Source organism: Pedobacter sp., assembly GCF_040513095.1.
Lineage (GTDB): Bacteria > Bacteroidota > Bacteroidia > Sphingobacteriales > Sphingobacteriaceae > Pedobacter.
Genome location: NZ_JBEVDX010000089.1, coordinates 1 through 48089 on the forward strand (window position 1 = coordinate 1; position 48089 = coordinate 48089).

General features: G+C 42.5%; 46 protein-coding genes. 35 read left to right on the top strand and 11 right to left on the bottom strand.

The features are described from left to right. Positions 1 to 67: 67 nt before the first annotated feature. The 8 genes from ABWY16_RS10695 (at position 68) to ABWY16_RS10730 (ending at position 12503) form a co-directional block, all read left to right on the top strand. On the top strand, positions 68 to 937 hold the full coding sequence (locus ABWY16_RS10695; RefSeq protein WP_353904636.1) for an NAD(P)-dependent oxidoreductase: 870 nt from the start codon (positions 68 to 70) through the stop codon (positions 935 to 937). Between the two features lie 71 nt (positions 938 to 1008). Then, entirely contained in the window at positions 1009 to 1917 is a 909-nt protein-coding gene (locus ABWY16_RS10700) for a UbiA prenyltransferase family protein (RefSeq protein ID WP_353904637.1), read from the top strand. Positions 1918 to 1928: 11 nt separating this feature from the next. Next, a complete protein-coding gene (locus tag ABWY16_RS10705) occupies positions 1929 to 2585 on the top strand; it encodes a class I SAM-dependent DNA methyltransferase (RefSeq protein WP_353904638.1) in 657 nt (218 codons plus the stop codon). Between the two features lie 365 nt (positions 2586 to 2950). Continuing rightward, positions 2951 to 4270: a TolC family protein gene (locus ABWY16_RS10710; protein ID WP_353904639.1), complete on the top strand. Its 1320-nt coding sequence runs from the start codon at positions 2951 to 2953 to the stop codon at positions 4268 to 4270. Between the two features lie 15 nt (positions 4271 to 4285). After that, positions 4286 to 7570 (top strand): efflux RND transporter permease subunit, encoded by a 3285-nt coding sequence (locus ABWY16_RS10715; protein ID WP_353904640.1) that lies wholly within the window; start codon positions 4286 to 4288, stop codon positions 7568 to 7570. A 25-nt stretch (positions 7571 to 7595) separates the two neighbouring features. After that, entirely contained in the window at positions 7596 to 8696 is a 1101-nt protein-coding gene (locus ABWY16_RS10720) for an efflux RND transporter periplasmic adaptor subunit (RefSeq protein WP_353904641.1), read from the top strand. A 63-nt stretch (positions 8697 to 8759) separates the two neighbouring features. Beyond that, positions 8760 to 9689: a helix-turn-helix domain-containing protein gene (locus ABWY16_RS10725; RefSeq protein ID WP_353904642.1), complete on the top strand. Its 930-nt coding sequence runs from the start codon at positions 8760 to 8762 to the stop codon at positions 9687 to 9689. Positions 9690 to 9938: 249 nt separating this feature from the next. Continuing rightward, positions 9939 to 12503 carry a DUF5686 and carboxypeptidase-like regulatory domain-containing protein gene (locus tag ABWY16_RS10730; RefSeq protein WP_353904643.1) on the top strand — a complete coding sequence of 855 codons (2565 nt, stop codon included), beginning with the start codon at positions 9939 to 9941 and terminating at the stop codon, positions 12501 to 12503. Here the strand turns inward: ABWY16_RS10730 and ABWY16_RS10735 are convergent. Beyond that, positions 12500 to 13756, bottom strand: coding sequence for a BamA/TamA family outer membrane protein (locus ABWY16_RS10735; RefSeq protein WP_353904644.1), 1257 nt, complete (start codon positions 13754 to 13756; stop codon positions 12500 to 12502). The two genes, ABWY16_RS10730 and ABWY16_RS10735, sit on opposite strands and share 4 nt — an antisense overlap. A 164-nt stretch (positions 13757 to 13920) precedes the next feature. Here ABWY16_RS10735 and ABWY16_RS10740 point away from each other — a divergent pair, with 164 nt between their 5' ends. The 3 genes from ABWY16_RS10740 (at position 13921) to ABWY16_RS10750 (ending at position 15747) form a co-directional block, all read left to right on the top strand. Continuing rightward, a complete protein-coding gene (locus tag ABWY16_RS10740) occupies positions 13921 to 14643 on the top strand; it encodes a DUF92 domain-containing protein (protein WP_353904645.1) in 723 nt (240 codons plus the stop codon). A gap of 225 nt (positions 14644 to 14868) precedes the next feature. Further along, the gene (locus ABWY16_RS10745) at positions 14869 to 15552 is read left to right on the top strand and encodes a substrate-binding periplasmic protein (RefSeq protein WP_353904646.1); all 684 of its coding nucleotides are present in this window, start codon (positions 14869 to 14871) and stop codon (positions 15550 to 15552) included. 12 nt (positions 15553 to 15564) lie between these two features. Continuing rightward, positions 15565 to 15747: a hypothetical protein gene (locus tag ABWY16_RS10750; protein ID WP_353904647.1), complete on the top strand. Its 183-nt coding sequence runs from the start codon at positions 15565 to 15567 to the stop codon at positions 15745 to 15747. A gap of 22 nt (positions 15748 to 15769) precedes the next feature. On the opposite strand, the gene ABWY16_RS10755 is transcribed toward ABWY16_RS10750, so the two are convergent. Then, positions 15770 to 16012 carry a hypothetical protein gene (locus tag ABWY16_RS10755; protein ID WP_353904648.1) on the bottom strand — a complete coding sequence of 81 codons (243 nt, stop codon included), beginning with the start codon at positions 16010 to 16012 and terminating at the stop codon, positions 15770 to 15772. A gap of 146 nt (positions 16013 to 16158) precedes the next feature. On the opposite strand from ABWY16_RS10755, the gene ABWY16_RS10760 reads away from it, so the two are divergent. The 11 genes from ABWY16_RS10760 (at position 16159) to ABWY16_RS10810 (ending at position 27978) form a co-directional block, all read left to right on the top strand. Beyond that, positions 16159 to 16941, top strand: coding sequence for a hypothetical protein (locus ABWY16_RS10760; protein WP_353904649.1), 783 nt, complete (start codon positions 16159 to 16161; stop codon positions 16939 to 16941). Positions 16942 to 17816: 875 nt separating this feature from the next. Further along, positions 17817 to 18722, top strand: a complete 906-nt coding sequence (locus tag ABWY16_RS10765) for a cyanophycinase (protein ID WP_353904650.1) — start codon at positions 17817 to 17819, stop codon at positions 18720 to 18722. 7 nt (positions 18723 to 18729) lie between these two features. Then, positions 18730 to 20196 carry a DoxX family protein gene (locus ABWY16_RS10770; protein ID WP_353904651.1) on the top strand — a complete coding sequence of 489 codons (1467 nt, stop codon included), beginning with the start codon at positions 18730 to 18732 and terminating at the stop codon, positions 20194 to 20196. Positions 20197 to 20216: 20 nt separating this feature from the next. Further along, positions 20217 to 21953: a hypothetical protein gene (locus ABWY16_RS10775; protein WP_353904652.1), complete on the top strand. Its 1737-nt coding sequence runs from the start codon at positions 20217 to 20219 to the stop codon at positions 21951 to 21953. After that, entirely contained in the window at positions 21954 to 23417 is a 1464-nt protein-coding gene (locus ABWY16_RS10780) for a phytoene desaturase family protein (RefSeq protein WP_353904653.1), read from the top strand. Beyond that, complete coding sequence (locus tag ABWY16_RS10785) at positions 23407 to 24681, top strand: YeiH family protein (protein WP_353904654.1); 1275 nt, start codon at positions 23407 to 23409, stop codon at positions 24679 to 24681. The genes ABWY16_RS10780 and ABWY16_RS10785 overlap by 11 nt, the downstream gene beginning before the upstream one ends. 58 nt (positions 24682 to 24739) lie before the next feature. Next, complete coding sequence (locus tag ABWY16_RS10790; protein WP_353904655.1) at positions 24740 to 25339, top strand: c-type cytochrome; 600 nt, start codon at positions 24740 to 24742, stop codon at positions 25337 to 25339. Positions 25340 to 25372: 33 nt separating this feature from the next. Further along, entirely contained in the window at positions 25373 to 26650 is a 1278-nt protein-coding gene (gene soxC, locus ABWY16_RS10795) for a sulfite dehydrogenase (protein ID WP_353904656.1), read from the top strand. 78 nt (positions 26651 to 26728) lie between these two features. Then, positions 26729 to 27208, top strand: a complete 480-nt coding sequence (locus ABWY16_RS10800; RefSeq protein ID WP_353904657.1) for an RNA polymerase sigma factor — start codon at positions 26729 to 26731, stop codon at positions 27206 to 27208. Continuing rightward, a complete protein-coding gene (locus tag ABWY16_RS10805) occupies positions 27192 to 27776 on the top strand; it encodes a hypothetical protein (RefSeq protein WP_353904658.1) in 585 nt (194 codons plus the stop codon). Before ABWY16_RS10800 ends, ABWY16_RS10805 begins: the two co-directional genes overlap by 17 nt. Position 27777: 1 nt before the next feature. Next, positions 27778 to 27978, top strand: a complete 201-nt coding sequence (locus ABWY16_RS10810) for a hypothetical protein (RefSeq protein ID WP_353904659.1) — start codon at positions 27778 to 27780, stop codon at positions 27976 to 27978. A gap of 95 nt (positions 27979 to 28073) precedes the next feature. Here ABWY16_RS10810 and ABWY16_RS10815 read toward each other — a convergent pair whose 3' ends face one another. Further along, entirely contained in the window at positions 28074 to 29288 is a 1215-nt protein-coding gene (locus ABWY16_RS10815; RefSeq protein WP_353904660.1) for a cation:dicarboxylate symporter family transporter, read from the bottom strand. 146 nt (positions 29289 to 29434) lie between these two features. Between ABWY16_RS10815 and ABWY16_RS10820 the strand changes: the two genes are divergently transcribed. The 3 genes from ABWY16_RS10820 (at position 29435) to ABWY16_RS10830 (ending at position 31276) form a co-directional block, all read left to right on the top strand. Then, positions 29435 to 30388 carry a helix-turn-helix transcriptional regulator gene (locus tag ABWY16_RS10820; RefSeq protein WP_353904661.1) on the top strand — a complete coding sequence of 318 codons (954 nt, stop codon included), beginning with the start codon at positions 29435 to 29437 and terminating at the stop codon, positions 30386 to 30388. Between the two features lie 66 nt (positions 30389 to 30454). Next, the gene (locus tag ABWY16_RS10825) at positions 30455 to 30952 is read left to right on the top strand and encodes a DinB family protein (RefSeq protein ID WP_353904662.1); all 498 of its coding nucleotides are present in this window, start codon (positions 30455 to 30457) and stop codon (positions 30950 to 30952) included. A 105-nt stretch (positions 30953 to 31057) separates the two neighbouring features. Continuing rightward, complete coding sequence (locus tag ABWY16_RS10830; RefSeq protein WP_353904663.1) at positions 31058 to 31276, top strand: DUF6965 family protein; 219 nt, start codon at positions 31058 to 31060, stop codon at positions 31274 to 31276. A gap of 20 nt (positions 31277 to 31296) precedes the next feature. On the opposite strand, the gene ABWY16_RS10835 is transcribed toward ABWY16_RS10830, so the two are convergent. Further along, positions 31297 to 31665 (bottom strand): helix-turn-helix domain-containing protein, encoded by a 369-nt coding sequence (locus tag ABWY16_RS10835; RefSeq protein ID WP_353904664.1) that lies wholly within the window; start codon positions 31663 to 31665, stop codon positions 31297 to 31299. 252 nt (positions 31666 to 31917) lie between these two features. Here ABWY16_RS10835 and ABWY16_RS10840 point away from each other — a divergent pair, with 252 nt between their 5' ends. The 4 genes from ABWY16_RS10840 to ABWY16_RS10855 all read left to right on the top strand — a co-directional run bounded on the left by ABWY16_RS10840 (position 31918) and on the right by ABWY16_RS10855 (position 34599). Further along, positions 31918 to 33087 carry a FecR family protein gene (locus tag ABWY16_RS10840; protein WP_353904665.1) on the top strand — a complete coding sequence of 390 codons (1170 nt, stop codon included), beginning with the start codon at positions 31918 to 31920 and terminating at the stop codon, positions 33085 to 33087. 103 nt (positions 33088 to 33190) lie between these two features. Then, on the top strand, positions 33191 to 33778 hold the full coding sequence (locus ABWY16_RS10845) for an RNA polymerase sigma factor (protein WP_353904666.1): 588 nt from the start codon (positions 33191 to 33193) through the stop codon (positions 33776 to 33778). 173 nt (positions 33779 to 33951) lie between these two features. Beyond that, complete coding sequence (locus ABWY16_RS10850; RefSeq protein ID WP_353904667.1) at positions 33952 to 34158, top strand: hypothetical protein; 207 nt, start codon at positions 33952 to 33954, stop codon at positions 34156 to 34158. A gap of 234 nt (positions 34159 to 34392) precedes the next feature. Continuing rightward, positions 34393 to 34599, top strand: coding sequence for a hypothetical protein (locus tag ABWY16_RS10855; protein ID WP_353904668.1), 207 nt, complete (start codon positions 34393 to 34395; stop codon positions 34597 to 34599). Between the two features lie 49 nt (positions 34600 to 34648). Here ABWY16_RS10855 and ABWY16_RS10860 read toward each other — a convergent pair whose 3' ends face one another. Next, positions 34649 to 35575, bottom strand: a complete 927-nt coding sequence (locus ABWY16_RS10860; RefSeq protein ID WP_353904669.1) for an AraC family transcriptional regulator — start codon at positions 35573 to 35575, stop codon at positions 34649 to 34651. A gap of 148 nt (positions 35576 to 35723) precedes the next feature. Between ABWY16_RS10860 and ABWY16_RS10865 the strand changes: the two genes are divergently transcribed. Continuing rightward, positions 35724 to 36002: a UxaA family hydrolase gene (locus tag ABWY16_RS10865; protein ID WP_353904670.1), complete on the top strand. Its 279-nt coding sequence runs from the start codon at positions 35724 to 35726 to the stop codon at positions 36000 to 36002. 96 nt (positions 36003 to 36098) lie between these two features. After that, positions 36099 to 37259: a UxaA family hydrolase gene (locus tag ABWY16_RS10870; RefSeq protein ID WP_353904671.1), complete on the top strand. Its 1161-nt coding sequence runs from the start codon at positions 36099 to 36101 to the stop codon at positions 37257 to 37259. Between the two features lie 116 nt (positions 37260 to 37375). On the opposite strand, the gene ABWY16_RS10875 is transcribed toward ABWY16_RS10870, so the two are convergent. Continuing rightward, positions 37376 to 38101: a hypothetical protein gene (locus tag ABWY16_RS10875; protein WP_353904672.1), complete on the bottom strand. Its 726-nt coding sequence runs from the start codon at positions 38099 to 38101 to the stop codon at positions 37376 to 37378. Between the two features lie 222 nt (positions 38102 to 38323). Between ABWY16_RS10875 and ABWY16_RS10880 the strand changes: the two genes are divergently transcribed. The 3 genes from ABWY16_RS10880 to ABWY16_RS10890 all read left to right on the top strand — a co-directional run bounded on the left by ABWY16_RS10880 (position 38324) and on the right by ABWY16_RS10890 (position 41211). After that, entirely contained in the window at positions 38324 to 38689 is a 366-nt protein-coding gene (locus tag ABWY16_RS10880) for a retropepsin-like aspartic protease (RefSeq protein WP_353904673.1), read from the top strand. A 160-nt stretch (positions 38690 to 38849) separates the two neighbouring features. Then, positions 38850 to 39656: an FKBP-type peptidyl-prolyl cis-trans isomerase gene (locus ABWY16_RS10885; RefSeq protein WP_353904674.1), complete on the top strand. Its 807-nt coding sequence runs from the start codon at positions 38850 to 38852 to the stop codon at positions 39654 to 39656. A 7-nt stretch (positions 39657 to 39663) separates the two neighbouring features. Next, positions 39664 to 41211: a S8 family serine peptidase gene (locus ABWY16_RS10890; RefSeq protein WP_353904675.1), complete on the top strand. Its 1548-nt coding sequence runs from the start codon at positions 39664 to 39666 to the stop codon at positions 41209 to 41211. A gap of 2 nt (positions 41212 to 41213) precedes the next feature. On the opposite strand, the gene ABWY16_RS10895 is transcribed toward ABWY16_RS10890, so the two are convergent. Beyond that, positions 41214 to 42206, bottom strand: coding sequence for a phosphotransferase enzyme family protein (locus ABWY16_RS10895; protein WP_353904676.1), 993 nt, complete (start codon positions 42204 to 42206; stop codon positions 41214 to 41216). 60 nt (positions 42207 to 42266) lie between these two features. Here ABWY16_RS10895 and ABWY16_RS10900 point away from each other — a divergent pair, with 60 nt between their 5' ends. Then, the gene (locus tag ABWY16_RS10900) at positions 42267 to 43466 is read left to right on the top strand and encodes a M20 metallopeptidase family protein (protein ID WP_353904677.1); all 1200 of its coding nucleotides are present in this window, start codon (positions 42267 to 42269) and stop codon (positions 43464 to 43466) included. Positions 43467 to 43553: 87 nt separating this feature from the next. Here ABWY16_RS10900 and ABWY16_RS10905 read toward each other — a convergent pair whose 3' ends face one another. The 4 genes from ABWY16_RS10905 to ABWY16_RS10920 form a co-directional block, all read right to left on the bottom strand. Further along, the gene (locus ABWY16_RS10905; RefSeq protein WP_353904678.1) at positions 43554 to 43961 is read right to left on the bottom strand and encodes a MauE/DoxX family redox-associated membrane protein; all 408 of its coding nucleotides are present in this window, start codon (positions 43959 to 43961) and stop codon (positions 43554 to 43556) included. A gap of 160 nt (positions 43962 to 44121) precedes the next feature. Further along, positions 44122 to 44700 carry a Crp/Fnr family transcriptional regulator gene (locus tag ABWY16_RS10910; protein ID WP_353904679.1) on the bottom strand — a complete coding sequence of 193 codons (579 nt, stop codon included), beginning with the start codon at positions 44698 to 44700 and terminating at the stop codon, positions 44122 to 44124. Between the two features lie 375 nt (positions 44701 to 45075). Further along, positions 45076 to 47451: an alpha-L-rhamnosidase-related protein gene (locus tag ABWY16_RS10915; protein WP_353904680.1), complete on the bottom strand. Its 2376-nt coding sequence runs from the start codon at positions 47449 to 47451 to the stop codon at positions 45076 to 45078. A gap of 266 nt (positions 47452 to 47717) precedes the next feature. Continuing rightward, positions 47718 to 48089: glycosyltransferase family protein (locus ABWY16_RS10920; protein WP_353904681.1), on the bottom strand; the 372-nt coding region annotated here is incomplete at its 5' end.

Here is a 48089-nt window from a genome sequence, read left to right on the forward strand (position 1 = left end):
CAGTGATTGTGCAACAACTCAAAAATCATATTACAACTGATAGTATCATTTTCAAAGACAACAACACATGACTGAAAAATTAAACATCGGCTGGATCGGACTCGGCAATATGGGTACGCCAATGGTAAAAAATCTTGTCAAAGCAGGATTCGAGGTTACAGTATATAACCGCAGTGCGGATAAATCAGAAGCACTCAGCAAGGAAATCGGGATTACTGTAGCTTATTCACCGGCAGAACTGGTAGCTTCATCAGACGTGATCGTCACGATGCTGAGTGATGACGCCGCAGTAAAACAAGTATACGAAGGCGATAACAATATATTTTCTGCAAAGCCAGGCAAGGAGCTAACCATGGTGGATATGAGCACCGTTTCCCCGGAGACTACAAAATATCTTGCAGGCCTCTGCGCAGAAAAAGGAATTACCTATCTGGATGCACCGGTTGCCGGCAGCGTAAAGCCCGCAGAAGAAGCACAACTGGTGATTATGGTTGGCGGAGATGAAAAGGTATACGGGAAAGTTAAACCTATGTTTGATGTGCTGGGCAAAATGTCTGTTTACCTGGGCGAAACCGGGAAAGCAAATGTGGCGAAGCTATCAGTGAACCTAATGTTGGGAATTGTAACGCAGGGCTTGGCCGAAGCAGTAGTTTTTGCCCGTAAGAATGGCTTGTCGGCAGAACAGTTGCTTCCGCTGATCAATGCCAGTTCAGTAGGGGGAGGGCTTACCAAAATGAAAACAGAAAACATCATCAACCAGGATTTCAAAGCAGCATTTGCCCTCAAACTGCTGGAAAAGGATATCAGGCTTGCTACAGAAAATGGAATGGATACTCCGGTAGGGCAATCCCTATATACTACCTTAAAGGCTGCAAAAGAAAAGGGGCACGGTGATGAAGATATGATTTCTGTACTGAAATACCTTTCAGGCGAGTAAGCAATTTTGTTCAGAAAGGCAAAGGTTTGCCTGGGGGAGTCAGTGATTAAATTTAACATGACAGGTTAGCGATGGGATTTAAGATCTTACGGTTTATATTTTTCGGTAACTACTTCGTGGGTTTGCTGGCTGTTGCATTAACGATCGAATCCACCCTGCAACTGAGCATGCCTTTCAATTCCCTGAGTTATTATATTCTGCTGTTTCTGGCACCCATAGTGTATTATACTTATGCATATATGGGTGCCACAAGCAGTGAAAACTCCCAGAATCCGAGAACCGCATGGTACGGCAAACACCATAACTTCATTCACCGCAGTCAGATCATCCTGACTTCCATTGGGCTTGCTGTTTTTCTTTACATGCTGCGCAGAGATTATGTAGCTATCCTTCATCTTCCGATCTTGTACTGGATCACGGTCGCGGTGGTTATAGGAATGGCCATACTATACTATGGTTTGGTGCCAGTGTTCTTCTTTAACCTCAATTTGCGCAATACAGGCTGGCTTAAACCATTTATTATCGGATTTATTTGGGCAGCCACGGCAAACCTGCTGCCGCTGATACTGCTGAAGATCGAATCAGGAATAGACTTTACCGAATCGCCCCTATGGTTTTTTCTCTTTATCAAGAACTGGATGTTCTGTACGGTAAACGCGATCATGTTCGATATGAAGGATTACGCGATCGACTCCAACAGTCAGCTCAAAACATTTGTGGTACGGATAGGATTAAAAAAAACGATCTTCTACGTATTGATCCCTCTGCTTTTGCTGGGGATGATCTCCCTGCTGGTCTTTGCTAATTTTGAGCATTTCGCACCAGCAAGGATACTGCTCAATCTGATCCCCTTTGTACTTACATTGGTAGTTGCTTATTCGATGAACAAACGGAAGAAGATTTTTTATTATTTGATAGTTATCGACGGGCTGATTCTGGTAAAAGCCCTCTGCGGGATTATCGGCATGCATGTCATATAAAACGTAATCCTATGCAAAACAACTACGATCCCATAGCCCGTTACTACGATGTGCTCAGCAGGCTAGTTTATTTTCGTGCGCAGCTAAAAGCGCAAACCTCCCAGCTGCCCCTCATTCCTGCAAACAGCAAAATACTCATCGCCGGTGGCGGAACAGGCTGGATCCTCGAAGAGATCAGTAAACTGCAGCCTTCAGGATTAGACATTACCTATGTAGAGATCTCTGCAAAAATGCTTGAACTCTCCAAAAAACGCAATGTCAGGGATAATATGATTACCTATGTCCATGCAGCAGCTGAAGATCTGAACCCCGCAATTCTTCCCAAAACCCCTAACCTCAACGCCCCTTATGATGTGATCATCACCGCCTTCTTATTTGATAACTTCTCAAAAGATAAGATCAGCTTTGTATTTAATAAGTTCCACAATGCGCTCCGCAGCGAAGGACTATGGCTCTTCTCTGATTTTTACTATACCGAGGCCACAGGCAAACGCTGGCAAAAGTATCTCCTCAAAGCCATGTATTTCTTTTTCAGGCAGATTTCCAATATCGAAACAAGCATGCTGATCAACACTGAACATCACTTCGAGGAACGTTTTTACTGCCCCCTGCAAGTGAAAAAATACTACGGCGGATTCATCAAATCGATCGTTTATCAAAAATCTTAAATTGGTCTCAGCAGAGTTATTTTAATCCCATTTTAACTTAAGTGTAAAGTAAGTGTAACCACAATGTAACAGTACTATTGTAACAATAGTGCAGGTAATCTTTTTTGCAGCATCAGATGCCCTATATTAGAGAAATGGCGATTTAAAGTCCTCCAGGCCACAATTATTTGATTTTAATAAGTATTGATTTGAACTGAATATGTTCCTGTCCAGCCTTGTAAATTACATTTGTTGTGTACTAAAAACACTAAGTAGAATATCAATTGAATTTAATTGAATTAAAGATGCCCCGATTACCTGTTTCCACCCTTCTTTGTTGTTCCTTTTTGTGCGCTAATGTAGCTGTCGATGCTCAGACCTTAAATATGAAAGAGGCCATAAGTACTGCGATAGCAAATTACGGAACCATCAAGGCAAAAACAAACTACGTAAATGCCTCTGAGGAAAGTATAAAGCAATCCAGAAGAGAGTATCTGCCAAACTTCACCCTCTCAGCCCAGCAGGACTATGGAACGGTGAACGGACAGACCGGTCCGCTGGCGCCCCTTGGCGGCGGACTAAACGCGTCCTCATCCGGACCAACTCTCGCCAGTCAGAACTGGAATGCCGCATTTGGTGCCTTGTATCTCAGTAATATCAACTGGGACTTTTTTACCTTCGGTCGTATCAAGGAAAGGATCAAGGTTTCCCAAACACAACTGGCCCGTGACAAGAATGACCTGAGCCAGGAGATCTTTCAGCATGAAATAAGGGTGTCAGCCGCCTACCTTAACCTGCTTGCTGCACAGCGCCTCGCTCAATCGCAACAACGCAACCTGGAAAGAGCAATCGTCTTTAAAGACAATGCAGTAGCACGTGCAAAAAACGGACTGATCGCCGGAGTAGATTCTGCACTGGCCAATGCACAGGTTTCCAGCGCAAAAATCCTGCTCACCAATGCCATTGACCTTCAGCAGGAGCAGGCTAACCGCCTGGGTGTTCTTCTAGGTGTAAGCTCAACAGCGTTCACCCTGGATACAGCATCAATCAACCATGTTCCACATGCCATCCTGCTCAAAGATACTGCTGCGGATCTTGCACAACATCCAACGCTTAAATACTACAGGGCAAGAGTTGATCTCAGCAATGAACAAACCAATTATTATAAACGACTGAAATATCCAACCTTCTCGTTCACCGGCACCTTTCAGGGCAGGGGATCGGGTTTTGGACCAGAGTACGTTGGTAACCAAAATATATATTCCAGCAGTTACAGCGATGGTATCAATCCAACCCGCGCAAACTACCTGCTTGGTGTAGGTGTAGTCTGGAACCTGAGTTCCATCCTTAAAACCAACCCACAGGTGAGGGCACAACGTTATACCACCTACGGCCTGGAAAACGAATATCAACTCATAGACCAGCAGCTGCATGCCCAACTTGCACTCTCAGAAACAAAGATCAGCAATGCTATGGCCAACTATATGGAAGCACCGGAACAGGTTAAAGCTGCGGCACAGGCCTATCTGCAGAAAAGTGTTCAATACAAAAATGGATTAGCAACGCTGGTAGACCTTACCCAGGCATTGTTTGTACTGAACAGGGCAGAGACCGACAGGGATATTGCCTATACCAATGTATGGCAGGCCTTACTGATCAAATCAGCCGCAATGGGCGATTACAATATATTTATTAACGAATTTTAAGCTGTTCCCCAAGATATGAATTTAATACGTTTCGCACTGCGCAAACCCATATCCATCATGGTTTTTGTTGCAGGTATGCTGTTCTTCGGTATCAGTGCCATGACCAGTATCAAGGTAGATATCCTGCCACAAATGAACCTGCCGGTAATCTACATCGCGCACCCTTTTGGAGGCTACACTCCAGATCAAATGGAAGCTTATTTCGGTAAGAACTATGTGAACATCCTGCTTTTCGCCAACGGGATCAAAAGCATTGAGACCAAAAATACACAGGGTCTGATGCTAATGAAATTAACTTATTACGAAGGTACAAATATGGCGCAGGCAGCGGCAGAGCTCAGTGCCTTGTCCAACAGGGCCCAGTCCAGTTTCCCCCCGGGTTCACAGCCGCCATTCGTTATCCGCTTTGATGCCTCTTCACTTCCCGTTGGCCAGCTGGTGCTGAGCAGCAATAAACGAACCAATGATGAGCTTCAGGATCTGGCCAATACTTTTGTGAGGCCATCATTCACCTCTGTTCCGGGATTACTTGCCCCGGCACCTTCAGGAGGTAGCCCGCGTTCCATTGAGATCAATGTTGATCCGGGACTGATGCGCTCACATAACCTTACAGTGGACCAGATCGTTAACGCGATCAAGGTTAACAACCAGACTGCTCCATCAGGAAACGTAAGGATAGGCGATATGAACTATATCACGCCTACCAATTATACCATTGATAAAGTAAAGGAGTTTGAAAACATTCCCCTCTTTAAAGGTGCTGTACAAAATCTATATCTGAAAGACGTAGCTGTTGTAAGGGACGGTGCCGATTTGACACAGGGTTATGCCCTCATCAACGGCAAGCGTTCAGTATATGTAAATATTGCGAAATCAGGTGATGCTTCAACCTGGGATGTGGTAAAAGGCTTAAAAGCCAATCTGGTAAAAATCCAGAATACCTTACCGGAAGATGTGAAACTTTCTTACGAGTTTGACCAGTCTGTCTACGTAATTAACTCTGTAGAGAGTTTGATCAAAGAAGGGGTAATTGGTGCAGTATTGACAGGATTAATGGTGTTGCTGTTCCTGGGTGACAGGCGCGCTGCACTGATTGTAATCCTGACTATCCCCACATCTATTATCTCCGGCGTATTATTCCTTAAGTTGTTCGGACAGACGATCAATATCATGTCGCTCTCCGGCTTAGCCCTCGCCATCGGTATCCTCGTAGATGAATCCACGGTAACGATAGAGAATATCCACCAGCATTTTGATATGCATAAACCTAAGGCCCTGGCTATCTGGGATGCCTGTAAGGAGATTGCCTTTCCAAAACTCCTCATCCTGTTCTGTATCCTCGCTGTATTTGCTCCGGCATTTACCATGACGGGTATTCCGGGAGCGCTGTTCCTTCCTCTGGCACTGGCCATCGGATTTTCCATGATTGTTTCCTTCCTGCTGTCACAAACATTTGTGCCGGTAATGGCCAACTGGCTGATGGTTGCACATCCTTACAAACACGAGAAAACAGATGACTCCATCACAGAAGATGAAGACCAGTTTAACCAGACCGGCCTTACGCTGGAGTCAGAACACAACACCATGGATCAGAAAAAGATCCTTGTGGATAAAGCGCAGTTTAACCATCCTGAAAAACTGACCAAATTCGATAAGTTCAGGAATGGATTTATGAATGTCATCAACGGGATGTTTAAATATACCAAAGCAGTGGTGATTGCCTACATCGTAGTGATCATCGGGCTTGCAGCATTGTTACTGGTCACTATCGGACGTGATGTATTACCAAGGGTAAACGGCAGTCAGTTTCAGCTGAGGATGCGGGCACCTAACGGTACAAGGCTCGAACGTACGGAGGAAATGGCCAACAAGATCCTTAAAGAAGTAAAAGATATTGCTGGCCCGGGACATGTAGGAATCTCCTCAGTTTACGTTGGTCAGCACCCTTCACAATATTCGGTTAACCCGATCTACCTTTTCATGGGCGGTCCTCATGAAGCCGTTTTCCAGGTAGCGTTGAAAGACTGGGAAGGCGATATGGAAGAGTTTAAAGATCAGCTCCGCGCACGTACAAGGAAAGAGATGCCGGATGTGAAACTCTCATTTGAGCCTATCGAGATGACCGACAAAGTACTGAGCCAGGGATCACCAACTCCAGTGGAAGTAAGAATTTCCGGTAAAAAGAAACCCTTGAATGAAGTATTTGCCAATAAGGTGCTTGCCAAATTAAAAGCGATCCCTTACATGAGGGACGTGCAAATCGCGCAACCGTACCAATATCCTTCCCTGAATGTGAATATCGACAGGGTTCGTGCTGCTCAGCTGGGTGTGGATCTGAATGATATTTCAAGGTCGCTGGTAGCTTCAACCTCATCGTCCCGTTATACAGAAAAGAATACCTGGATTGATCAGAAAGCCGGACTGTCTTATTCGGTACAGGTACAGGTTCCTTTCAATCAGATGCGGACCAAAGATGACATGAATGAAATACCGGTTCTGCCCAATGCAACAAGACCAACTTTAAGTGATGTTGCTACCATTACGCCAGATACCACCTATGGTGAGTCAGATGATGTTGGTGCAACTCCCTTCCTTTCTGTAACAGCAAACATGCGCAATACGGATTTGGGAACGGCAAATAAGGACGTCAAAAAAGCGCTGGCTTCAATAGGTGAACTGCCAAGGGGAGTAACGGTAGAGCAGATCGGTATGGGTAAAGTACTGGACGAAACCTTACTGAGTTTACAAAATGGACTTTTTGTGGCCATCGTGGTAATCTTCCTGATGTTGTCCGCAAACTTCCAGTCGTTCAGGGTACCAATCGTTGTACTTGCAACTGTGCCTGCGGTTGTACTTGGATCACTTGTTGTGCTGCTGTTATGGGGCTCAACGCTCAACCTGCAGTCGTACATGGGAATTATCATGTCAGTAGGGGTATCCGTTGCAAATGCCGTGATGCTGATTACCAATGCCGAAGAGCTGAGACAGCAAAACGGGGATGCGCTCAAGTCTGCCCGCGAGGCAGCAGGTCTGCGTTTACGTCCTATTATCATGACCAGTGCGGCCATGGTAGTTGGTATGTTGCCAATGGCGATCGGAGAGGGCGAGGGAGGAGATGCAATCGCACCACTGGGAAGAGCAGTAATCGGTGGATTAATTGCTTCAACCTTTGCGGTACTGCTTATCCTGCCAATGGTATTTACCTGGGTAATGGGCAGCGTTCCTTTGAAATCACCTTCACTGGATCCTGAAGACGAAGAAAGCGAGCATTACATTAAAGGTTTAGAAGAGGTCAAATAAGTTTAAGAACATAGATTATATATAGATGAACACAACAATATTCCGCCGCAGCACTGTTTTATTCAGCAGCATTACATTTCTTGCTTTCCTGAGCAGCTGTCACCATAAGGAAGAAAGCAAGGACCCGGGCACGGCATCGGTTGCCATACCAACTTTTGCATTGCAGAAAGAAGCGATGTCAACCTCATTAAAAATGCCGGGAGAACTGATTGCTTACCAACAGGTTGATCTGTATGCTAAAGTGAGCAGTTTTGTAAAAACACTGAATGTGGATATAGGTTCTGAAGTGACTAAAGGACAATTACTGATGACCCTCGAAGCCCCAGAAACCACATCACAGCTGGCTGCTGCAGAATCAAGACTGAGATCTCAGGAAGCGATTGCCACTGCAAGTAAAGCAACGTACGACAGGTTACTGGAAACCAGCAAAACCCCCGGAACAATTTCTACAAATGATCTGGATCAGGCGGTTGCGAAAAGGAACTCAGACCTTGCCCAGTTAAATGCTGCAAGAGCTGCCTACAAAGAGGTTGGAAGTACTATCGGTTACCTGCAGATCCGTGCGCCATTCAGCGGTGTTGTTTCTGCCAGAAATGTAAATTTGGGTGCATTTGTTGGTCCGACAGGTTCGGGATCAGCTTTGCCGATCTTCACCATTCAGGAGCAAAAACACCTGAGGCTGGTGGTTTCCATTCCTGAATTGTATACAGGTTACCTGAAAGATGGAGATTTAGTCAGTTTCAACGTGAAATCCAAACCGGATATCCTGTTCACAGCAAAAGTAAAAAGGTTATCGGGTGCACTGGATTCGCGACTGCGTGCAGAAAGAGTAGAGATGGACGTACCTAACCTTCAAAAGCAGTTGTTGCCGGGTATGGTAGCAGATGTATCTATCCCTTTGCCTGCAAATGTAAGCACTTTTATTGTTCCTAAATCTGCAGTAGTGGACGGACCGGAAGGAATCTACGTGATCCGCGCCAAAGCGAATAAGGCTGAAATTGTGCCAATTAAAAAAGGCCGCGAAACGGATGATAAAATTGAGATTTTCGGAAATATAGCCGAGGGAGATCAGCTGGTGACCCAGGGAACAGAAGAAATTCGTTCAGGAGATCCTATCAAACCATAAAATTACAATAAAAACAGAGGGACATACTGGATTTTTACGCATTTTTAGGGCGTGAAAAAAAGTATGTCCCTTTTGGAATTCTATCAGATGTTTGCTGCAAACAGACCAGATGTAATTATTCCGAGCTCCAGCCTGGATATTCCTACCGGACATTTCAACGTTTTCAAACGCCTGGGCTACTGCACACTCAACCCTTCACCCTATAACAGAAGAGATTTTTATAAGATCTCACTGATCCTGGGCAAAGGCGTACTCCATTATCCAAATGAAAAGATTGTGATCGACGGCCCTGCGCTGCTTTTCAACAATCCTACTATTCCTTACTCCTGGGAAACCACTTCCGAATTTCAGTCGGGCTACTTCTGTCTGTTTAACGACAGCTTTATGCGGCAGCATTCTCCATCAAATGATTCCCTGCTGCTCAAGATCCAGGATGTGCCCGTGTTTTATCTCGATGAACTTCAGGTGATGACCGTCAGTGCCATCTTCGAGAAAATGCTGGCAGAAATCGAAACAGATTACACCTACAAGTATGACCTGATCCGCAACTATGTCAACCTGATTATCCATGAGGCTATGAAAATGCAGCCCCTGGAGGATCCTGCCGGCAAGACACACAATGCCGCATCACGATTGTCTTCGCTGTTTTTTGAGTTGCTGGAAAGGCAGTTCCCGGTTTATTCTTCAGACCATGTGCTGGAACTGCGTACCGCAAACGCTTTTGCAGAACGACTCAATGTTCACGTGAACCACCTCAACCATGCGGTGAAAGAGGTAACCGGCAAAACCACTTCGGACCATATCTCCAAAAGGATTGCCAATGAGGCCATCTCCCTGCTCAAACATACAGAGTGGAACGTTTCAGAGATCGGCTACTGCCTGGGTTTTGAATATCCGGCTAACTTCAATATGTTCTTCAAAAGGCAAACCACTATAGCCCCAAAATCTTTCCGCGAAGCCCATCATGAGCTGGCAGATCCGAGAAAACGGTAAAAACATTTTCAGGAATTCCCCGTTATCATTACATAGTGAAAAAAGCTCATATCCTGTTACAGGAGGCTTTATTGATTTCATACGCCTTTTTGGCGCGATAATTGGCATTTAACATTTTTTAACAGGTGAAAATGCGCATAAATCAGTGAAATTGCCTTTCGTGATTGGAAATGATCATTATAGATCGTAGATTGTGACTATTGATCCTTGTTGCAGAATAAAAAGACTTTTAGGCCCGGCGTAATACTTATGAATGATATTAAAAAGAAGTCTTTTTATATACTTGTTTTATCAAATTTTCTTTTCTTAATTGGTGCTTCAGCTCAGAACACTATAGTTTCAGGTATCATTACAGACAGTAAGGACAAGAGTCCTTTACCATATGTTACCGTATTGTTTAAAGGCTCTCAGCTGGTCACCAAGACCGATGCGAGCGGGAAATACACCCTCAGCAATGCAGCTGCCTTCAGCCAGATCCAGGTAAACTATGTAGGGTACAAAACCCAGATTTTACCAATCAGGCCAAATACCACGCAAACGGTAAATATCAAACTTCAGGAAGAGTCGCAAAGCCTGAATGAAGTGAGCATCAGCTCCGCCAAAAGGGCTCGCTACCGCAATAAAGATAACCCTGCAGTAGAGCTTATCCGGAAAGTTATTGAACACAAGCCAATGAACAGGCTGGAAAGTGATAAAGCGGTAGAGTTCCAGCAGTACGACTGGATGCAGTTTTCCCTGAGCAACCTGAGTGAAAAATTCAAGAATAAAAAGATTTTCCGCAAATACCAGTTTCTGTTTGATGAGCAGGACTCAACCGCAGTAGGGGGCAAAAATATCCTTCCGGTTTACTTGAGAGAGCGCCTTTCACAAAATTACTACCGCAAAAGCCCTGAGAAAACCAAGGTGATCATGCTTGCAGACAAACATGTAAACTTTGACGACGGACTGGTGGACAACAACGCGATAGGAACCTATTTCGAAAGAATGTATGCTGACGTGGATATCTACAAGAACAATATCGTTTTTACCAACAGTCAGTTCCTGAGCCCGATCGCCGATGGCGCACCCGCATTTTACAAGTTTTTCATTACCGATACTGTTAAAACCCATACGCCTAACCTGATTGAGCTTTCCTTTATCCCAAGAAATGAAAACGGTCTGCTGTTTGAAGGACGGATCTACATCACTATGGATGGCAGATATGCGGTTCAGGATGCATTTTTAAAGACTGGCAAGGGGGTAAATATCAACTTTATCCGCGCAATGGAAGTGAAGCTGAACTTCGATAAAGATACGGCTGACAAATATCACCTGAGCAAAAGCCATTTACTGGTAGATTTTGGAATAGGAAAAGAAGGGGGCAGGGGATTCAAGGGTGAGCGGACGGTGATCATCAAAAACTACAAGTCCAATGTTGAGCATCCCGACAGTCTGTACAGTGGTGAAAGCATCGTAGTTGCTCCTGATGCAGATAAGCGCTCAGACCAGTACTGGGCAGAAAACCGATTGGATACCCTGGCTAAAGACAAGCTGAAGATCTATGGCAATATCGATACGCTGGGAAAAATGAAATCCTTTAAACGCCTGATGGATGTCGCATCGGTGCTGTTCATCGGTTACAAGAAATTCGGGCCTATAGAGGTAGGTCCTTTCTACGGCTTCTATGGTTTCAACAATCTTGAAGGTTTCAGGCTGCGGCTTGGTGGCCGTACCACTACTGATTTCAGTACACGCTGGTATCTTGCAGCATACGGTGCCTACGGTTTCAGGGACGAGAAATTCAAGTATTACGGCAGCGCGGCTTACTCGCTGAACAATAAATCGATCTATAAATTCCCCCAGAGTTTTATCCGCGTCAGCTATCAGCGGGATGTAGATGTTCCGGGCGACGAATCGAAAACTGTAGTCCCTGAAGATAATATTGTATCGTCTTTCAGGCGCGGTGTAAATAATCAGTTTATCTACAGCCAGTTCTACAGGGCAGAGTACATGCAGGAATATGCAAATCACTTTTCCTTCAATCTTGGTTTCAAACGCTGGACACAAACACCTGCGGGAACCCTGGTCTATGAGAGTTACAACAGCAACAATCAACTGGTACGCACCGATCATATCACCAGCGCAGAATTTAACCTCGAACTGCGTTATGCACCACATGAGCGTTTTTACCAGGGTAAAACTTTCAGGGAGCGGACTATAGAGAAATACCCGGTATTTGACCTGAATATTTCATCGGGTATGAAAGGCGCATTTGGCGGACAATATGAATACCAGAGCTTCATCGGTACGATTGACAAACGATTCTACCTTTCACAGTTTGGTCGTTCAGATGTACGTCTTGAAGGTGGTTACATCAATGGTAAAGTACCTTTCCCACTGTTGGATATCCATCACGCAAATCAGTCATACTCTTACCAGGTATATGCTTATAACCTGATGAATTTCCAGGAGTTTGTCAGTGATCACTATGTGAGTTTAAATGTAGACCATAACTTTAACGGATTGATCTTTAACCGCATTCCGTTGCTGAGAAAGCTTAAACTCAGGGAGTATGCTACTTTTAAAGGCTTAATGGGCGGAATCAGGGATGAGAACGATCCTAACCTGCACCCGGATCTTTTACAGTTTCCCAAGAATCCAGATGGAGTCGCGCGGACCTATTCACTGGGCAGTAAACCTTATATTGAAGGCAGTATAGGCGTAGGGAATATCTTTAAAGTACTTCGTTTTGATATAGTTAAACGATTCAACTACCTGAACAATCCGGGAGTATCAGAATATGGGCTGCGTGCCAAAGTTCAGTTCGAGTTTTAAAACACTTCATTCAATCCAACAAACACGCCTCTGGCGCCATAATTGCCGATACCGTAATCAATGCAGAGGTTGCTCCGCGTATGTTTATCGAACAGAATACGTATCCCGGCACCGGCACCAGGTTCCCAATATTTAAACAGTTTCACCCCTGTCTGGTTGCTAGCAGTTTCCATATTGAAGAAAGTCACGCCGCTTAATAACTTGTTCCGGGTAATAGGGAAACGGTATTCCATCTCGTTATAGAAAAACGAAGGCCCTTTAAAGCGGCTGATCGTGTAAGCGCGACCGATACGCTGGTTGACATCACTGCCTGTTCCGGGCAATTCCAGATAGGGCACGGAGCCGTTCAGGAGGTATGATCCCCATAACCAGTAGGCCAGCACCTGCTCCGGGTTTCTGCGCGACAAACTCCAGTATTTTCTGAGTTCTGTTTTAATTTGTAATGCAGCCTTTTCACTGCCCAGCCATTTCTGGTTAGCCCTCAGGATAAGATCCACATACAATCCTTTGTAAGGGCGGTATGGCTGATCCCGGGTATTGTACTGCAGATTGATCAGCAATCCATTCGCATAATAACTATGTGGTGGATAGCCGTTCTTTAAACTATACAGGTAGTTATATGTTTTGATACCCTGTACGCCGTCGAGTTCCTCATCTATATCACCATAGTAATTAAAAGTAATGCCCGCTCCTGCATAGAAGTTGGGCATCAGGCTGCGGTATACATATTCGCTCAGCCGCATAAACTTATACCTGATGGGCAGTTCCGGAGTTTCCCTGCCGGTGCCAAGCCCGTGATCCAGTACAATAGTTTTTCCAAGGTTGTAGGTTCCCTGGATGTTCCATTTGTTTCCGGCAGTATATATATTATGTGTCAGCTGCACCAAAGCAAGTTCATTGGTAGATATAGTGGCAAATGCATCAAAGATGGAAAGGGTAGTGCTGTCCGGATCACCAAAATATCTTGTTCCTGATACGTCTGCACCAAAAGCAAAACCTGTACTGGGTGTATAACCAATAGTCGGCAATAAAGCCAGACTGCTGCTTTTCTTATTTCTGGGCGCTTTCTTTTTATACTTTTTTAGTATTGAATTATAAACGTCACTGAAATCAGTTTGCCCCGCGATCTCCTGGTCTACTGTATCTTTTGGTAACTTGTATTTTGGAGTAGCGATCTCCTGTGCCCGTAGCTGACCGGTGAATGCAGCAGTTGATAATAAAATAAGCGCAAGCCGGCAGCAATTTCTGAACACTGATATTTGGATTTGATGTCGTAAATATAATTAAAAAGATCACCTGCAATGTATTATACAACAAATCTCTGCCGCAAATCTCAAATATTTTGCAGTAATAAATAGGACTGTGCCCATACAATTAACACAATTGCATTATCTGTTGATTTGCGTAATTTTGGACAGTGATACTTCAACTTAAAGACCTTCCGGTTGCACTGCTGCTTATTGCCGGTATAGTGTTCAGCATCTATGCGAAAAAGCTGACGCCCGCGGCAGCATTCACAGGATTGATTTGCGGATCGCTGCTGTATTTCGGTGCTGGTTATCCAGGTATTCTGATGCTCACCATATTTTTTCTCTGCGGTACTATTGCAACATCATGGGGCAGGAGGAAGAAGCAAAAGCTCGATAAACCGGGCGACCATGAGCGTCGTGATTCCGGACAGGTACTTGCCAATGCAGGTATGGCAGCATTCCTTGCGGCACTTCTCATTACATTTCCAGAGCAAAGGGTGTTATTGACGGTAATGCTCAGCTCATCGATTGCCTCTGCCATGGCAGATACGCTGTCCTCAGAACTGGGAATGATCTACGGCAAAAGCTTCTACAATTGTATCACCTGGAAAAAGGATCAATGCGGATTGGATGGAGTGATCAGTCTTGAAGGAACACTGATTGGTTTTGCGGGGGCAACAGTTATTGCAATTGTCTATGCGCTAAGTGAAGTTTTCAATATTTATTTCCTGGTTATCATTATCGCTGGCGCTGCCGGGAACTTTTCTGATTCATTTTTAGGCGCAAAGCTGGAAAGAAAGGGCATTCTCACAAATAATCTGGTAAATTTCCTGAGTACGTTATTCGCAGCAGTGGTAGCGGCGGTATTTTGCTTAGTTTTTAGGTTGTAATAGTCTTCTCTGTGTAACAAAGAAATCTATATATTGTAGACAATATGAAATTGCAGTAAAATTCATTAAAATTGCCGGATATAATGCTTGCAGAACCCGGCAGAATTAAAATAAAATTACATAGATGAACCCGACATAAATAAAATAATCATTAAATATTTTGCAAATGATTATTTTATTCATCAAAGGCTCCATCTAACCGCTAAATAACGATAAATTACATAGATGAAACGAATTTTGAAGATAGGTCTGGATTCAGCTGCTCCATTTCCCCTGCATAGCGATTATAACTCAGCTAAGTTTGAGGGTTTTGAGGTCGATATGATCTCAGCTGTTGCTGAAGTACTTGATCTTGAACTTCATTACGAAGTTTCATTATGGGCCACTATCCTCGAAAAATTATACAAAGGTGAATTGGATATGATCTGCTCTGCAGTAACTATGACTCCTTCCAGAAAGATGATCCTGGAATTTAGTCAGCCTTATCTCCAGTTTCAGCTTTGTGCTATTGTAAACCGTGGCGCAGTATTTACTGATCTGAGCGACTTCAGCAATAAAAAAATAGGTATCCGTATCGCAACTGAAGCGGAAAAATATGTGATGTCAGCTTTCCCTTCCAATGTGACAGTACATGCAGAAACAAATAATGAACTCTACAAAAAACTTCTGGCCGGAAGAATAGATGTGCTGATCGACGATTCACCGATCGCGGGCGGATTTCTGCATAAACACAAAACACTGGAAATAGGGATGTTCATGCCCTCAACCGAGTCACAATATGCGATTGCAATGAAGAAAGGTGATGTAACGCTGAAAGACCAGATCAATGAGACTATGGAACTGCTCAAACAGAATGGTACCTACGATAAGATCTTTAAGAAGTGGTTCAGTAACATCAGACTGGTCTGATAATTGTGTAGCATGGAACATACCTATACTGATTTAATGAGTACGTACGCCTATATATTGGACAAGAAGAAAGATAAGGACAAGGATAAGAAGTCTGATAAGAAGGACAAATCCGATAAGGACAAAAAGAAAAAAAAGAAATGCTGCGAGAAATGGAAAAAGGGCAAACGCTGTAGCAATTGCCCTTTAGGGTAGTAATAGTTAATTAACGTAATTTTCAGATTTGTGAACTGATCTTTTTCATTGCATCATACACAATTCCGTTTAACCGCTGATCTGTCCTCACATGACTATCATCGATCCATAGGTAGGTGTTCATCTCAATATCATATATTGCTGTTCTCGGACCATGTCCGGGACCCAGGCTGTCAAAATAGCTGTAACAATCCAGTACAGTGGCACATTTGCAGTACCAATCCTGATCAAGTTCGTAATTTATATTGATTGCCAGATATCTCATTTGAACTGAAATTAGGTAATTAGATCCTTACCCGGAAAAATTTTACGTGAACTCCATTATTCCCTTGGTCAACGGAAGAAATCCCCAAACAATATGCCCCCATATTTTCTTATCTTGGTATATAACCCTTAACTGGAATAGATATTATGGAAAGAATGATTCAGGCCCTGTTTGCTAATGAAGCGGACGCATTTAAAGGTTTGCTGGCTATACAGGAATTAAGTACCGTGAATGATATTTCACTGGGCGAATTTTATGTGCTGTCTAAGGATGAATATGGCTCAACCGCAATCCGTACAGCAAAAGATGAAGCTGAAGGATACAGTGCGATAGGTGGCGGTATTATCGGCGGACTTATAGGATTACTGGCAGGACCCCTCGGATTCCTCGTAGGCATTGGTGCAGGAATGGTTGCCGGAGCAGCAGGCGATACTGCCAGGGCTGAAGGAATGTCGGATTACCTCGATAAGGTCTCGGCAAATATTCCAAACGGCAAATCACTGCTGGTTGCCCACGTGTGGGAAGATTGGGAAACACCAATAGATACAGTTCTTGCACCATTGACAACTGATATACACAGGGTGAATATCGACGATGATGTGTATTCTCCTGCATTAACGGAACTGGATGAACTGAATGCTAAAATCAAACATGCAGAAACGGAGTTTCTATCTGCGGATGAAGCCCATCACCATGAAATGAACGAGAAACTCCTGCTGCTGAAGATCAAGCGTGAGGATATTTTAAGGAAACTGAGCGGCAATGCAGAACACCAGGAAAAACAATATACTACCTGGGTGGAGAACGGACATGGGCACCAGGCTGATCATATTGATCATGCGCTCCACAACAAAGAGAGGCATGACCGTCTTGAAAGCCGCATTGCTGAGCAAAAGGCAAGACTGGAGATGTTGCGCAGGAACAGGTAGTTTTTAATTTGGGAAATTGTATGGCGGCTATTTTTCGACTCAACATTTTGCGAAGGGCAAAATCTTGCAGGCCGAAAAATAGCAGCCATACAATTTTCCTCAGCAGAATATCCTTGCCTGTCTTGCGCATACCTTTCCAGAGGATAAACTTTTCTATCAGCATTGAAGTCTTTTAGGACGCATGCTGAAACCGAACAAGAATCTGACACCCGACCCACAGCCTCAGTTGCCCAATTATAATCTTAGTTAGCTTCTTATTGTATTTATAACTTAGACCAGAAAATGGCTGGCCCATGGTCTCTATATGCTATATCTCCTTTCATTATCATATCTCGCAAAGTAGCGGCACTGTTGCCAGAACAAACCCCATCCAGGCTCGCGATATGCTCTCATTTCCTGTCATTATCATACCTCACAGAAAAGCGGAGCTGTCGCCATAGCAAGCCGCATCCGTGCTATAGATCTGCTCTGAATTTCTAAATACCTTGTAACTTTATTGTGCTAAAAGGTAATGGAATCCTGTTTTTAAAGTAGAATCAAAGGCTTTGAAATTTAAATCTATTAAATTGGTAGATTTAATTGGTTTGTATAATATTATACATTACATTTGAAACAACAAAGCACAATAAATTAACTTATTATCAGCTTAACGCTATGGAATCAACTGTAATTTTTATGCATTCTAACCGGGAGACCGGATCAGAAATGATAAATGGTATTTGCAAAAAATTGCGTTGTTGTTGATCCTCATTTAATTACCGTAAATATTTATTGCCATGTGCTGTTTTCCGGAACTTAGCACTTATAATTTTGAGGTATTACCTCAGGCCAGGTAACTGTACAACCAAAATTTTGATTAAAGTAAAACGAAATTAATGACCTCTTTCAATAAAGCAACTATGACAACGTTTTTTAACAGCATTGTGCTGTATCTGATGGTAGCTACCTCTTCAGCTTCTTTCGCTCAACAACCCATTCATATTGATACAGCTTCTGTAACCAGGCATGGCCCGGAACAAGGATCCTTACTGATCATCGGAGGGAATGTCGGGAATACTCCATCGGTATGGGATAGGTTTGTGGCACTTGCCGGAGGGAAGGACAAAGCAAAGATTGTGGTAGTCACTGCTGCGGTGGGCGATTCTGCTGCGTTTGACCAAAAGGATATCAATGAGATTAAAAAGATCACCGGGATAAAGAGTGTCACGCTTTTGCATACCAGCAGTTTATCAGAGGCCAATTCAGAACGTTTTATCAAACCTATTCAGGAAGCCACAGGAGTTTACTTTTTAGGGGGACGCCAGTGGAGGATCGCTGATGCCTACCTGAATACGCTGACCCATCAGGCATTCTTTGATGTGCTGAAACGTGGAGGAGTAATCGCCGGAAGCTCCGCAGGGGCAACTATTCAGGGTTCTTTTTTATGGAGAGGTGATACAAGCGGAGCTGATGTGCTGGTTGGTGACCATCTGCAGGGACTGGGATTCTTGAAGAACGCCGCAATTGATCAGCATCTGATGAAACGCAACCGGCAGTTTGATCTGGTAGATTTTATTCGTTTTTCACCAAAGCTTATTGGTATAGGGTTAGATGAAGCCACAGCAATTGTGGTACAGAAAGATATACTTGAAGTTGTCGGGAAATCATATGTTGCTATCTATGATCATGATACTATCGTAAAGAAAAATACACCTTTTGTATTACTTCAGAGCGGTCAGAGTTATGATTTGAAAAACAGAAAGATCATCAATCCGGTCAGAGCACCGAGGGCCACTAACTAAAATTAAGATGTTAAAAGACCAAATCAATAGTCAGGATAATGCCTGGAAAGGATATGAAAAGATACTTTTCAGGCTATCATTTATCTATTTCTTTTTACAGGTGTTTCCGCTCGACTGGAAATATTACCGCCATTTGTTCAGTATCAACTGGTTCAATATCAGCTTCGCTGAGCTTTTTCAGGTCGCAAAATATACACCACAGTTTGTATCAGGTAGCTATCATCCGCAGGATTGGGGCTTGGCAACCTTTGCCGATTGGCTGTTTATCCTGGTAGTATCCCTGGTTGGTACAGCAGTATGGTCTGTAACCGATAAGAAAAGTACATCATATACACGGTTGTATGCATGGCTGAGGATTCTCGTACGTTACAGATTGGGCATCGCCGTTATAGCGTATGGGTTTTTAAAATTATTTGCTATCCAGGCTCCATATCCATCTTTGAGCAGTTTGAATACACCTTATGGTGATTTTACAACATGGAAGCTTTTTTCTCTTAGTCTTGGTATTGTGCCGGGATACCAGGCATTTTTAGGGGCGGTCGAATTGATCGCGGGTATCCTGTTACTATTCAGAAGAACTACAGTGATCGGCGCCACGATTATTATCTTTTTTACAGGTAATGTTTTCATGTCAAATTTAGCCTATGAGGGCGGCGAAGTGGTTTACAGCTTCTACCTCGTTACTCTTGCATTGTTCCTGATCGTGTATGACTTACAAAGGATAATCAGTCTGATCATTTTGCATATTCCTGTGGCACCAGCAAAGCCTGCAATCGTATGGAGCAATCAGCTTAAAACCGTAAGACTAGTGCTGAAATCAGCATTAGTGCTGGTTTTCGTGGTGATCTACGGGTTCAGCGCCCATGGTTCTGCAGCCAAAGGTGGTTATCATTTTACGCATCATCCGGGTATTAAAGGACTCAAAGGATTGTATACTGTTGTCGCTTTCAAACTAAACGGAGAAGACAGGCCCTATTCCCTGACAGATTCACTGAGATGGCAGGATGTAGTCTTCGAAAAGTGGGCTTCGTTCAGTATCAAGATTAATCAAGCACAACCGGTATTAAATGATAATGTAGAAAGTATACCAGTGGGAGATGCTCAGAGTTACTTCGAAGCAGCGGGTACCAGGGGAAGGGTATATTATAATTTCAAAGCTGATACGGCGAAACATACGCTGTTATTGATCAATGCATCTAAGCCCTCGGCCGTCTTATCTGATGATGATGCTGCGGCTGCCTCCGGCTTTGGAAAATACACAGCTAATCATGCTTCGACTGCTGCCGGTTCAGGAAATAATGCAACGCAAATCGCAGCTGCCGGGCAACTAAGTTATCAGAAAGGGCCAGATTCTACAATCCTGATCAGTGGAGTTATCAACGGTAATCATATCGAGGCTGTGCTGCAGAAAAACCCGAAGAAATACCTGCTGAAGGCTGCTGAGAAAGGCCGCTCTAAAGGCTTAAAACTATAATACTATTAAAATTCAAAGATATGTCTGATAGTACAACACACTCTGAATCAGTAATCAATAATGAGCCGGATACAAACTCTGAAGCACAAATTCCGACTGGCAAAAATCACACCTCGGAAGCTGCGGCCGGGACAAAACGAGATGCTGATGCTGAAAGCCGGTCAAACCGCAACGCGGAATCTAACTTACCTCCGAGGGTCTGGAAGTCCTATCAAAAGATAGCTTTCCGTATAGCATTTATCTTTTTCATCCTGATGACTATTCCTGAGAACCCCGGGTGGTACACCCAATGGTTTCAGTTCGACTGGACAAGTCTGCACTACCGCGACTTATATGATATCGCAAGGTATCAGCCCGCGTTTATTCGCGGAGCAGGATATTACGGGTATGCAGAATGGCTGGTACTTTTCGCTGTATCTATAGTTGGAGGTTTAATCTGGACAGGCTTGGATAGGAAAAGAACAGAATACAATGTCTTGTACTATTGGCTTACCGTGATCGTCCGCTACCGTGCGGCAATAGGAATCATTGGCTTTGCTTTCACTAAGGTATTGCCCGTGCAGATGCCATATCCTTCAACAGGCATATTAAACACCAACTTCGGTGATCTCACCGCGCAAAAGATTTATTGGTTATCGATCAGCATCGTACCCTGGTATCAGGTATTCGCAGGAGTGGTTGAACTGAGCGCAGGAATATTGCTGTTGTTCAGGAAAACTGCAGTCCTTGGCGCAATTATCCTATTTGGTGCATTGGGAGATATAGTGTATGTGAATTTTGCCTATGACGGAGGTGTGCATGTTTACAGCAGTTATTTCGTGCTGTTTGCAGCATTCATCCTTGCGAAGGAAATGCCTAAGATCTATAATCTGTTTATCCTCGAACGTTATACCGTACCCGTCAACTTTGATCTGAACTTCAAAGAACAATGGCTTAAAACCACGCGGATTGTGCTCAAGACTGGCGTGATATTCCTCTTCCTTTTTGTATTCTTTTATATCCAATTGAATAACTTCCTGTACGATCCATATAAACAGCCTGCTGCAAAAGGTGTTTCCAAATTAAGGGGGTACTATCAGGTTGCAGAGTTTAAACTCAACAATCAGGTAATCCCTTATTCCCCGCAGGACTCGCTGGCATGGCAGGATGTAACATTCGAAAACTGGACAACACTTACCTTCAAACAAAACAGGCCAGTGCCGCTAGACCTGTCCAATGGTGGCGGATCGCCCATGAGGGATATCAACAGAACTTTCGAAATTGCAGGCGTAGGGGGCGGAAGGAGGGTGTTCTACTATGAAGCAGATACAGTAAACCATATCCTTTACTTACAGGATAAATATCGGGATCTCTCTGCATTACGCGCTGGCGGAAAAAAGAAAAAGGGTAGAAAGCAGGCACCCGCAAATCAGCAAGAGCCTGAATCATCTCAACAAAAACATGGTTTGGTAGCTGACCAGCATAAAAAATCAAAACCTGAGCTCGGAAAGGCACAAGCCAGTTTCTTGACAGATGCGCAGGAATATGCCCAGGTAGATCCGGCAGGATTAACCGGCAGACGGCTTAAAGGCATCACAGCAGAGCGTGCCCTCGAAACCGGAAGAAAAAGAATGGTACTGCACTACAGCACAACTGACGGAAAAGAAGTGATCTTAAAAGGCATTAACGAAAATAAAGATTCAGTTTCTGTGATTTTACACCGGGTAAACAGGCAATATGCCTTAAAACCTAGTACCTTAAGTGCAGGAAAATATTAAATGAATACAAAAAACACAGCATACGATGCCATAGTTGTCGGCTCAGGACCAAACGGACTTGCTGCTGCAATCACAATGCAGCAGCAAGGACTTTCTGTACTGCTGATCGAAGGGAAGGACACGATAGGGGGAGGACTAAGATCGGCAGAACTTACGCTGCCCGGGTTTCAGCATGATATCTGTTCCGCAATTCATCCCATGGCAGTGGCTTCGCCTTTCTTTGCATCATTGCCACTTCAGCAGCACGGACTGGAATTTATACAACCAGGACTGCCGGCAGCACATCCTTTTGATGATGGAACAGCCGCATTTTTATCCCATTCACTGGAGGATACAGCGAATGCGCTGGCTGCAGATAAACAGGCTTACCTTGACCTGGTTGGACCACTGGTGCGCGACTGGGAAAAGCTGGTAGGTAATATCCTATCTCCACTGAAATTTCCCAAACATCCGCTGTTACTGGCAGGTTTTGGACTCAAAGCATTGCAATCGGCGGAAATGATTTCCAAAAGTTTCAGCACTGCAAAGGCCAAAGGACTGTGGGCAGGGATGACCGCTCATTCGATCCAGCCCTTGAGTAAGCTCACAACTGCAGCCATTGGGATGGTGTTATCAGCAGTAGGTCATGTCCATGGCTGGCCTGTCCCAAAAGGTGGATCCCAAACTGTAGCTGATGCTTTAGCCTCATATTTTGTTTCTATAGGGGGGGAGATTCAGACTGGCTGGATGATAAAGTCACTCGATGAGCTTCCCAAAGCCAAATCAGTATTATTAGACCTCACGCCTAAGCAGATACTGGAACTATCGCCAGATAAATTTTCCGGCCTTTACAAATGGCAGCTGGGTCATTACAGGTATGGAATGGGTGTTTTTAAGGTCGACTGGGCCTTATCCGCTCCAATACCATTCACAGCAGAAGAATGCCGAAAGGCAGGAACCATTCATATCGGCAATACCTTTGCTGAGATCGCGCGTACCGAACAGCAATCGGCCCGCAATGTACATGCAGAAAAACCCTTTGTATTGCTTGCCCAGTCCAGCTTATTTGACGACAGCCGTGCACCAGCAGGCAAACATACAGCCTGGGCCTATTGCCACGTGCCCCATGGTTCTGTAAAGGACATGACCGAAACGATAGAAAAACAAGTAGAGCGTTTTGCCCCCGGCTTCAGGGATACAATTCTGGCTAAACATACCATGAATACTGCAGAAATAGAAGCCTACAATCCAAACTATATTGGGGGCGATATCAATGGCGGCATTATCGATCTTACACAATTATATACCCGCCCTGCGCTGCGGATCTCACCATACCGGACATCAGCAAAGGGAATTTACATCTGTTCTTCATCAACTCCTCCGGGCGGAGGTGTCCATGGCATGTGTGGTTATCATGCTGCAAAACAGGCACTCAGCGATATTTTTAATCTTAAAATCCCTAATTTCAATTCTAATGACAGTTAAAACTACCCGTTTTACATTACATGAAGACTGGACCGTGGTTATTCTCGGTTCCCTGGTCATCTTTTCTGCTCTTTTCTTTTATGTGGTTCCCGTTCCTGTATATAAATGGAGCACGCCAGCAGAGCTGAACAGCAATGTGCTCAATTCCGGTAATCTGGTAGTGCTGCTGATCCAGCTCATATTCGTTATGGTCGTAGGAAGCATCGGTGCCCTCATCACAGGCAAAGAGGTAAAGAACTTCCTGATCGGTTTCCCTGCAGTCTATCTTCTCACGATACTCGCATTGGTCATCGCAGGCAATAGTTTTATCAAATCTATCAATCTCGAAGCCGTTATCTTCAGTCTCGTAATCGGCCTTATCATCGGTAACTTTTTCAAACTGCCAGCCTGGTTCCGCGATACCTTATCCACAGAACTTTTTGTTAAAATCGGACTGGTACTGTTAGGTACTACAGTGATCTTCTCAGATATTCTTAAAGCAGGTTCACTCGGACTGATCCAGGCACTGGTAGTTGTGCTTTCAGTCTGGTATTTCGCTTTCTGGCTTTGCAAGAAGCTAAAAGTGGATGACGAACTGACGATGATGATCTCCAGTGCAGTTTCAATCTGCGGCGTATCTGCAGCAATTGCAACCTCGGGAGCCATTAAAGGAGATCCTAAAAAACTATCCTACGTCATCTCTATGGTACTGATCACGGCAATTCCAATGATGATCTTTATGCCGTACATCGCTTCGTATTTCCATTTTCCGCAACAGGTAACTGGTGCATGGCTGGGTGGAAGTATTGATACCACAGGAGCTGTAGTGGCTTCGGGAACACTTGTTGGCGAAGAAGCCCTGAAGATCAGTACAATCGTAAAATTCTCACAGAATGTCCTGCTTGGGATTGCCGCCTTTGCTATCAGTATCTACTGGTCATACAATAAAACTGCAAAAGGGGCACAATCTACAGAGAAACCTACCTTAAAAGTAATCTGGGACAGGTTCCCAAAGTTCGTTCTTGCCTTCATCGGGGCATCGGTACTGTTCTCCTTCTTTTTATCTCCGGCCGCTGCCGCACCTGTTAAAGACAGTCTGAAAAATCTGCAGAATGCCTGGTTCACCCTTGCTTTTACGAGTATCGGACTGGAAACAAATTTTAAAGACCTGTTCAAGAACGAAAATAAGAAACCGCTGTATGCTTTTCTGATTGCGCAATTGTTTAATGTGTTTGTTACCCTGGCTATTGCCTGGTTCCTTTTTGGTGATGCAGCGCCGATATAAAGTATTCATTACGCTGCTGATTTTTGTCATTTCAGTGGTGGTTATGATCGTTGTTTCTATGAGCCGAAGCAGGTCGGGCCTTCCAGAGAAATTTGGAATAGGCCGGCCGGCCCCTGCCGCTGAAATTACTAAACTGGATATTGATGTAAGGTCTGATGGGAAAGGATTGCCAGCAGGCGCAGGGAACACAAGAGAGGGTAAGCTCATCTATGAGGCGAAGTGTGTGGCCTGCCACGGGAACGGCCAGAAACTGGAAAGCCCGCTCCCGGGAGAACCGTTGTTTGTTGACTATCCATTAAACGAAAAATCAGCCAGAGCTAAATCTCCCGTTCAACTGGTCATTATGAATGAAGCTAAAAAGAGTAAAGGCCAAAAAAACGCTGCTGAACAAAAGCAGGACAGAGCTCCAAAAACGATTGGAACATACTGGCCTTATGCAACTACGATCTTTGATTATGTAAGAAGGGCAATGCCTTATAATGCACCCGGTTCACTAACTAATCAGGAAGTTTATCATTTGACAGCTTATCTGTTATACCGCAATCATATCATTTCCCAAAATACTATCATTACAGAAAAGTCGCTGCCAAAAATAGTGATGCCTGCAAAAGAAAAATACGTTAATGATGACCGTAAAGGGGGAAAAGAACTGAAATAAAGCCTTGTTCGCCAGGCTATAAATCAAAGCAAGATGAATGAAGAAAATAACTTATTTACTAACCGCAAGATCAGCCGCAGGCTGTTGCTGGGTGGTGCGGCTACAGCGGCTGTTGTACTTGTACAAACTTCAGTAGGTAAAATGGTTCAGGCTGCAGTTCCGGAGTCGCAAGCTCCTCCGCTGCTTACAGACTCCGCTTCAGTAGATAACCCCTTATTAATTCCAGATCCCACAAAAGTGCCCGGGAGAGGACCAAGCGTTTCCGGCATGCCATCTTCATTTGAGCATCCTGAACGTTTACCCTCAGCTACCTCATCAAGAACGCCGCTACAGGATCTTTATGGAACAATCACACCTTCGGCATTACATTTTGAGCGCCACCATGCTGGCATCCCGGTCATTGATCCCCAGAAATACGAACTGGTTATTCATGGGATGGTAGACAAACCCCTGGTCTTCAGTCTGGCAGATCTAAAAAGATTTCCCTCAGTTACGCGGACCTGTTTCATTGAATGTTCGGGGAACTTCCGCTCCGGCAAACAGGAAATGACACCGCAGGAAATCTGTGGATTAACCAGTCAGAGCGAGTGGACGGGCGTAATGCTGTCTACCTTATTCAGGGAGGTTGGTGTCTCTGAAAAAGCCAGCTGGTTCCTTGCCGAGGGCGGCGATGCTGCGGTCATGACCAGAAGTATTCCGGTAAGCAAGGGCTGGGACGATGCAATGATCGCTTATGCACAGAATGGGGAAGCCGTAAGGCCGGAGCAAGGTTATCCGGCACGTTTACTATTGCCAGGCTGGGAGGGGAATACTTCAGTTAAGTGGCTCAGGAGGATCGAGTTATCAGACGCACCTTACATGACGCGTGAGGAAACATCAAAGTATACAGAAAGCGTGAAGGATGGAAAGATCAGGCAGTTCAGTTTTGTCATGGATGCACGTTCGATCATAACTTTTCCATCCTTTCCTGTACAATTGGAACGCGGCTGGATAGAGATCCGGGGCATTGCCTGGACCGGCAGGGGAAAGATCATCAAAGTAGAAGTCAGTGTTGACGCAGGGCGAACCTGGGCTCCGGCAGAATTGCAGGGACCAGTACTCGATAAAGCGCATACTGCATTCCGCTACCTGTGGAAATGGGAAGGCCGGGAAACCGAGATCATGAGCCGCGCGATTGACGAAACAGGATATGTACAACCTTCTTATCAGGAACTATGCGCAGCGCGGGACAGCAAAGGGGGATACCATTTCAATCCTATCACAAAATGGAGGATACAAGGCTCCGGGAAAGTCGTGTTAAGCGACAGCTGAAAAAGAATGTAACATTTCGAACAGTCCCGTATCTAACGCGGCAGAAACAGAAAACCAAACCGTATCTTCTGCTGAAAAATGACAACGTTCGAGGAAATATATAACTTCTATTCACCGCAGATCTTCAGGGTATGCCTCGGCTACACCAATGATCCGGATCAGGCAAAAGATCTTGTTCAGGAGACTTTTATCGCCGTCTGGAAAGGACTTCCGGGCTTCCGTAACCAGTCGCACATCAGCACCTGGATCTTCAGGATTGCCACCAATCACTGCCTTCGCGCAATAGAAGTTGCTAAACGCATGCCCTCTGCAGAACTTCCTTTCAATCTGGCTGAAACCTGGGAAGAATCAAAAGAAGAAAAACTAATCTTTTTATACCGCTGTATCGCAGAGCTGGATGAAACAGACCGTATCATCATCTCGCTGGAACTTGAAGGTTTACCGCAGGCAGAGATTGCATTAGTAGTAGGATTAAGCAGCGGCAACATCCGGGTCAAAATTCACAGGATCAAAGAAAAACTGTCACAAAAATTTAAAGCTCATGGACAATTTAGATGATTTGAAGGCGGTATGGCACACCGCAAAAACAGACAGTCTGCCAAGCTCCGGGGAAATGGTCAGACTGATCAGGAAATTCCGCGGTCAGAAACTGCGCAACAAATGGCTGGTGATCATAATATCCCTGTTATTGACTATTTTATTTGTTGCTATACTGTTCATCTTTCCCTTTAAGCTGATCAGCAGTTTTATCGGCGGAGGATTGATGGCGCTGGGCAGCCTGCTGCTGGCTCTGACAAACATCAGATCGCTGAAAAGATTTTATCGGCTGGATGACTCCAGTAACCTGGAGTTTATTGCCTTCATTGAGCAGACCCGCAAGAACCAGCTCATTTACTACAGGAAGACAATGGTTTTTATCATGCTCAGTTACTCTGTTGGTTATATGTTATATGCTTATGAACTCACCTGGAAACATCCTTCATGGTTTGTTGGCGTTTATGCAGTAATTACCATCTATTGCGCCATTATGTGGTTCATCGTCAGGCCACGGGCCTATAAAAAAGGGGCAGCAAAACTAGACGCTATGCAAGCGAAACATGAAAATATACTCAAACAACTTAAATGATATGAAACGCAACCACATCCCCAAATCTGCTTTATACCTTCTGATTACTGGTCTGTTCTTTACCACGCTCGGGCCCATAACCGCCCGTTATTTCCATTGGTCTGATTTCCTGAGGGGAATAGCCAGTGGCCTGGGACTGATGCTCGAGGTTATTGCAATAATTAAAATACAGCAAAGCAAAAAAGAAAACCGCTGTATTTAAGCTGCTTCATCTAAATTTGTCGGGCCAGTCTACACCACGGTTTAAGCGTAACGCAAAAGAAATCTGGTAAATCCGGCCCGACAAATTGTCGATGATTATTCAAACTCCGCCTGCTCAAATATGCCGCCGGCAGGGGTAACAAACTCGTTTTCACTTTTAGCGATGACAATCGTAGCAACACCGTTTCCGATGATATTGGTGATCGCCCGTGCTTCGCTCATAAACTTATCTACACCCAATAAAAACGCCAAACCTTCGATTGGAATTTTGTGTATAGCAGTCAATGTTGAAGCCAGGATAATAAAGCCACTTCCTGTTACACCTGCTGCACCTTTGGAAGTGATCATCAGGATCCCAATGATGCTGGCCATCTCTCCAAGAGACAAATGAACATTGTACAACTGAGCCAGAAAAATCACGGCCATCGAAAGATAAATAGAAGTACCATCCAGATTGAAGGAATAGCCAGTCGGCACAACCAGACCAACAACTGATTTACTGCAGCCCATTTTTTCCAGTTTCAGCATCAGCGTAGGCAATGCCGATTCAGAAGATGAAGTTCCCAGTACAAGCAGAAGCTCTTCTTTGATATACTTCAGGAACTTGAAAATACTCATTTTATAATAGCTAAGGATTGCTCCCAGGATCAGGAAAACAAACAGGAACATCGTCAGGTATACTGTTCCCATGAGCTTCGCTAAAGGTATCAGCGTTTCCAGTCCGAACTTCCCGATTGTGTAGGCCATTCCGCCGAAAGCACCAAGAGGGGCAAGGTACATCACATACTTCAATCCTTTGAAAACAAGTTTAGACAATACGCCCAGTTTCCCTACAGCAGCTTCACGGTGCTTTGAAAAGTTCAGTATTACACCTATGATGATTGCAACCAGCAGAACCTGCAGCGTAAAGTTCGACAGAAAGAACTGTCCCCAGTCGAACCCGGCCGCGCCCTGTGCCTGTGTATATTTTGATGGATCCTGTTCCTGCAAGCCTGTTTTGCTGATTTTACCCGGCTGGATAATTACCGCAACCACAATACCAATTGCCAATGCAAATGTAGTCAGCACTTCGAAATAGATCAATGACTTCAATCCAATACGTCCTACTTTTTTCAGATCGCCCATTCCGCTTATGCCCAAAACTATAGTCAGGAAAATGATGGGGCCGATAAACAATTTGATAATGTCCACGAAGGTCTTGCCCACAATTTCCATTTTTATTGCTGTAGCAGGGGCGTAATGCCCTAATAAAATACCTGCTATAATAGCAATGAGTACCCAGAAAGTGAGGTTTTTAAAAATGATCTTCATGCGTGAACGTTAATTGGATAGGTAATAATAGCGAAATTTTTAAACTTACGGCCTTAAGCAGGGCTCTGTGCACCGATTATTCCTGTAATAAACATGATAGTTTTAGGCTTTGTGGAAATTACCGGCTGAAATTGTAGCTTTGACTTATGAACCGCCTTGATCGCCTTTCAGCAATACTTATCCAGCTTCAGTCGCGCAGAACTGTCAGGGCCCAGGATATTGCCGACCGCTATGAGATCAGTCTGCGTACCGTTTACAGGGATGTGAGATCGCTCGAGCAGGCTGGTATTCCTGTCATTGGCGAAGCCGGAGTTGGCTACTCGCTGATGGAAGGGTACAGGTTGCCTCCGGTGATGTTCACACGCGAAGAAGCAACTGCTTTTATTACAGCAGAAAAATTGGTGACCAGCTTAACCGATGCCGAAAACAGCAACTCCTATACGCTTGCGCTGGATAAGATCAGGGCAGTGCTGAAGACTGCTGATAAAGATTACCTGGAACATATTGATCACCGCATCGAGGTCGTAAAAAGTAACCGCGGACCGCAATCGAGTTTACAACAAAATAATCTTCAAACTATATTGAATGCCATTGCAAGTAAAAAATTGCTGCAGCTGGAATACTTTGCCTACTACCGTCAGGAACATACCAGGCGGTTAATCGAGCCTATTGGCGTGTTTTATTTGGATAACTACTGGCATCTCATCGCCTGGTGCAGGATGCGGAGGGATTACCAGGATTTCCGTTTTGACAGGATCTACGCTATCTCCATGACTGAGGACAACTTTGAAGATCAGCATCCCTCACTGAAACAGTATCTCAGTGAACAATACAAAGATATGCAGCTTGAGGAAGTCACAATTATAGTAGATAAGGAAGCTTCTTTACATTTGGGAGAACAGAAGTATTATCAGGGTTTTGTTTCGGAGCAGCAATGTCCGGAAGGAGTGGAGATGCAATTTCTTACGTTTTATCTGGAAGGATTTGCACGCTGGTTTATGACCTTCGCCGATTATGCTGTTATAATCAAGCCTGAAGCCCTTCAGGAAAGAGTAAAATCTTTATTTACAGCTATCTCAAAAAAACTGGAGAAAGCATAATTCCTACTGACATAGGGTTGTCACAAGCCTGCTGTTTCTTTGAGTTATAAACCAAAGAACAAAGTTATGTCTGCACCACAAGAATTTTTAAAAGAACTGAATGATGAATCTGTAGTCACCCGCAAAATGCTGGAGCGCGTTCCCGAAGATAAGTATGACTGGCGTCCACATGAGAAAAGTATGTCCATGATGCAACTTGCCGGACATATCGCTGAGCTCCCTTCCTGGATTAGTATGGCCTTCACTACAGATGAACTTGATTTTCAGGCCAGCGCTTACGTACCACCAGCGCTAAACAACAACCAGGATTTGCTTGGCCTGTTCGAAAAATCTTTCGCAGAAGCGAAGGAAAAACTTGAGTCCAATTCTAATGCAGATCTTTCACCTGCATGGCTATTAAAGAATGGGGAGCAGGTACTGATGTCCTTAACCAAAGGAGGACTGATACGTCATGCCTTGAGTCAGACTATTCACCACCGTGCCCAGTTAGGTGTTTACCTGCGTTTGCTGGATATCCCAATTCCAGGAACTTACGGACCGAGTGCCGATGATCCGAGCTTCTAGTACTTAGCAAAAGCTTTAAATCCGGCGGAGGTACAACAAATTTATCCCGCCTGATTTTTATCCTTTCAGTTTCTCATTGGCTAATTTTTCTTTTAACTTAGCGGCATGTCAGTAGAAGAATTAGAAGGATACTTTGCAGGAATTGAATTACCCGAAAGAGTGCAATTGGAGCAGGGGGTAGTTATAGAAGATATTCCTCTTTTTCTGCAATCACACTTCAGTTATCTTAAACGTAATGAGGACTTAAAGTCCGCAGATGTTTTTCTGATACGCTTGCATAAGCTGCATGATAAAATCGAGGAGCTGAACGCCCAAGGGGAGTAATTTTGAGTAGCTAAATAAGCCTAATTCAGATTAAAAGGAATAAACTTTGAATGTGCACTGATCTTAAGCTGAATGATATGCCTCAGTATATCAGCAATATCCAGCTGCACCAGTACGGCTTCGCGTCCAAGCGGGTGTGCCACCAGATCAGCCGGTGCCATATACTTCAGATTGATCTGCTCCTCAGTAAGGCCAAACTCCACAAGTTCAGATGCTGAGATCCTGTAAAACCTCAAAATTTTCCTGAACATCATCAATGTGATTTCCGCCTCTTCAGTTTCCACCTTCTGATAAGAACGTGGAGTAGTTCCCAGTTCCCTCGCCATTTCTTCGATAGACAGTCCCGCAGTTTCCCTAAGCACCTTTATGTTGTATATAAGTCTTCTCATAGTTCAGATAACATTAGAATAAAGCCTTATCTAATTTAGTTTAAATATTCTATAATTACTGCATTTTTAATACAATAAATTATAGAATTCAATTAATGATTAGCATTAAAAATTTTACCATTAACATGTCCAAATATGCCAAGGTCATAAAGCTGTTAGCCAAATATTCTGTACAAGATAAGGGAGGCAGAAAAATAGTACGCATACCTATAGGACATAAGTATCAAAAGATATACTGTAAAGGTATAGACTATGAATACACCCAATAAAAAAGAATTTTTACGACTTGTTAAAAGCTATCTTGATGGAACTGCAACTCCAAAACAAGCCTCTACGGTAGAACAGTACTTTGATCTGTTCTCCACAGAACCAGATATTCTGGATACAGTCGACAAAACCGAGGTCAGGGAGATCCACGACCGCCTCAAATCAGCAATAGACGCAAGAATTGACCAGGAAGATAAATTTCATACCGTTGTACCCTGGAAATACCTATCAGTAGCAGCCAGTATCCTGCTGGCAGCTACGATAGGAATTTACTTTTACGCTTCCAGGCATTCTGAGGTAAAACAGTTTAGTAAACCTGCTATGGTAGCGGATATTGCTCCCGGTGGCAACAAGGCTATTCTTACCCTTTCAAACGGAACCAAGATCTCTCTAAGCGATGCCCGTAGCGGCAAAATCGCCAATCAGAACGGGACCAGTATTGTAAAAACGAATGAAGGACACCTCGTATATCAATCTTCAGCTTCAGCAAATACTGCTGCCGCTTACAACAGCGTAGAAACTCCCAAAGGGGGGCAGTACCAGTTGGTGCTTGAAGACGGAACCAAAGTCTGGCTCAATGCAGCATCTGCATTGAAATACCCACTGGCTTTCGATGGTAAAGAACGCAAGGTAGAACTCAATGGCGAAGCTTATTTTGAAGTAGCCCACAACAAATCCAAACCCTTCAGAGTAGTTACAAATCACCAGGTAGTCGAAGTGCTGGGAACTCATTTTGATATCAATTCCTACACAGATGAACCTGCTACTAAAACCAGCTTACTGGAAGGCAGCGTGAGGGTCACCAGTTTTGGTTCAAATGCGAAGATGGTCATCAGGCCGGGTCAGCAGGCCGTGGTTAGTACTTCGCATCCGCTTTCAGCAATCACTGTTAAAAATATCGATATCGATGAAGCTGTGGCCTGGAAAAACGGATACTTCATGTTTGACGAAGAATCACTGGAGAGCATCCTCCGGAAAATCGCCAGGTGGTATGATGTAGATATCCAGTACAAAGGGCTTGATGCAAAGAACAAACTGTTTTTTAGCGGCACGCTCTCCAGGTACAGTAATGTTTCAAAAGTATTGAAGAAACTGGAGCTGACCGAATCCGTTCATTTCAAAATTGAAGGAAGAACTATCCTTGTGATGCCCTGAAGGTATTAAAATATCGTCCATTCATTAATTATTCATAGATGTGTAAGAACCCGTTCCCGATCATTGCCTCTTATCAGTGTTGCCTGCTTAAACGAGAAAGTATATGATTAACAAACTCAATAGATACAGGTCTCTTGATGATACAACACTTGTTTCGCTGCTGATGGAGGGCGACAGGAAGGCTTTTGATGAAATCTATGACAGATACTGGAAGAGGCTTTACAATGACACCTACAAGCGTCTGAAGAGCATTGAGAAAATCGAAGAGATCGTTCAGGATGTGTTTTCCAATCTATGGACTTCGAGGGGCAAAAGGAATATCCAGAATATCTATCCTTACCTGCTCACTGCAGTACGCTATCAGGTTTTCATGTTATACAAAAAGGGGAAAGCCACTCCAGAATTTGAGGAACCCCTGGAGCATATGGTCTTGTCAACCCTTCAGGCAGATTCCCTTTTCAACGAAAAGGAATTGAAAGGTTGTATCCGGGTATGGATGACCATGCAGCCCGATAAACGCAGGGCGATCTTTCAAATGAAATATGTGGATGAAAAATCTACCAGAGAAATCAGCGAGATCCTTGGCATCTCCCAGAAGACAGTACAAAATCAGTTACTTACATCTTTTTCAAGTCTGAGGGACTTCCTCAGCAAAGCAATGATTATTCTCAGCGTTTGCCACCTTGGCTAATACGGACAAACGAGCCTCAAAATATAATTATATGTGTAATTATAAACATTTATGAATCAAATTTAATTTGATCTCATTACTTTTACTATAAGCTTTAGAAAAAAATTAAAAAGAATCTTACATCATGATAGGAGAGTGTTTCTTTTTTGACGACTTATAATAAAACATAACATATGGAAAACATCGAATTTTCAGAAGCTGTGGATGCATTTTTGGCAAATACAGCCAATTCATGGCAACAATTTATTGTAGAAGACTATTGTCACTATTGGAGGTACAACTGCGATATCTCAGAAATTTATGAGGACGCAAAAGCTAAGGGTATCAGTGACCGCGTATTCCAGCTCATCGCCAGGATGTGGGACAGTGCCAAGCCATAATAACCTTGACTCGCTCTCTCCGCTCAGATAGTGATTGTCGGAGCAGGGATGATTTATTTTTACCTAGGGCATATTTGTATTCACCTAAACAATATGCTGGTTTACCTAAAGAATGGGGCTTTAATGTGTTAAAGGATTTAATCCTTAGAAAAAATATTCCTTATATGTTTAGGAGATTTGATCGCCATCACACACATATATATAAAAGAGTTTCCATCTAAAAAAAACCAACCTATGGAAAAATTAGAATTTTCAAAAGCTGTAGATGCATATCTGTCAAAAACAGCTAGCTCCTGGCAAGAATTTATGGTTGAAGATCACTTCGACAGCTTCAGGTTTGGACGAGACGTCCTGGACTTCTTTCATGAGAGTAAAGTAAATAAAATCAAGAAGCGGGTGTATGATGCTATCATTAAGAAAATAAGAGAAACCGAATCGTAAGAGCATAGTTGAACATGAAGGACTGCTCATCCGTTAACCCGGATGAGCTTTATTGTTTTATTTGTTTATTATGTTCCTCTTTACTTGTGATTGACCTGTATTTTTCTGGCGAAACATCCATCGTCATTTTGAAGATTTTGGAGAAATGATAGGGATCAGTGTAGCCCACTTCCCTTGCTATCTCATTAATTTTCAGGTTTGTTATGTTCAGTAATTTAGAGGCGTGCTGTACCCTCAGTTGTGTGAAATATCCAATAGGTGAGTACGCTGTCTCTTTTTTAAAAATGTTTGAAAATTGCGAGGTAGAATAGCCAAATTTTTGGGCTAGTTTACTTAAAACATATTTTTCTGAGATATGCTCTTTCATGAATTTTATCACATTATCAGACAGTCTGTTAAATTCTTTTTTGATTTCCTGTATATCATAAATCATTAGCGCAAGGATTCGTTGTAAGCTAAGGTTAGCATACATGATTCGATCATGGCTAGGATCATTTTCCAGGGTCTCTATTAAGTCATCAAGCAGCCTGTATACTTCTACCATATTATTTACATATGAAGGTCTCTGGCACTTCCGTAACGCGGGCTGGTCACAAAATTGAGAGATGTTTTCACCGCCGATCTTTATCCAGTAAATACTCCAGGGATCATCTGCATCAGATTTATATTGAGGCTGCTCATTTTGCAGCATAATAAAGAACTGACCCGGTGATACGTCAAATGTATTGATCTCAGTTCTTAGCGTTCCTTTGCCGCAAACGCATAAAATCAGTAACATTTCAGAACATCCGGGCTCATTTATGCGGAAGTCTTCATCTGCCTGAGGATACAGACCTATTTCACGGATCAATAAATGGCTGACATTTGTTCTATCCTGTATGTTTTGTTGCATTACATTTTCAGGAATTATTATCGACTTCCTTCCCTGGCACAGCCAGTATTCTGAAGTTCTAATCTCTTTTTTATCAATGCTCATATCTTTTATTTGATGTGAAAGATTTAGATGAATCGTAATATAATACATGCAATTCGTAAGCATTTCCATTGTGTAGATTTTTATTGATCGCGATATTTACTTATAATAAAAATTAACCAAATATCATCCTGATTTCTAATCATGACTTATGAGTAAGCTGATCAAACTCCATCTGCTTGATAATGTACTGATTGCTACTGAAGATATTCCTTCGGGTGAGCATCTTCAATTCCAGGGCATGGAGTTTTACTTTGCCAAACCTGTGGCAATAGGACATAAAATTGCTGCTCTATATATTGAAGCAGGGGAGAGGGTTATTAAACATGGAGTAACTATAGGTTGTGCTACTACAATGATCCAAATGGGCGATCATGTACACCTGCACAATATTACAAGCGACTATTTACCTAAAAATACCAATAAATAACAATGTGCTGGGGAAGCCAACCCCAGTTAGTAACCAACCATCCACCCAACCAGGTCTTGTAATGAGACCTGGTTTTAAACCATTTAGACATTTACTATGAATCATTTCCAATGGGAAGGCTATCTCAGAAAAGACGGCCGCAAAGGTATCCGTAATTATATTGTTGTTGTGTACAATACAGAATGTACTCATCATGTAGCGCGGGCAATAGCATCACCATTTAAAGACCATCCTGTGCAGCTCATTAATATGGCCGGCAGCAATCTCAATGACAATTCAGACATTATGATGAATGCTATATGCATGCATCCTAACGTAGGTGCAGTGTTACTTGTTGCATCAGGTTCTGAGGGTTTTGATTTCAACAAGCTCGAAGGGCAGGTAAATCAGTCGGGCCGACCTGTAAATAAAATTGTAATACAGGAAGCTGGAGGAACACAAAAAGCGATTGATGCAGGTCTCGACTGGGTAGACTGGTGCCTCGGAATAGTGGATATTGCATTCATGGTACCTATGACTGTTGATGATTTGATAATAGGCACAATTAGCGGCGGGAGTGATGCTACAACCGGAGTCACTGCAAATCCAGCTCTGGGTCGTGCATGCGATAAGTTGATCTCTAATAATGCTACAGTAATTTTTCAGGAAACGGGAGAGATGATTGGCCTAGAAGCTGTTCTTATTGATCGAGCAGCAAATCCTGCAATTTCAGAGCACTTAAAAAGATCTTTAGAGAACGCTGCAAGTAATTACAGATTGATAGACAATGAAAGTATTGTCCCTGGCAATGCTAGCGGTTATTTAACTACTGATGCAGAAAAATCCATGAGTATTTATTGTAAGGTTGGCGGGTCCCAAATCAGTGGATTGATAAAGCCAGGTGAAAAACCCTCTAGGCCAGGTTTGTATCTGATGGATGTCAACCCCGGGGACAAGAGTGTAAGGGCGCTTGTAAGTAAAAATGTTTCAGTGGGCATTGTTGAAATGATCGCCAGTGGATGCCACATGATAATTTTTACGACCGGCAGCGGATCAGTTGTTGGTTCTGCAATATCACCTGTAATCAAGATCTGTTCAAATCCGCAAACCTATGAGCGAATGAAGGGTGATATGGATATCAACGCCGGTGATATTTTACATGGAGAGATCACCATTGAAAAAATGGGGAATAATATATGCGATGGTATTCTGGCGGTTGCTGCAGGAATACCTACCTGTTCCGAAGGTATGGGCCATCAGGAATTTATGCTTACTTAATAAATATGTTTGTACCTTGTGTTTGCGAGTTTCAGTACGTCTAAAGATAATAGAAGGAGGGTGATCATATTATTATGATGCACCCTCTCAGTATTGGGTATAGATATTATTAATATCTAATTGAAATAGTTGACCTGGAAAATCCCAAATGCATCCGTGCCCGTAGTCGTTCCCATCAACCCTCTGATTACCAGCGAAAGCGTTTTGTATCTATTTGTAGTGGCATTAAACGTTAATGTGCTGCGCAACGTATTTGTAGCGGCATCTCTAACCTCAAATATGTAACTTGTTGATGCTGTTTTTGAAGCGTATTTTTTGAACTCAGATATGCCTTTATACGCAAGAGCAGAAACTTCATTTGATGCAGCAGCTCTGATTGTAATATTCAGTGGTGTACTGTTTGGGGACAAGTTTACAAAACGAATGTATACTGAACTATCCGGGCTGAGTACCGAAGATTGGATGTATGGGAGATTTTTCTCAGCCCTGAATATCGTGTCAATTGTTGGCGATTGCCCAGCGATATATAAGCTGTTGATAGATTGCAACTCAACTGATCTTATAAATAAAGTTTTTGTTGTATCCGTGGCGCTAACTACAGTAACTGTATTTTGACCTCTAAAAGCTCCATAAACGCTGCTTGATCCATATCCCAGATCTGATGCTTTAGAATATGCAAATCCACTTCCTGCACCTGGATTTACTCTTACAGCTCCTGTTCCAACAGCAGCATTGATGACTGTAATGTTAGCTGTTGCTTTGATCTCATCATTATCTTTCTCACAGGCTGCTCCTAAGAAAAGAAGTATAACAGCAGTCACACTTAGTAAGTTTTTTTTCATTTGTCAGGTTTTATTTGTTCGAATTAGGTTGGTTGGTATTAAATAGACGGTACTCCTTCATCTATACAGTATAATTCATGGAGTAAGTCTCCCAAGATGATTGAAAAATTGTAGGTTTCTATCATTAATGCCAGTCTGGATGGCTAAGCACATTTATAAGAAACAATCTTTTATATAAGATGGGATTTCATCATTACTACATATACTATCCATGTACAACATATGATGACAGACAAACGAAGTTTACTAATTATAGGCCTGCTTTTCAATCTTGCAACAGGTCTTAAAGCGCAGGTGGCCAAAATTCCTTTTGAAATGATCGGGCCACATCTTTACATCAAAGTACAAACCAGCAAAAGCGATACACTTAATTTTCTTTTTGATACGGGTGCAACTGGTGGAACCATTGATTCGTTAACTGCTGAAAAAGCTGGTATAGATCAACTTCATCGGAAAGCTGTTTCCGTAGCCGGCTCTGGAGGTGTCAGGAAATATACAATGGCAGAAAATCAGATCTTAAAATTAAATAATTTTGAGGTCAGGAATGTGAACCTGGTTTTTAGCAGACTTAAGGTCATTTTCTGCTGATCTCGGAACTAAGCTGGATGGTATTATAGGTTATGAAATATTAAATCAGTACACCACAACGATAGATTTTGATCAAAGTCAAATTTGCCTGTACACAGATACTAAATCTGTAGATACCATCGGATACACTTCCATTCCTTTTGAATTTAACAAAAACGTAATGATCCCGCGCTTTCCCATATCAATCACCCTGGATAATGGCGAAAGCTTCAGTGGCAGGGTAATGTTTGATACGGGTAATGCTTTTTCATTATTGGTAAGTGCGCCATTTAGCAAATTTCACAATTTTAATGAAAAGCTTGGACTTACAGAGACGACAAGTGGGCGGGGGCTGCATGCTGTCACCCGGGATAGGGTAGCAAATATCCAGGCCTTGAGTTTTAATGGTTTTAAGTTTGGGAAGATGGGTATCAGATTAACTGTTAATGATCAGGCAGAACCAAAAGACGGCTATCTTGGCATCCTGGGTATTGAAATTATAAAGCGGTTCAATGTGATTTTAAATTATGCTCAGAAGCGGATTTACCTTAAGCCCAATCATTTGTATCAAGACTCTTTCAGCCTGGCAGCTTTTAAAAAAATTGGAGATCCGGCAAGTATAACATTTTTAGAAAACAATAGAAGTAAATCTGGTATCCATACCACTTCTTCCGGACTTCAGTATGAAGTCCTGAAACAAGGAGATGGCCCAAAACCTACGCTATCGGACCGGGTCGCTCTTCATTACAAAACAACATTGGTAAATGGTACTAAACTCTGGAATACTTATGATGACCAAAAACCCTGGATACACCACCTTGATAAAACTATTGAGGGAGTAAAAGAGGCAGCGCTTCTGATGCCCGCTGGTTCCAAATGGAAATTGTACATCCCGGCTGCTCTTGCTTTTGGAGAATCTGGTTATGAACAAGTTCCGCCGGGCGCTGCATTGATCTATGAACTTGAAGTGCTGAACTCTGAAAAATAAGCCGGACATGAAAAATTATTTAATAGCTATTCTGGTTATGTTAATAACTGAAATGACAGTAGCACAACCAAATCAGAGCCGACAGTTAAAGCCTAACTGGTATAATCTTGATTTGGAAGCAGACAGTGTGTTTGGCATCAGTATAGAGAAGGCGTATGGACAACTTTTATCCATTAAAAAAGCTACTCCAGTCGTCGTAGCAGTCATAGATGGAGGATTGGATATCAACCATGAGGATCTAAAGAATGTAATCTGGACAAACGTCAAAGAGATACCGGGCAATCACAAAGATGACGATAGTAATGGCTATGCGGACGATGTACATGGCTGGAATTTTCTCGGATCCGGCAAGGAAGATTTTGAGTATGATAATGATCTGATTGTAGTTCAGCTAAGGAAATATAATCGAATGTTCGGTGATATGGATAGTACTTTAATCGCTAAAAAAGACTTACCTGAATATAGAATTTACATTGCTAAACGCGAAGAATTAAAAAGCAAACTGGATAAAGCCAATCAAAACATTGCCAGCCTGAAGCAGTTCTTGGAAGACGTAAATGCTATCTTGAAAAAAATCAATAAAGACAAGCCTGATATTGAAGATTTTAAGAATTTTGTGCCTACAAATGATGCTGAAAGAAAAGCTCAATATTTTATGGTAGGCGTGTTGAAAAAAAATCCTGATCTGGAAGGCTATATGGATCGTGTTAAAACACAACTTAAGGACAATGAAATAGATGTTCAATATCATCTGAATTTTGACTATGAACCAAGGGCTAAATATGCTGGGGAATTTGCTGAATCAAGCGGAAAATCATATGGAAATCCAAATGTGTCTGGTAATGTTCCTCCATCACACGGCACACATGTAGCGGGAATTATTGCTGGACAGCGCAACAATAATATCGGTATTGATGGAGTTGCCGATAAAGTACAGATCATGGCTATAAGGGCTATACCTGATGGTTATGGATTGGATAGAGACCAGGCAAATGCGATCCGTTATGCTGCCGACAATGGTGCTAAAGTGATCAATATGAGCTTTGGTTTAAGTGTAGCACTGGATCGTCAGTTGGTCAAAGATGCTGTGAACTATGCTTTGTCCAAAGATATTCTTTTTATACAGGCTGCGGGTAATGGTCATGACAATTTGGATCTTAGTACCAGTTACCCAAACCGGCAGACAACTGAAGACCAGAACTTTGTAAATTCTTTCATCAAAGTAGGGGCGTCTGCTTATAGTGACGATGATAAACTTGCAGTTTCTTTTTCAAATTATGGTAAACAAAGTGTCGATGTCTTTGCTCCCGGTCTTGGGATCAACTCTACCATTCCAGGAAATAAATATGAAGCACATAGCGGAACGAGCATGGCTGGTCCGGTTGTCACAGGTTTGGCAGCTGTAATTAGAGAATATTATCCGAAGTTGTCTGCTCCGCAAGTTAAAGAAATCATTATGAAGTCAGTGATCAAAAGAAATGCACTTAAGGATTTATCAGTAAGTGGCGGAGTTGTGAACGCTTACGATGCTTTGAAACTGGCAAGTACATACTAATATTATAACTTATCCTGGAGATACCATTCAGTCCATTTTCTGATATAGCTCACCTGATCCTGAAGATATCCCGGATGAGAGCGGTCAGCAAAATGTTTATAATCAAATGCAATGTGATATATCCAAAATGCAAATCCAAAGTACGGAAAGACCTCGATTTCAATAGAGGTAAGTGGCCTTACTTTGGTATAATTTTTTATCAACAGAAAAAATGCCCGGTTAGCTTCCTCGTGTGTAATTCTTGAATGCATCAATTGAAGGAAATAGTGAGCATAGAAGGATACCAGATCATTGATCAGATATCCTTCACCACAAAGCTCAAAATCAAAAAAAGTGACATGTCCATGTTCATCAAAATGAAAGTTGTGTGGTAGAAGATCATAATGACAATATCCATAACTGCATTGGTCCAAATCAATATCCATAAGTTTCATCTTGATTCGTTCAGATAACCTAATCAAGTAATTATAATCTTCGTGGAGGTCTGCGAAAGCTGTTTTAATCTTTTCTAAGGAATTAAATAGCAAATTATCAATACTCAGAGGCCTCCGTTTATGCTTTAATTGTAGCCGCGCAGTTATGTTGTGCATAGAAGCAATTTCTCTTGCAACTGCAGCTACCTGTTCTTCATTCATGTAATAAGACACTTGCCCGGGCGCACACGAATAAAGTACACCAAAGGCTGATCCCTTTTGACTTTCAAAAAATATGATATCAGAACCTTTGTTATTTTTGATTGGATAGGAAACACTAACACCTCCTTCATGTAAACAATTCAATAATTCTATTTCAGCACTGACCTCTTCCGGATTTGTATGCATCGCCGAGTAAATTTTTAGTATGTATTTAAGAGATTTTGTCTCTATCATATAAACCTCGCTGAGTTCATTCATTAATAAGAGACAATTGATAGGAGTTATCCCATAAGTGTCCTGAATTATTTGCTGGAGATTATGATCAGAAATTATAGTGTACTGGGCTTTCGTTGTTTCCATAGTTGAATTTACGTTCATTGAATCAGCTTTTCCTGGGACAAAAGTTACAGTTATAACTGGATGGGTTTAAAATTTCGTTATGAATGTTATATTTTAGCAGATATGGAAAAGCAATTGTTAGAAGAGCTCGTTCAAATTCGCCGTCATATACACCAGAATCCTGAATTGGGTTTTGACGAGATTAAAACATCCGCACTGGTACAAGAGCATTTGAAGAAAATGGGAATTCCTTTTGATATTCTGGCAAAAACTGGGGTGTTAGCAACTTTGAGAAAAGGGGAGGGGCCAACCATTGTTCTCAGGGCAGATATGGATGCCCTGCCGCTGCAGGAAAAAACAGGCTTAATATTTAGCTCTCAGATTGAAAATAAAATGCATGCTTGTGGACATGATCTTCATACTACCATGTTGCTCGGAGCAGCTTATTTACTGAAGGATAAAGAGTTCCAGGGTACTGTGATGTTTCTTTTTCAGCCTTCGGAAGAAGGCAATTTGAGAAGTCCTGAGCCCGGTAAGTCCGGTGGACAAATCATTTCAGAGACTGGAAGGTTGAGCGGCGCAAAAGCGATTATTGGCCTTCACGTCAATCCCCTGATGCCAACAGGTACTTTGGGTTATACTGAAGGTGAAGCGCTCTCTAATGTGTGTAATTTCATAATTACTGTAAAAGGTAAGTCAGGACATGCTGGTGCATTGGAACATGTAATTGATCCTGTCCTGATCAGTAGCCTTCTTATTGTGTCTGCACAGTCTATCATATCACATACTGCACCTACACAGCCGGCGGTACTTGCCTTTACAACCACAGAAATCGTTGGAGAACCTGCATATAATATCATTCCTGAAACGGTAATACTTAAAGGTAGTTTAAGGGTGCTAAGTTTAGATACGTACAACCTTATCGTGAACAAATTAAAAGCGTTGATGCATGGCATGGAGATTTCTCATGAATGTGCAATTGATATAGAGTTTACTGCTTATTATCCAAGTCTACTTAACAATTCTGATTTGAACAATGCATTATCATCTGTGCAGCGAAGCGTTTTCGGTGATAATACTATACAGCAGGCAGGGCAGTTGATCGCGGAGGATTTTGCGTTTTACTCCAGGCAAATACCCGCCGTGTTTTATTTTCTGGGAGCGGGAGTAGAGGAAGCTGAAAAGTACTTCCTGCATCACCCTAAAGTGATGTTTAATGAGGATTGCATTCCATTAGGATCAACTTTTCTTTGTGAGAGTGCAGTGAAGCTTCTCTCTTAAAACAAAGGAGGCGGGACATCCATCCCGCCTTACCCTCATGCTCATCACTCAAAAAAACAATATAATTAACCATGACTGGTTAATACTTTACAACTCCATCAAGATCACCCCAACTAGGGCAACAAGTGTCAGCATTATATTCACTTTAAAATGTTTGTACCAGCCAAGACGGGCAAACAATCCACCACATGCACATGGATGACGATCGTAGATATGGAAAACTGCACCACCCACATATAGCGTAAACAGGATCATGAGGAAGAGAGAGGCATACATACCGATCAACCTTGTTTGTGGTAGTAACAGCAGGCCTACAATTGCGAATTCCACCAGAGGTAAAACATACATTAGAACCTCACCTACCCATCTTGGAAAAACCTGAGTAATCATCGCCTGTTTAAACTTATGAAAATTGAACAATTTAGACAAAGCTGTATAAGCCCAAAGTATGATCATTAGTCCGGTAAAGAGGATGATAAAAGGATGTAGGTTCATAATTTAATCTTTTAAAGGGTTAACATGTAATCATTAAAAAAGTCAAACTTTGTCTGCTTCAATAGTACCAAGTTAAGGCAGAAATGGCGAAAAAAAAGGGACAGATGACCCAATCGACTGGTCCACTGTCCCTGCTGGGAGCGGTTATTTTTTTAAGCTATTATATTCTACGCGTTCTGTTTCTAATCCGGTTTAAGGTTTTTCTGGATATACCCATGTAGGCGGCAATGCTTTCTACCGATGCTTTTCTAAATAGTGCCGGGCAGTCCTTAATCAGGTGCAGATAGTTTTCTTCCGGAGAATAAGCTGCAAACTCCAGTATCCTTTTTTCACTCATTTTTTGGTACTCATGCATAACTTTTCTGATATACTCATTTGATTCCGGGAAGAGCCGGATGATTTCGTTCACATTGTCAAAAGAAATAGACAACAGAACACTTGGTTCCACTAATTCTATATAGGTTTCGGAAGGAACCTGATTAAAAAAACTGTTTATTGAAACCATTAACTGGCCTTGGTTCCAAAACCAAAACGGCACTTTTTTTTCTTCCTTGAAAATCACGCCCATCGCGGCGCCTTTTTCGATAAACCAAGCCCTGTTAGAGATTTGACCAGCTCTTAGGATCAACTGACTTTTAGCATAATATTCCCTCTTGATCATTTCGTTGAGTTTTTCCTTTAACTCAGCGCGCAAAGGATATTTTCCAGCTAGCAACTTGAACAATTCCTCATTTTCCATTTCATACGATAGTTTAAATTTAACAAAATGTTTAATTATCTGCTGATTTGTATGAGCAAGGCCTGGCCAAACTCCAAATCAATAATAAAATAAATCAATATTTTATTTGTTACGTGGGGGCCATCAAAAGTGAATCCATAGGCTATTGAATAATTAATGATCAACAAAATACGAAAAATATCTTTTACTCAAATTATTATTTATGCAAAATATAGTAACATATTGTTACCAACATTCGGTTGTGTCTTATCATTATTATTAATTTATAGCATAAAAGTCCACTATTCCTCGAAAAAAGAGGATTTTTGTCCTTAAAGCAAAGAAAAATGTTAATTTAAAAATTACACCTATAACTGAGGCGAGATCAGCTGTATGTTAATAATCTATTGTCTGTTTGCCGCCATGTAACTTACTTGTTTTGTTTTTCCAGGCGAAAGTTCCTGTAAGTCCTTCAGGTAAAGTAATATCACCAGTAATACCATTATCACCACTTCGTTTTAATTTTACTGTTATCTGCCCCAGGGGATGAGGCATTGATCCTTCCGCAACAGTTAATTTACCCATTGCTGGTTTAATTAAAACTTTGCTGAAACCAGGAGCATCGGGCATGATTCCACATATTGTTGCAAGAAAATCATAATTAGGACTTGCGCTCCATGCATGGCAGTCTGACCGTGTAGGTTCTGGTTTTTCAGCAAAAGTGGTAAGACCAAGTTTAAGCATATCTCTCCATGGTGTTAGCTGCTCATAATAGATATCTTCCAGGCCTGCTTTTTTCAAGGCCTGGGTCAAATAAAATCTGTAGAAAAATGTAACCTGACCAATGGATTTATCCTCCAGCAATTTCTTCATCATACGGGGCACTTCATTCTGTGGCATTGCGCCGCTCAACACTGCCCATATTCCGCCATGCTGGCTGTAACTCAGTTGTTCGGGAGTATCTGCAATTAAGCCTTTTTCTGCGTTGAAGCATGACATGAAAGTTGCTTGATTTATTTCGGATGCCTGCGTTTTGAAATTCTCAGCCTCAGCAGTGTATTCAAAGGCTGAAAATAGGTCTGCAGCCTGATTTAGCGTATACGCGTATTGTAAAGTTAGGATCGATGAATTTCCTTTGTCAGCGCCTGGAGGAACACCCCAGCCATTAAAGTTATCCCAATCAACAAAATTCCACCATGTTAATGCTCCGAGCATTTTTTTGTCTTTATCCATTCTTGTGCGGAACCATTGAAGTATCTCACTGATTGCAGGAATGAATTGTTTAACAAAGGCATCATCCTTTCGGTGCAACCAATAATCGTGTACCATGGATACCCAGAACAGCGAGAAAGGAGGGATGATCTGCAGTCGGTTACTTGGATATCTACCCTGTGTTAGTCCTTCCGGATTTCTTGAATGGTAAAAGTCAAGTATCGATTTTTTCATCAGCCTGTCATCACCACTCATATACAGGGAGATCAATGCCTGAATGCGGCTATCTCCGGTATACTGAAGCTGTTCGTAATACGGAGTATCATAATACTGGTCTCCGGCACAAAGCTGAGCGGTACGCCATCCTACATTCCATATTTCCTTCAGTGTAGCGTCACTACTGGAGAAGGATGCTTTCATCTCCAATGGATATCCCGTCTTCATTACATATATATCATTAATCATTAAGGGTTCATCTTTAGTAATTATGTCTAATTGCAGGTAGCGGAAAGATCTGATCCACAAAGGGCGGAAATTCCTTTTTTCACCTCCATCAGGTAAAAAAATGTCTTCATTTCCTTTGATTGCTTTATTAAGAATTTCATTTCTATTTCCTTTAATACCCTTGTCATCAAACAGGGATTCAGCATAAGTTAATTTTACAGATGCACCCTGCCCCCTGGAAGTTATTATTTCTGGATATCCGGTGGTATTCACTGAATTGTCCAACAATACGCTTACAGTTTGATTTGGAGGAATCGTCAGTGGAGTCCTGCCAATTAAGAAGTTCGTTCCAGCAAAGGTACCAACAGCCCTTCGTAAGAATGGAAATCTGGTCAAAGTTTCCTTAAATACCGGAATCGTTCTAGGAGATAAAGTCCACCTATTGTCAGTTCCGTAACCTACCGGATCCGGATGTACGATTTGCAACGACGTTTCCCAGGTGCTGTCTTTGAAATCCGGTTTCTCCCATCCCCATGGATAAAGTGACGCATCGACCCGATCGCCTGGGCCGACTACCATGTAGGCACCCAGTTTCTCCCCATTATTCAATGAGCAGGGGGAATAGGCATTGCTTTTTAAAACTTTCCAGCTCGAATCGGTATTAACGATCTTTTCAGACTCTCCGTTGCCCTGAATAACAAATCCTGTCTGATTTGATATCTGAGCTACTGCAGCCAGATCTCCCATATTCCAAACCAATGCGGCAATAGTGTTATTTCCTTGTTTTAGAAAAGGGGCAATGTCAACTGACTCAAAATACCAGTTGAAAAGATCACCTCTTGCCGGGCCGGAACAAACGGGATTTCCATTAACATATAGCCTGTATTTATTGTCAGCTGTCACATGGATCAGAAATGATTTGGGTACTTTGTTCAGATTGATTGTCTTTCTGAAATGATATACCCCATATTCTCTTTGCTGGGTTTTAGGGTGCGTGATCCAGAATGCTGGCCAGGCACCTTTGAGTAGTTCTGGTTGTATTTGTGAATTTTGGCCCATAGTCACGTTACTGCTAATGATTAAGCAGACTGTAATTAAGTTCATTTTAAATTTCATAGGTCCTACGTTTAATACTTGTTTGTATAACAAGAAGGTCATATTTGGCATGCTACATCTACAACTTATATGCGTAAAATAGCGCGACTAATGTAAGTAATGTTTTAACATTTAAGTACTTAACGCAGGAAATAAAATGGACAACAACGTTATTGATTTCTAGATTTTTAGCAAAATCTATTATTGGAATTCTTTAAATGGTTTTAGTAGTTGCGCAAAATAATTTTAATATTTTTCTTTCGGTGCGTATTTTACGCTGGCAGTAATTAATACTCACGGATTCTTACATTGCTTGAATGTACTGTTGCAATAAATCCTTTGTAATAATCGTGAGCAAATACTTTTGCGTTTTTATTTCTCACAAAAAAATCACCTTCGCCAATCTGGATATCCTTGAAGGGATATTTCTTCCAAAAACTTTTGCGATAGGCGAGGGTAGCCCCACACAGCCAATTTTTTTTAGCACTGCTGCTTTTTGTGAAATAGTATCTATTGTCATTTACGGAATAAAATTGTACATGGTTAAGCCCGCATATATCAGCTTCGGTGTTTAATAAAACATTTACCTGGTGGCTAATCCAATTTGAAGCGTACCAGTCATCATCGTCCCAATGTACAATAATGTTTCCTGCTGCTTT

What these genes read in the sequence shown, in the direction of transcription:
- ABWY16_RS10695 (WP_353904636.1), top strand. Translation starts at nt 68, where the DNA reads ATGACTGAAAAATTAAACATCGGCTGGATCGGACTCGGCAATATGGGT.
- ABWY16_RS10700 (WP_353904637.1), top strand. Translation starts at nt 1,009, where the DNA reads ATGGGATTTAAGATCTTACGGTTTATATTTTTCGGTAACTACTTCGTG.
- ABWY16_RS10705 (WP_353904638.1), top strand. Translation starts at nt 1,929, where the DNA reads ATGCAAAACAACTACGATCCCATAGCCCGTTACTACGATGTGCTCAGC.
- ABWY16_RS10710 (WP_353904639.1), top strand. Translation starts at nt 2,951, where the DNA reads ATGAAAGAGGCCATAAGTACTGCGATAGCAAATTACGGAACCATCAAG.
- ABWY16_RS10715 (WP_353904640.1), top strand. Translation starts at nt 4,286, where the DNA reads ATGAATTTAATACGTTTCGCACTGCGCAAACCCATATCCATCATGGTT.
- ABWY16_RS10720 (WP_353904641.1), top strand. Translation starts at nt 7,596, where the DNA reads ATGAACACAACAATATTCCGCCGCAGCACTGTTTTATTCAGCAGCATT.
- ABWY16_RS10725 (WP_353904642.1), top strand. Translation starts at nt 8,760, where the DNA reads ATGTCCCTTTTGGAATTCTATCAGATGTTTGCTGCAAACAGACCAGAT.
- ABWY16_RS10730 (WP_353904643.1), top strand. Translation starts at nt 9,939, where the DNA reads ATGAATGATATTAAAAAGAAGTCTTTTTATATACTTGTTTTATCAAAT.
- ABWY16_RS10745 (WP_353904646.1), top strand. Translation starts at nt 14,869, where the DNA reads ATGAAACGAATTTTGAAGATAGGTCTGGATTCAGCTGCTCCATTTCCC.
- ABWY16_RS10750 (WP_353904647.1), top strand. Translation starts at nt 15,565, where the DNA reads ATGGAACATACCTATACTGATTTAATGAGTACGTACGCCTATATATTG.
- ABWY16_RS10755 (WP_353904648.1), bottom strand. Translation starts at nt 16,012, where the DNA reads ATGAGATATCTGGCAATCAATATAAATTACGAACTTGATCAGGATTGG.
- ABWY16_RS10760 (WP_353904649.1), top strand. Translation starts at nt 16,159, where the DNA reads ATGGAAAGAATGATTCAGGCCCTGTTTGCTAATGAAGCGGACGCATTT.
- ABWY16_RS10765 (WP_353904650.1), top strand. Translation starts at nt 17,817, where the DNA reads ATGACCTCTTTCAATAAAGCAACTATGACAACGTTTTTTAACAGCATT.
- ABWY16_RS10770 (WP_353904651.1), top strand. Translation starts at nt 18,730, where the DNA reads ATGTTAAAAGACCAAATCAATAGTCAGGATAATGCCTGGAAAGGATAT.
- ABWY16_RS10775 (WP_353904652.1), top strand. Translation starts at nt 20,217, where the DNA reads ATGTCTGATAGTACAACACACTCTGAATCAGTAATCAATAATGAGCCG.
- ABWY16_RS10780 (WP_353904653.1), top strand. Translation starts at nt 21,954, where the DNA reads ATGAATACAAAAAACACAGCATACGATGCCATAGTTGTCGGCTCAGGA.
- ABWY16_RS10785 (WP_353904654.1), top strand. Translation starts at nt 23,407, where the DNA reads ATGACAGTTAAAACTACCCGTTTTACATTACATGAAGACTGGACCGTG.
- ABWY16_RS10790 (WP_353904655.1), top strand. Translation starts at nt 24,740, where the DNA reads ATGAGCCGAAGCAGGTCGGGCCTTCCAGAGAAATTTGGAATAGGCCGG.
- soxC (WP_353904656.1), top strand. Translation starts at nt 25,373, where the DNA reads ATGAATGAAGAAAATAACTTATTTACTAACCGCAAGATCAGCCGCAGG.
- ABWY16_RS10800 (WP_353904657.1), top strand. Translation starts at nt 26,729, where the DNA reads ATGACAACGTTCGAGGAAATATATAACTTCTATTCACCGCAGATCTTC.
- ABWY16_RS10805 (WP_353904658.1), top strand. Translation starts at nt 27,192, where the DNA reads ATGGACAATTTAGATGATTTGAAGGCGGTATGGCACACCGCAAAAACA.
- ABWY16_RS10810 (WP_353904659.1), top strand. Translation starts at nt 27,778, where the DNA reads ATGAAACGCAACCACATCCCCAAATCTGCTTTATACCTTCTGATTACT.
- ABWY16_RS10815 (WP_353904660.1), bottom strand. Translation starts at nt 29,288, where the DNA reads ATGAAGATCATTTTTAAAAACCTCACTTTCTGGGTACTCATTGCTATT.
- ABWY16_RS10820 (WP_353904661.1), top strand. Translation starts at nt 29,435, where the DNA reads ATGAACCGCCTTGATCGCCTTTCAGCAATACTTATCCAGCTTCAGTCG.
- ABWY16_RS10825 (WP_353904662.1), top strand. Translation starts at nt 30,455, where the DNA reads ATGTCTGCACCACAAGAATTTTTAAAAGAACTGAATGATGAATCTGTA.
- ABWY16_RS10830 (WP_353904663.1), top strand. Translation starts at nt 31,058, where the DNA reads ATGTCAGTAGAAGAATTAGAAGGATACTTTGCAGGAATTGAATTACCC.
- ABWY16_RS10835 (WP_353904664.1), bottom strand. Translation starts at nt 31,665, where the DNA reads ATGAGAAGACTTATATACAACATAAAGGTGCTTAGGGAAACTGCGGGA.
- ABWY16_RS10840 (WP_353904665.1), top strand. Translation starts at nt 31,918, where the DNA reads ATGAATACACCCAATAAAAAAGAATTTTTACGACTTGTTAAAAGCTAT.
- ABWY16_RS10845 (WP_353904666.1), top strand. Translation starts at nt 33,191, where the DNA reads ATGATTAACAAACTCAATAGATACAGGTCTCTTGATGATACAACACTT.
- ABWY16_RS10850 (WP_353904667.1), top strand. Translation starts at nt 33,952, where the DNA reads ATGGAAAACATCGAATTTTCAGAAGCTGTGGATGCATTTTTGGCAAAT.
- ABWY16_RS10855 (WP_353904668.1), top strand. Translation starts at nt 34,393, where the DNA reads ATGGAAAAATTAGAATTTTCAAAAGCTGTAGATGCATATCTGTCAAAA.
- ABWY16_RS10860 (WP_353904669.1), bottom strand. Translation starts at nt 35,575, where the DNA reads ATGAGCATTGATAAAAAAGAGATTAGAACTTCAGAATACTGGCTGTGC.
- ABWY16_RS10865 (WP_353904670.1), top strand. Translation starts at nt 35,724, where the DNA reads ATGAGTAAGCTGATCAAACTCCATCTGCTTGATAATGTACTGATTGCT.
- ABWY16_RS10870 (WP_353904671.1), top strand. Translation starts at nt 36,099, where the DNA reads ATGAATCATTTCCAATGGGAAGGCTATCTCAGAAAAGACGGCCGCAAA.
- ABWY16_RS10875 (WP_353904672.1), bottom strand. Translation starts at nt 38,101, where the DNA reads ATGAAAAAAAACTTACTAAGTGTGACTGCTGTTATACTTCTTTTCTTA.
- ABWY16_RS10880 (WP_353904673.1), top strand. Translation starts at nt 38,324, where the DNA reads ATGATGACAGACAAACGAAGTTTACTAATTATAGGCCTGCTTTTCAAT.
- ABWY16_RS10885 (WP_353904674.1), top strand. Translation starts at nt 38,850, where the DNA reads ATGATCCCGCGCTTTCCCATATCAATCACCCTGGATAATGGCGAAAGC.
- ABWY16_RS10890 (WP_353904675.1), top strand. Translation starts at nt 39,664, where the DNA reads ATGAAAAATTATTTAATAGCTATTCTGGTTATGTTAATAACTGAAATG.
- ABWY16_RS10895 (WP_353904676.1), bottom strand. Translation starts at nt 42,206, where the DNA reads ATGGAAACAACGAAAGCCCAGTACACTATAATTTCTGATCATAATCTC.
- ABWY16_RS10900 (WP_353904677.1), top strand. Translation starts at nt 42,267, where the DNA reads ATGGGTTTAAAATTTCGTTATGAATGTTATATTTTAGCAGATATGGAA.
- ABWY16_RS10905 (WP_353904678.1), bottom strand. Translation starts at nt 43,961, where the DNA reads ATGAACCTACATCCTTTTATCATCCTCTTTACCGGACTAATGATCATA.
- ABWY16_RS10910 (WP_353904679.1), bottom strand. Translation starts at nt 44,700, where the DNA reads ATGGAAAATGAGGAATTGTTCAAGTTGCTAGCTGGAAAATATCCTTTG.
- ABWY16_RS10915 (WP_353904680.1), bottom strand. Translation starts at nt 47,451, where the DNA reads ATGAAATTTAAAATGAACTTAATTACAGTCTGCTTAATCATTAGCAGT.